60 protein-coding genes, 2 tRNA genes and 1 pseudogene (1 of these 63 running past the window's edge) are annotated in these 53,770 nt (G+C 61.2%); 35 read left to right on the forward strand and 28 right to left on the reverse strand.

The annotated features are described in order from the left end of the window. The 4 genes from hisC to hisA form a co-directional block, all read left to right on the forward strand. Positions 1–456 carry the final stretch of a histidinol-phosphate transaminase gene (hisC, locus tag AC1DMA_RS20345; protein ID WP_478145331.1) on the forward strand. It extends 636 nt beyond the left edge of the window, so only the last 456 of its 1,092 coding nucleotides appear in the window; the start codon falls outside the window, past its left edge; its stop codon occupies positions 454–456. Next, entirely contained in the window at positions 453–1,082 is a 630-nt protein-coding gene (gene hisB / locus AC1DMA_RS20350) for an imidazoleglycerol-phosphate dehydratase HisB (RefSeq protein ID WP_478145332.1), read from the forward strand. Before hisC ends, hisB begins: the two co-directional genes overlap by 4 nt. Continuing rightward, the gene (gene hisH, locus AC1DMA_RS20355; RefSeq protein WP_478125835.1) at positions 1,079–1,729 is read left to right on the forward strand and encodes an imidazole glycerol phosphate synthase subunit HisH; all 651 of its coding nucleotides are present in this window, start codon (positions 1,079–1,081) and stop codon (positions 1,727–1,729) included. Before hisB ends, hisH begins: the two co-directional genes overlap by 4 nt. A gap of 153 nt (positions 1,730–1,882) precedes the next feature. Further along, positions 1,883–2,626 carry a 1-(5-phosphoribosyl)-5-[(5-phosphoribosylamino)methylideneamino]imidazole-4-carboxamide isomerase gene (gene hisA, locus AC1DMA_RS20360; RefSeq protein ID WP_478125478.1) on the forward strand — a complete coding sequence of 248 codons (744 nt, stop codon included), beginning with the start codon at positions 1,883–1,885 and terminating at the stop codon, positions 2,624–2,626. 105 nt (positions 2,627–2,731) lie between these two features. Here the strand turns inward: hisA and AC1DMA_RS20365 are convergent, their stop codons facing one another. Both AC1DMA_RS20365 and AC1DMA_RS20370 read right to left on the reverse strand, forming a co-directional pair. Next, positions 2,732–3,685 carry an amino acid ABC transporter substrate-binding protein gene (locus AC1DMA_RS20365; protein WP_478145333.1) on the reverse strand — a complete coding sequence of 318 codons (954 nt, stop codon included), beginning with the start codon at positions 3,683–3,685 and terminating at the stop codon, positions 2,732–2,734. 12 nt (positions 3,686–3,697) lie between these two features. Further along, the gene (locus AC1DMA_RS20370; protein ID WP_478145334.1) at positions 3,698–5,005 is read right to left on the reverse strand and encodes a dicarboxylate/amino acid:cation symporter; all 1,308 of its coding nucleotides are present in this window, start codon (positions 5,003–5,005) and stop codon (positions 3,698–3,700) included. Positions 5,006–5,142: 137 nt separating this feature from the next. Between AC1DMA_RS20370 and AC1DMA_RS20375 the strand changes: the two genes are divergently transcribed. From AC1DMA_RS20375 to tatC, 9 genes are all read left to right on the forward strand, one after another. After that, positions 5,143–5,985, forward strand: coding sequence for a D-hexose-6-phosphate mutarotase (locus tag AC1DMA_RS20375; protein ID WP_478145335.1), 843 nt, complete (start codon positions 5,143–5,145; stop codon positions 5,983–5,985). Between the two features lie 19 nt (positions 5,986–6,004). Further along, complete coding sequence (gene hisF, locus AC1DMA_RS20380) at positions 6,005–6,784, forward strand: imidazole glycerol phosphate synthase subunit HisF (RefSeq protein WP_478125482.1); 780 nt, start codon at positions 6,005–6,007, stop codon at positions 6,782–6,784. Positions 6,785–6,801: 17 nt separating this feature from the next. Then, on the forward strand, positions 6,802–7,203 hold the full coding sequence (gene hisI, locus AC1DMA_RS20385; RefSeq protein ID WP_478125483.1) for a phosphoribosyl-AMP cyclohydrolase: 402 nt from the start codon (positions 6,802–6,804) through the stop codon (positions 7,201–7,203). Then, positions 7,200–7,583, forward strand: coding sequence for a phosphoribosyl-ATP diphosphatase (locus AC1DMA_RS20390; RefSeq protein WP_478125484.1), 384 nt, complete (start codon positions 7,200–7,202; stop codon positions 7,581–7,583). The genes hisI and AC1DMA_RS20390 overlap by 4 nt, the downstream gene beginning before the upstream one ends. 17 nt (positions 7,584–7,600) lie before the next feature. Then, positions 7,601–7,990 (forward strand): DUF4870 family protein, encoded by a 390-nt coding sequence (locus AC1DMA_RS20395; RefSeq protein WP_478125485.1) that lies wholly within the window; start codon positions 7,601–7,603, stop codon positions 7,988–7,990. After that, positions 7,980–8,339: a histidine triad nucleotide-binding protein gene (locus AC1DMA_RS20400; RefSeq protein WP_478145336.1), complete on the forward strand. Its 360-nt coding sequence runs from the start codon at positions 7,980–7,982 to the stop codon at positions 8,337–8,339. The genes AC1DMA_RS20395 and AC1DMA_RS20400 overlap by 11 nt, the downstream gene beginning before the upstream one ends. 65 nt (positions 8,340–8,404) lie before the next feature. Next, positions 8,405–8,641: a Sec-independent protein translocase subunit TatA gene (tatA, locus tag AC1DMA_RS20405; RefSeq protein ID WP_478125487.1), complete on the forward strand. Its 237-nt coding sequence runs from the start codon at positions 8,405–8,407 to the stop codon at positions 8,639–8,641. Between the two features lie 13 nt (positions 8,642–8,654). Next, positions 8,655–9,113 carry a Sec-independent protein translocase protein TatB gene (gene tatB, locus AC1DMA_RS20410; protein WP_478125488.1) on the forward strand — a complete coding sequence of 153 codons (459 nt, stop codon included), beginning with the start codon at positions 8,655–8,657 and terminating at the stop codon, positions 9,111–9,113. A gap of 60 nt (positions 9,114–9,173) precedes the next feature. After that, the gene (gene tatC / locus AC1DMA_RS20415; RefSeq protein WP_478125489.1) at positions 9,174–9,971 is read left to right on the forward strand and encodes a twin-arginine translocase subunit TatC; all 798 of its coding nucleotides are present in this window, start codon (positions 9,174–9,176) and stop codon (positions 9,969–9,971) included. Between the two features lie 19 nt (positions 9,972–9,990). On the opposite strand, the gene AC1DMA_RS20420 is transcribed toward tatC, so the two are convergent. After that, a complete protein-coding gene (locus tag AC1DMA_RS20420; RefSeq protein ID WP_478145337.1) occupies positions 9,991–11,154 on the reverse strand; it encodes a Do family serine endopeptidase in 1,164 nt (387 codons plus the stop codon). A 143-nt stretch (positions 11,155–11,297) separates the two neighbouring features. Here AC1DMA_RS20420 and AC1DMA_RS20425 point away from each other — a divergent pair, with 143 nt between their 5' ends. Next, complete coding sequence (locus tag AC1DMA_RS20425) at positions 11,298–12,074, forward strand: Nif3-like dinuclear metal center hexameric protein (protein WP_478145338.1); 777 nt, start codon at positions 11,298–11,300, stop codon at positions 12,072–12,074. Further along, positions 12,071–13,138 carry a 4-hydroxythreonine-4-phosphate dehydrogenase PdxA gene (gene pdxA / locus AC1DMA_RS20430; RefSeq protein ID WP_478145339.1) on the forward strand — a complete coding sequence of 356 codons (1,068 nt, stop codon included), beginning with the start codon at positions 12,071–12,073 and terminating at the stop codon, positions 13,136–13,138. The genes AC1DMA_RS20425 and pdxA overlap by 4 nt, the downstream gene beginning before the upstream one ends. Here the strand turns inward: pdxA and mscL are convergent. Continuing rightward, positions 13,125–13,556: a large conductance mechanosensitive channel protein MscL gene (gene mscL, locus AC1DMA_RS20435; RefSeq protein WP_478125493.1), complete on the reverse strand. Its 432-nt coding sequence runs from the start codon at positions 13,554–13,556 to the stop codon at positions 13,125–13,127. The two genes, pdxA and mscL, sit on opposite strands and share 14 nt — an antisense overlap. 176 nt (positions 13,557–13,732) lie before the next feature. On the opposite strand from mscL, the gene petA reads away from it, so the two are divergent. The 6 genes from petA (at position 13,733) to AC1DMA_RS20465 (ending at position 17,946) form a co-directional block, all read left to right on the forward strand. After that, positions 13,733–14,347 carry a ubiquinol-cytochrome c reductase iron-sulfur subunit gene (gene petA / locus AC1DMA_RS20440; protein WP_478125494.1) on the forward strand — a complete coding sequence of 205 codons (615 nt, stop codon included), beginning with the start codon at positions 13,733–13,735 and terminating at the stop codon, positions 14,345–14,347. 10 nt (positions 14,348–14,357) lie between these two features. Then, on the forward strand, positions 14,358–15,758 hold the full coding sequence (locus AC1DMA_RS20445; RefSeq protein WP_478125495.1) for a cytochrome b: 1,401 nt from the start codon (positions 14,358–14,360) through the stop codon (positions 15,756–15,758). 16 nt (positions 15,759–15,774) lie between these two features. Beyond that, positions 15,775–16,530 (forward strand): cytochrome c1, encoded by a 756-nt coding sequence (locus AC1DMA_RS20450; RefSeq protein WP_478145340.1) that lies wholly within the window; start codon positions 15,775–15,777, stop codon positions 16,528–16,530. Between the two features lie 97 nt (positions 16,531–16,627). Further along, positions 16,628–17,239 carry a glutathione S-transferase N-terminal domain-containing protein gene (locus AC1DMA_RS20455; protein WP_088955903.1) on the forward strand — a complete coding sequence of 204 codons (612 nt, stop codon included), beginning with the start codon at positions 16,628–16,630 and terminating at the stop codon, positions 17,237–17,239. 19 nt (positions 17,240–17,258) lie between these two features. Further along, on the forward strand, positions 17,259–17,831 hold the full coding sequence (locus AC1DMA_RS20460) for a ClpXP protease specificity-enhancing factor (RefSeq protein ID WP_478125497.1): 573 nt from the start codon (positions 17,259–17,261) through the stop codon (positions 17,829–17,831). 39 nt (positions 17,832–17,870) lie between these two features. After that, positions 17,871–17,946, forward strand: a tRNA-Thr gene (locus AC1DMA_RS20465). A gap of 208 nt (positions 17,947–18,154) precedes the next feature. On the opposite strand, the gene AC1DMA_RS20470 is transcribed toward AC1DMA_RS20465, so the two are convergent. From AC1DMA_RS20470 to AC1DMA_RS20485, 4 genes and pseudogenes are all read right to left on the reverse strand, one after another. Continuing rightward, positions 18,155–18,448, reverse strand: coding sequence for a nitronate monooxygenase (locus AC1DMA_RS20470; RefSeq protein WP_478145402.1), 294 nt, complete (start codon positions 18,446–18,448; stop codon positions 18,155–18,157). A 37-nt stretch (positions 18,449–18,485) separates the two neighbouring features. Continuing rightward, positions 18,486–18,746: pseudogene (locus AC1DMA_RS20475) on the reverse strand (tripartite tricarboxylate transporter substrate-binding protein); the annotation flags it as partial. Continuing rightward, positions 18,721–19,353 (reverse strand): DsbA family protein, encoded by a 633-nt coding sequence (locus AC1DMA_RS20480; protein ID WP_478125498.1) that lies wholly within the window; start codon positions 19,351–19,353, stop codon positions 18,721–18,723. The gene AC1DMA_RS20480 and the pseudogene AC1DMA_RS20475, both read right to left, overlap by 26 nt. A gap of 31 nt (positions 19,354–19,384) precedes the next feature. After that, positions 19,385–20,113 (reverse strand): SDR family oxidoreductase, encoded by a 729-nt coding sequence (locus tag AC1DMA_RS20485; RefSeq protein WP_478125499.1) that lies wholly within the window; start codon positions 20,111–20,113, stop codon positions 19,385–19,387. A gap of 461 nt (positions 20,114–20,574) precedes the next feature. Between AC1DMA_RS20485 and AC1DMA_RS20490 the strand changes: the two genes are divergently transcribed. The 4 genes from AC1DMA_RS20490 to AC1DMA_RS20505 all read left to right on the forward strand — a co-directional run bounded on the left by AC1DMA_RS20490 (position 20,575) and on the right by AC1DMA_RS20505 (position 24,875). Continuing rightward, positions 20,575–21,024, forward strand: a complete 450-nt coding sequence (locus AC1DMA_RS20490; RefSeq protein WP_478125500.1) for a winged helix-turn-helix transcriptional regulator — start codon at positions 20,575–20,577, stop codon at positions 21,022–21,024. Between the two features lie 99 nt (positions 21,025–21,123). Then, positions 21,124–23,412, forward strand: coding sequence for a TonB-dependent receptor (locus tag AC1DMA_RS20495; protein ID WP_478145341.1), 2,289 nt, complete (start codon positions 21,124–21,126; stop codon positions 23,410–23,412). A gap of 17 nt (positions 23,413–23,429) precedes the next feature. Continuing rightward, the gene (locus tag AC1DMA_RS20500; protein WP_478125502.1) at positions 23,430–24,116 is read left to right on the forward strand and encodes a Fe2+-dependent dioxygenase; all 687 of its coding nucleotides are present in this window, start codon (positions 23,430–23,432) and stop codon (positions 24,114–24,116) included. A gap of 114 nt (positions 24,117–24,230) precedes the next feature. Then, positions 24,231–24,875 (forward strand): PepSY-associated TM helix domain-containing protein, encoded by a 645-nt coding sequence (locus AC1DMA_RS20505; RefSeq protein WP_478125503.1) that lies wholly within the window; start codon positions 24,231–24,233, stop codon positions 24,873–24,875. Between the two features lies 1 nt (position 24,876). On the opposite strand, the gene AC1DMA_RS20510 is transcribed toward AC1DMA_RS20505, so the two are convergent. After that, a complete protein-coding gene (locus tag AC1DMA_RS20510; protein WP_478125836.1) occupies positions 24,877–25,182 on the reverse strand; it encodes a hypothetical protein in 306 nt (101 codons plus the stop codon). 176 nt (positions 25,183–25,358) lie between these two features. Here AC1DMA_RS20510 and secA point away from each other — a divergent pair, with 176 nt between their 5' ends. From secA to AC1DMA_RS20530, 4 genes are read left to right on the forward strand one after another with little or no spacing between them, the layout of a single operon-like run. Continuing rightward, positions 25,359–28,136: a preprotein translocase subunit SecA gene (secA, locus tag AC1DMA_RS20515; protein ID WP_478145342.1), complete on the forward strand. Its 2,778-nt coding sequence runs from the start codon at positions 25,359–25,361 to the stop codon at positions 28,134–28,136. A gap of 22 nt (positions 28,137–28,158) precedes the next feature. Next, a complete protein-coding gene (gene argJ / locus AC1DMA_RS20520; protein WP_478125505.1) occupies positions 28,159–29,388 on the forward strand; it encodes a bifunctional glutamate N-acetyltransferase/amino-acid acetyltransferase ArgJ in 1,230 nt (409 codons plus the stop codon). Then, positions 29,385–30,254 carry an ATP-binding protein gene (locus AC1DMA_RS20525; RefSeq protein WP_478145343.1) on the forward strand — a complete coding sequence of 290 codons (870 nt, stop codon included), beginning with the start codon at positions 29,385–29,387 and terminating at the stop codon, positions 30,252–30,254. The genes argJ and AC1DMA_RS20525 overlap by 4 nt, the downstream gene beginning before the upstream one ends. Further along, the gene (locus AC1DMA_RS20530) at positions 30,254–30,682 is read left to right on the forward strand and encodes an NUDIX domain-containing protein (RefSeq protein ID WP_478125507.1); all 429 of its coding nucleotides are present in this window, start codon (positions 30,254–30,256) and stop codon (positions 30,680–30,682) included. The genes AC1DMA_RS20525 and AC1DMA_RS20530 overlap by 1 nt, the downstream gene beginning before the upstream one ends. A 22-nt stretch (positions 30,683–30,704) precedes the next feature. Here AC1DMA_RS20530 and AC1DMA_RS20535 read toward each other — a convergent pair whose 3' ends face one another. From AC1DMA_RS20535 to AC1DMA_RS20580, 10 genes are all read right to left on the reverse strand, one after another. Further along, positions 30,705–30,914, reverse strand: a complete 210-nt coding sequence (locus tag AC1DMA_RS20535) for a DNA gyrase inhibitor YacG (RefSeq protein ID WP_478125508.1) — start codon at positions 30,912–30,914, stop codon at positions 30,705–30,707. Beyond that, a complete protein-coding gene (zapD, locus tag AC1DMA_RS20540; protein ID WP_478125509.1) occupies positions 30,911–31,666 on the reverse strand; it encodes a cell division protein ZapD in 756 nt (251 codons plus the stop codon). Before zapD ends, AC1DMA_RS20535 begins: the two co-directional genes overlap by 4 nt. A 34-nt stretch (positions 31,667–31,700) precedes the next feature. After that, positions 31,701–32,714 (reverse strand): hypothetical protein, encoded by a 1,014-nt coding sequence (locus AC1DMA_RS20545; protein WP_478145344.1) that lies wholly within the window; start codon positions 32,712–32,714, stop codon positions 31,701–31,703. Between the two features lies 1 nt (position 32,715). After that, positions 32,716–34,209: an MBOAT family O-acyltransferase gene (locus AC1DMA_RS20550; RefSeq protein ID WP_478125511.1), complete on the reverse strand. Its 1,494-nt coding sequence runs from the start codon at positions 34,207–34,209 to the stop codon at positions 32,716–32,718. Between the two features lie 74 nt (positions 34,210–34,283). Then, positions 34,284–34,886, reverse strand: coding sequence for a dephospho-CoA kinase (gene coaE / locus AC1DMA_RS20555; RefSeq protein WP_478125512.1), 603 nt, complete (start codon positions 34,884–34,886; stop codon positions 34,284–34,286). A gap of 16 nt (positions 34,887–34,902) precedes the next feature. Then, positions 34,903–35,745 (reverse strand): prepilin peptidase, encoded by an 843-nt coding sequence (locus AC1DMA_RS20560; RefSeq protein WP_478145345.1) that lies wholly within the window; start codon positions 35,743–35,745, stop codon positions 34,903–34,905. Beyond that, entirely contained in the window at positions 35,745–36,968 is a 1,224-nt protein-coding gene (locus AC1DMA_RS20565; RefSeq protein ID WP_478125514.1) for a type II secretion system F family protein, read from the reverse strand. The genes AC1DMA_RS20560 and AC1DMA_RS20565 overlap by 1 nt, the downstream gene beginning before the upstream one ends. Before the next feature lie 20 nt (positions 36,969–36,988). After that, positions 36,989–38,722 (reverse strand): type IV-A pilus assembly ATPase PilB, encoded by a 1,734-nt coding sequence (gene pilB, locus AC1DMA_RS20570; protein WP_478125515.1) that lies wholly within the window; start codon positions 38,720–38,722, stop codon positions 36,989–36,991. 291 nt (positions 38,723–39,013) lie between these two features. Continuing rightward, a tRNA-Pro gene (locus tag AC1DMA_RS20575) sits at positions 39,014–39,090 on the reverse strand. A gap of 36 nt (positions 39,091–39,126) precedes the next feature. Beyond that, complete coding sequence (locus AC1DMA_RS20580) at positions 39,127–40,119, reverse strand: polyprenyl synthetase family protein (RefSeq protein ID WP_478125516.1); 993 nt, start codon at positions 40,117–40,119, stop codon at positions 39,127–39,129. Positions 40,120–40,304: 185 nt separating this feature from the next. Here AC1DMA_RS20580 and rplU point away from each other — a divergent pair, with 185 nt between their 5' ends. The 4 genes from rplU (at position 40,305) to proB (ending at position 43,206) form a co-directional block, all read left to right on the forward strand. Then, a complete protein-coding gene (gene rplU, locus AC1DMA_RS20585; protein ID WP_478145346.1) occupies positions 40,305–40,616 on the forward strand; it encodes a 50S ribosomal protein L21 in 312 nt (103 codons plus the stop codon). 12 nt (positions 40,617–40,628) lie between these two features. After that, positions 40,629–40,886 carry a 50S ribosomal protein L27 gene (gene rpmA / locus AC1DMA_RS20590; protein ID WP_478125518.1) on the forward strand — a complete coding sequence of 86 codons (258 nt, stop codon included), beginning with the start codon at positions 40,629–40,631 and terminating at the stop codon, positions 40,884–40,886. A gap of 68 nt (positions 40,887–40,954) precedes the next feature. Next, complete coding sequence (cgtA, locus tag AC1DMA_RS20595; RefSeq protein WP_478125519.1) at positions 40,955–42,010, forward strand: Obg family GTPase CgtA; 1,056 nt, start codon at positions 40,955–40,957, stop codon at positions 42,008–42,010. A 50-nt stretch (positions 42,011–42,060) separates the two neighbouring features. Next, the gene (gene proB, locus AC1DMA_RS20600) at positions 42,061–43,206 is read left to right on the forward strand and encodes a glutamate 5-kinase (protein WP_478145347.1); all 1,146 of its coding nucleotides are present in this window, start codon (positions 42,061–42,063) and stop codon (positions 43,204–43,206) included. 4 nt (positions 43,207–43,210) lie between these two features. On the opposite strand, the gene AC1DMA_RS20605 is transcribed toward proB, so the two are convergent. After that, positions 43,211–43,708, reverse strand: a complete 498-nt coding sequence (locus AC1DMA_RS20605) for a CNP1-like family protein (protein ID WP_478145348.1) — start codon at positions 43,706–43,708, stop codon at positions 43,211–43,213. Continuing rightward, a complete protein-coding gene (locus tag AC1DMA_RS20610; RefSeq protein WP_478125837.1) occupies positions 43,695–44,351 on the reverse strand; it encodes an RNA pyrophosphohydrolase in 657 nt (218 codons plus the stop codon). Before AC1DMA_RS20610 ends, AC1DMA_RS20605 begins: the two co-directional genes overlap by 14 nt. 124 nt (positions 44,352–44,475) lie before the next feature. Here AC1DMA_RS20610 and AC1DMA_RS20615 point away from each other — a divergent pair, with 124 nt between their 5' ends. Next, entirely contained in the window at positions 44,476–46,224 is a 1,749-nt protein-coding gene (locus tag AC1DMA_RS20615) for a proline--tRNA ligase (RefSeq protein WP_478145349.1), read from the forward strand. Continuing rightward, positions 46,221–46,892 carry a lytic transglycosylase domain-containing protein gene (locus tag AC1DMA_RS20620; protein WP_478125523.1) on the forward strand — a complete coding sequence of 224 codons (672 nt, stop codon included), beginning with the start codon at positions 46,221–46,223 and terminating at the stop codon, positions 46,890–46,892. Before AC1DMA_RS20615 ends, AC1DMA_RS20620 begins: the two co-directional genes overlap by 4 nt. 3 nt (positions 46,893–46,895) lie before the next feature. Here AC1DMA_RS20620 and paeA read toward each other — a convergent pair whose 3' ends face one another. The 7 genes from paeA to hemA form a co-directional block, all read right to left on the reverse strand. Further along, a complete protein-coding gene (paeA, locus tag AC1DMA_RS20625) occupies positions 46,896–48,203 on the reverse strand; it encodes a polyamine export protein PaeA (RefSeq protein ID WP_478125524.1) in 1,308 nt (435 codons plus the stop codon). Between the two features lie 81 nt (positions 48,204–48,284). Further along, positions 48,285–49,277, reverse strand: a complete 993-nt coding sequence (locus AC1DMA_RS20630) for an AAA family ATPase (RefSeq protein WP_478125525.1) — start codon at positions 49,275–49,277, stop codon at positions 48,285–48,287. A gap of 99 nt (positions 49,278–49,376) precedes the next feature. Continuing rightward, positions 49,377–49,877 carry a cupin domain-containing protein gene (locus AC1DMA_RS20635; RefSeq protein WP_478145350.1) on the reverse strand — a complete coding sequence of 167 codons (501 nt, stop codon included), beginning with the start codon at positions 49,875–49,877 and terminating at the stop codon, positions 49,377–49,379. 117 nt (positions 49,878–49,994) lie between these two features. Beyond that, positions 49,995–50,315: a Grx4 family monothiol glutaredoxin gene (gene grxD / locus AC1DMA_RS20640; protein ID WP_478125527.1), complete on the reverse strand. Its 321-nt coding sequence runs from the start codon at positions 50,313–50,315 to the stop codon at positions 49,995–49,997. Positions 50,316–50,343: 28 nt separating this feature from the next. Next, the gene (prmC, locus tag AC1DMA_RS20645) at positions 50,344–51,156 is read right to left on the reverse strand and encodes a peptide chain release factor N(5)-glutamine methyltransferase (protein WP_478145403.1); all 813 of its coding nucleotides are present in this window, start codon (positions 51,154–51,156) and stop codon (positions 50,344–50,346) included. A gap of 38 nt (positions 51,157–51,194) precedes the next feature. After that, positions 51,195–52,283: a peptide chain release factor 1 gene (gene prfA, locus AC1DMA_RS20650; protein WP_478145351.1), complete on the reverse strand. Its 1,089-nt coding sequence runs from the start codon at positions 52,281–52,283 to the stop codon at positions 51,195–51,197. Between the two features lie 132 nt (positions 52,284–52,415). Continuing rightward, the gene (hemA, locus tag AC1DMA_RS20655; RefSeq protein ID WP_478125529.1) at positions 52,416–53,687 is read right to left on the reverse strand and encodes a glutamyl-tRNA reductase; all 1,272 of its coding nucleotides are present in this window, start codon (positions 53,685–53,687) and stop codon (positions 52,416–52,418) included. Between the last annotated feature and the right edge of the window lie 83 nt (positions 53,688–53,770).

The following is a 53,770-nucleotide window of genomic DNA, read 5'->3' on the forward strand; positions in this document are numbered from 1 at the left end:
CGCCATGACCATGTGCTGCTGATGCGCACGCTCAGCAAGTTCGGCCTGGCCGGGGTTCGGCTGGGCTACATGATGGGCCCGGCAGCGCTGGTCGCCGAGGTCGACAAGGTCCGGCCACCCTACAACATCAGCGTCCTGAACTGTGAGTGCGCGCTTTTCGCGCTGGAGCATGCGGACGTGTTCGCCAACCAGGCAGCGGACATTCGAACACAGCGAAACCGGATTTTCGAGGCTTTGGGCCGTCTGCCCCGGGTGAAGAGTTGGCCGAGCGAAGCCAACATGATCCTCGTCCGCGTGCCGGATGCCTCGAAGACCTTCGAGGGCATGAAGGCGGCCGGCGTACTGGTCAAGAACGTTTCTAAAATGCACCCATTGCTCGCGAATTGCCTGCGCCTGACCGTCGGAACCGCCGACGAGAATGCGCGGATGATCGCGGCGCTCGAAGCTTCACTATGAACACTCCAACGGCACCCGAAGCAGTCGTCGCAGCTGGCGCGCGCGTGGCGTCCGTCACGCGCAACACCGCCGAGACCAAGATCACGGTCCAGGTCAACCTCGACGGCACCGGCCGCTCGAAGCTCTCGACCGGGATCGGCTTTTTCGATCACATGCTCGATCAGATCGCGCGGCACGGCCTGATCGACCTCGACATCGACTGCAAGGGCGACCTGCACATAGACGGCCACCATACCGTGGAAGACGTCGGCATCACGCTGGGGCAGGCTGTTGCCAAGGCAGTGGGCGACAAGACGGGCATCCGGCGCTATGGGCATGCCTATGTACCGCTGGACGAGGCGCTCAGCCGCGTGGTGATCGACTTTTCGGGCCGCCCGGGCCTGGTGATGGATGTCCCCTTCACCAGCGGGATGATCGGCACCTTCGACACCCAACTCACCTCCGAGTTTTTCCACGGCTTCGTCAATCACGCTTTCGTCACGCTGCACGTCGACAACTTGAAGGGTGTCAATGCGCATCACCAGTGCGAGACTGTCTTCAAGGCTTTTGCCCGGGCGCTGCGTGCGGCGCTGGAACTCGATCCGCGTTCCGCCGGGGTCATTCCTTCCACGAAGGGTTCGCTCTGACAAAGAACACTGTTGCCGTCGTCGACTACGGCATGGGCAATTTGCGGTCGGTGTCGCAGGCCGTCCAGCATGCGGCCGATCAGGTGGGGGTGGAAGTGTTCGTCACTTCAGACCCGGACGTCGTACGTAAGGCCACGCGGATCGTGCTGCCGGGGCAGGGCGCCATTCCCGACTGCATGCGCGAGTTGCGCGATTCGGGGCTGCTCGAGCCGGTCCTTGAAGCCGCGGCTTCCAAGCCGCTCTTCGGCGTGTGCGTGGGCATGCAGATGCTGTTGTCACACAGCGACGAAGGACCGACCGAAGGTCTCGGCTTGATCCCTGGCGACGTCCGCAAGTTCGACCTGGCCGGCCGCGTGCAGCCGGACGGCAGCCGCTACAAGGTCCCGCAAATGGGATGGAACCAGGTGGTGCAGGCGCGCAAGCATGCAATGTGGGCCGGCGTGCCCGACCAAAGCTACTTCTATTTCGTGCATAGCTTCTACGTGAAGCCTGCCGATGCCGCCCACAGTGTGGGCGAGGCAGACTACGGCGGCCGCTTTACCGCCGCCGTCGCACGCGATAATATTTTTGCCACCCAGTTCCACCCGGAGAAGAGTGCGAACGACGGGCTTCAGCTCTACCGAAATTTCCTCCACTGGAATCCTTGACGCAGTGAACGCACCGAATACCCGGCTCCGGCCTGCCATCGCAGGTCCTGCCGTAATCTGAGTACGATCCCGTTTCCTGCCGCCCACTTTCATCCGTCCGCTTCGATTTCCCGCGATTCCTCTTCCATCGCTCGTTCCAAGCAATTTCGCACCATGCTCCTCATTCCTGCGATCGACCTCAAAGATGGCCACTGCGTTCGCCTCAAGCAGGGCGATATGGATCAGTCCACCACTTTCAGCGAAGACCCAGCCGCAATGGCGCGTAAATGGCTGGAGGCCGGCGCGAGGCGGCTTCACCTGGTCGACCTGAACGGCGCCTTCGCCGGAAAGCCGCAGAACCATGCCGCCATCAAGTCGATCCTCAGGGAAGTCGGCGACGACATCCCCGTGCAACTCGGCGGCGGCATTCGCGATCTGGACACGATCGAGCGCTACATCGACGATGGCCTGCGCTACGTGATCATCGGGACCGCGGCGGTGAAGAATCCCGGTTTCCTGAAAGACGCATGCAGCGCGTTCGGCGGCCACATCATCGTCGGGCTAGACGCCAAGGACGGCAAGGTGGCGACCGATGGCTGGAGCAAGCTCACCGGCCATGAAGTCGCCGATCTGGGCAAGAAGTTCGAGGACTACGGCGTGGAATCGATCATCTACACCGACATCGGCCGCGACGGCATGCTGTCGGGCATCAACATCGACGCCACTGTGCGCCTGGCCCAGGCGCTCACGATTCCGGTCATAGCCTCTGGCGGGCTGTCGAACATGGCGGACATCGACAAGCTCTGCGCTGTCGAACCCGATGGCGTCGAGGGTGTCATCTGCGGTCGCGCGATCTACTCCGGCGACCTGGACTTTGCCGCCGCGCAGGCCCGCGCGGACGAACTCGCCGAACAGTAGGGCTCGCCCCCAGGTTGACTCACTTCGTGTAGTCGCCCACCCCATGCCGGGGGCAGCGCCAGCGGCCCGGCGAAGCCGGTTCCCCGGCGCTTCCCGCACTGAAACCTACTCCGTCTTGATCGCCATCATCTGGATGATTGTTTCCAGCTGGGGGCTCATCGGCAGGTTCAAGCTGGTGCCTGAAGGCAGCTTGCGCAGGAACCAGCGCTTGTATTGGCGTTCGATTTCGCCATCTTCCGCGAGGTCGTGAAAGGTGTCGTTGACGACGGCAGCCATCTGAGGGTCGTTCTTGCGATACATCACCCCGTACGGGTCATACGACAGAAACTCGCCCACGACCTGGTAGTCGCTCGGGCCGTTCGCGTTTCCGCGGTCTTGGGCGATCAGGCCGTACAGCAGCACATCGTCGGTCGCAAATGCCTCCGCCTTGCCCGACTTCACCAGCGCAAATGATTCGGAATGGTCGCGCGACACCACGAGATTCAGGTTGAGCTTGAAGCGCTCGGAGATGTCGCGCATGGTTTTTTCGTTGGTCGTTCCGCGCGTTACGGCGACCGACTTCCCGGCAAGGTCCCGGAACGATTGGATCGGCGAATCCTTTCGGACCAGCAGCTTGGTGCCCGAGACGAAGATCGTGGGCGAAAAGCTCACGCGCTTCTGTCTCTCGAGATTGCTCGTGGTGGAACCGCACTCGAGATCCACCTGGCCGCTGACGACCGCGTCGATGCGCGATTCGGAAGTCACTGGAACCCATCGGGTCGCGAGCGTTTTGTGGACCGCATCGCTCATCGCCTCGACCAGCGCCCTGCAAAGTTCGATCGAATAGCCGATCGGCTCATTGCGTGACGACAGGTAGGAAAACGGAATCGAAGACTCCCGGTAGCCGATGGTGACGGCTCCGGCGTCGCGCACCTTGGCCAGTGTCCCGGACAGCGCGGCTGGGGTCGAGGGCGCAGGATCGGACTGTGCCCACGCCCGCGTCGACGGCATTGAAAGGGCCGCAAAGCCGCAAATCAGAGCGGCTGCGCCCGACAGTATTCGCGTTCGCAAGAGCGCCATGGCCGTTCGTCCTCAGGCATGGGCCGGATGGGCGATGGTGGCGGCGAGCTCGGCGTCCAGTGATCGGGCGTTCGCCTCGGCCTCGCTTTGGGTCATCAGTTCGCCTTCCCATTTCGCGACGACCGCGGTGGCGATGGAGTTGCCGACGGCGTTGGTCGCCGAGCGGCCCATGTCCAGGAAGGTGTCCACACCCAGTATCAGCAGCAGCCCCGCCTCCGGAATGTTGAATTGGTTGAGCGTGGCGGCAATCACCACCAGCGATGCGCGCGGCACGCCAGCCATCCCCTTCGAAGTCAGCATCAGGATCAACAGCATGGTGATCTGCGTGCCAATGGGCAGGTTGATGTCATAGGCCTGCGCAATGAAGAGTACCGCGAAGGTGCAATACATCATCGAGCCGTCGAGATTGAAGGAGTAGCCCATCGGCATGACGAAGCTGGAGATCTTGCGCTTCACTCCGAACCGGTCGAGAGCGATCAGGATCTTCGGGTAGGCCGCCTCGGAACTGGCCGTTGCGAACGACAGCAGGAACGGTTCGCGGATGTAGCTCAGCAGTTTCAAGATTCGCGGCCCCAGGAAGACGAAGCCTGCAAGAGCCAGCAAGCCCCACAGCATGAACAGACTGATGTAGAAGCCGCCCATGAAGACGGCGAACTTCAGCAGGATGTCCAGGCCGTTAACGGCAACGGTGGCTGCCATCGCTGCCAACACGGCAAGGGGCGCGAGCTTCATCACGTAGCCGGTGATCTTGAGCATCGCGTGCGAGAGTTCCTCGATGGCGCTGACCAGCGTCTTGGCCTTCTCGCCGAGCGAGGCCAGCGCCACGCCGAAGAACATCGAGAAGACGACGATCTGCAGGATCTCGTTGTTGGCCATCGATTCGACAAAGGAGCGCGGCACCATGTGGCTGACGAAGTCCTTGAGGGTGAACTTCGAGGTGGCCAGGTTGGCGGACGATCCAATGTCCGGCAGCGGCAGACCCAGGTTGTGGCCCGGCTGCAGGATGTTGGCCATGACCAGCCCCAGGATCAGCGATACCAGCGAAGCAGTGACGAACCATGCCAGCGCCTTGCCGAATACGCGCCCGACCGCGGCCGCGTCGCCCATGTGCGCGATGCCCACCACCAGCGTGGAGAACACCAGCGGACCGATCAGCATTTTGATCAGCCGCAAGAACACGTCTGACATGATCGATATGTAGCCGGCGATCTCCGTTGCGGTCTTCTTGTCCGGAAAGTTCACGAAGACCATGTAGCCCACGATGATCCCAATCACCATCGCGATCAGGATCCAAACGGCTGGGGGCAGTTTCCTTCTCATGGGTGCTCTCCTTGCGAATACGTGCGGGAGGATCTTCTATGGCCGACATCCCGCCGTCGCGAGCGCCTGCTGACGCGATTTCAAGCGAAATCTGTGTTGACCGCAATCCCGACACAGGCGAAACCTAGAATCGGGCCATGTCTGTCCAAACGTCAGCTTTTCGCGGCCAACCGGTGGTGCGCCTTGCGCTTCCCGCCGGCGACAGTTGCATGGTCGCCCTCCACGGTGCGAACGTGCTGTCCTGGATGACCGCTGATGGCGTGGAGCGCCTATACCTGAGCCCCGATGCCCGTTTCGACGGCCACAGCGCCATTCGGGGGGGCGTGCCGATCTGCTGGCCGCAGTTCAACATGCGTGGGTCGCTGCCCAAGCACGGGTTCGTGCGCAATGTGCCGTGGCAGCCTGAATCGCAGGAAACCAATGGCAAGCGCAGCACGGCCGTCCTCTTGTTGCAGGCTGACGAGGCAACACGCGCCATCTGGCCACATGCGTTTCGCCTGCGCCTGACAGTGACTCTTGCGCCGCATTCGCTGCGCGTTGCGCTCACGGTCGACAATCCCGGGAGCGGCCCTTGGTCCTTTGCGGCTGCGCTGCACACCTATTTGCGTGTCGACGACGTGACTTCGCTTCGGCTCGAAGGCCTGCAAGGCGCCAATCGCTGGGATGCCGTGCGTGACGATCGCCACGTCGAACTGGCGCCCGCGCTCAGCTTCGGCTCTGAATTCGACAGCGTTTATGCATCCCCCGCGCGTCCGCTGCGGCTGATCCAGCCTTCAGGCACGCTCGAGATATCGCACAGTGCGAGCTGCACCGAGACGGTGGTCTGGAACCCCGGCCCCATCTTGAGCACCAAGCTCGACGACCTGCCCGATGATGGATGGCGCCACATGCTTTGCGTCGAGGCGGCGCGAATCGACGAGCCTGTCCTTCTGGTGCCGGGTGCGCAGTGGCAAGGCTGGCAGCAACTCACTATTTCCTGAATTCCTGACCCTCGAATCCATGCTTGCCAAACGCATCATTCCCTGCCTTGACGTGACCGGCGGCCGCGTCGTCAAGGGCGTCAACTTCGTCGAATTGCGCGACGCCGGCGACCCGGTCGAAATCGCCGCGCGCTACAACGCACAGGGCGCGGACGAGCTCACGTTCCTCGACATCACCGCCACGAGCGACGAGCGGGACCTCATCCTCCCCATCATCGAAGCCGTGGCTTCGCAGGTGTTCATTCCCCTGACAGTCGGCGGCGGCGTGCGCACCGTGGCGGATGTGCGCCGTTTGCTCAATGCCGGCGCGGACAAGACCAGCTTCAACTCGGCAGCCATCGCGAATCCGCAGGTCATCGAAGACGCGTCCCAGAAATACGGCGCCCAGTGCATCGTGGTGGCAATCGACGCCAAGCGCCGCACGGTGGAGGACGCTGCAACCCGTGGACCGGGTTGGGACGTCTACAGCCACGGCGGCCGCAAGAACACCGGTCTCGACGCAGTCCTATGGGCGGTCGAGATGGCGCGGCGCGGCGCCGGAGAGATTCTCCTGACCAGCATGGACCGTGACGGCACCAAGAGCGGCTTCGACCTCGAACTCACGCGCGCCGTCAGTGACGCCGTGAGCGTGCCCGTGATCGCTTCGGGCGGGGTCGGCAGCCTCGAACACCTAGCTGACGGCATACAGACGGGCGGCGCCGATGCAGTCCTTGCCGCAAGCATCTTTCACTACGGCGAATTCACCGTGGGCCAAGCGAAGGCGCAGATGGCGGCGCGGGGCATTCCCGTGCGGTTTTGATGACCGACAATTCAGCCATGAATTGGCTCGACGAAGTGAAGTGGGATGCAAACGGACTGGTGCCCGTGATCGCACAGGAGCAGGGCAGCAAGGACGTCCTGATGTTCGCCTGGATGAACCGCGAAGCACTGGCAAAGACCGCCGAAATCGGTCGCGCCGTGTATTTCAGCCGATCCCGCGGCAAGCTCTGGTTCAAGGGCGAGGAATCGGGCCACGTGCAGACCGTCCATGAGATTCGTATCGATTGCGACAATGACGTCGTGTTACTGAAGGTCACTCAGCTCGGACACGAGCCGGGGATTGCATGCCACACGGGCCGCCACAGCTGTTTTTTCAGCAAATACGAAAACGGCCGTTGGACAGTTGCCGAACCGGTCTTGAAAGACCCTGCCGCGATCTACACATCGTCCCCAAGATGAGCGACACACAATCCAACTCCGCGGACGCACTGGCGCGGCTGGCTGCCGTGATCGAGAGCCGGCTGCCTGCGCGCGGCGGCGATCCCGACAAGAGCTACGTCGCGCGCCTTCTTCATCGGGGGCCGGACGCTTTCCTGAAGAAAATCGGCGAAGAGGCGACCGAAGTTGTCATGGCGGCCAAGGATGCTGACCATGGCGGCGATCGCTCCAAACTGGTGAACGAAGTGGCCGATCTCTGGTTCCATAGCATGGTGGCGCTCGCGCATTACGGCTTTTCGCCAAGCGACGTGGTCGCAGAGCTCGAGCGCCGTGAAGGTACCAGCGGCATCGAGGAAAAAGCCCTGCGCAAGGCGCAGGATCGCGAAGCTTCCAACGACTGAGGAAACGAGAGGACACCATGCCCAACGACATCGTGACTGTCGAACCCAACGACTCCCTCAAGACCTGGGGCTGGGTCAGTTACATCCTGCACCTCGTGGTGGCAATCGGCGCGGTCCTGCCTGGTGCACAGGCTTCCGTCGGCCTGCTGCTGATCGCCCTGATCATCGACCTCGTCAAGCGCGACGAGGCGGCAGGCACTTGGCAGGCATCGCATTTCAGCTGGCGCATTCGAACGGTCGTGTTGGCCGGCGTGCTGTATGTGCTCACGGCATGGCTGTGGCTGCTTCTCTTCGTGCCGGGCTGGATCGCCTGGGCCCTGATTTCCCTTTGGTTCCTCTATCGCATCGTCAAGGGGATGGTGCGAATGAACGCGGGCCGATCCATGGAGCCATCGAATGTCCTCTGACCCGAACTGCGTCTTTTGCAAGATCATCGAGGGCAAGATTCCCTCGCGCAAGGTCTACGAGGATGAAGAACTCTTCGCCTTCCACGACATTGCGCCGTGGGCGCCAGTGCATTTCATGATCGTGCCGAAGCGGCATGTCCCTTCGATGGCACAGGTCAGCCCTGAAGACGCGCCTTTGCTCGGGAAGATCATGGTCCTGGCTCCCAAGCTGGCCGTCGAGCAGGGCTGCAGGCCCTATCCTGACGGCGGTTTTCGCATCGTCGTCAATACCGGGGCTGAGGGCGGGCAGGAGGTCCACCATCTCCACATACACGTCATGGGCGGCCCCCGGCCATGGCTCAGAGGGTGATTCCCGCCCCATCAGGCGGCATTTGCGCGCCGTCTAAAATCTCTCACATTCTTCAGGAGTAATCCATGGGTTCACTTTCCATCTGGCACTGGCTGATCGTGCTGCTCGTCGTTGTGATGATCTTCGGCACCAAGAAGCTCCGCAACATGGGCTCGGACCTCGGCGGTGCGGTCAAGGGATTCAAGGACGGCATGCGCGACGGCTCGGCACCTGAAACGCCAGCCAACCCGAACGCTCAGGTGACCAACACCGGCGCTGCCGACAAGTCGACGATCGACGTCGAAGCGCGTCAGAAGTCCTGAGCCACAAACGTCCGTGATCGATCTCGGCATCTCGAAACTCGCGCTGATCGGCGCAGTCGCACTCATCGTCATCGGACCTGAAAAGCTGCCGCGCGTTGCCCGCACTGTGGGCACGCTGCTCGGCAAGGCGCAGCGCTACGTCAACGACGTCAAGGCCGAGGTCAATCGATCGATGGACCTGGACGAGTTGCGCAAGATGAAAGATACGGTGCAGGATGCCGCTCGCGATGTCCAGCACAGCATCCAATCGGGCGCGAGCGAATTCGAAAAGCAGATTTCTGATATCGGCCACACGCCCGCCGATCAAGAGCCGGTGCTCGCCGCTTATCCGCAATACAAGCACCCACGCAAGAATTGGCGCTTGAAGCAGGGCGCCACGCCGCAGTGGTACAAGGCGCGCAACGGGGTGCGCACCAAGGCGCTCTCGGGCGCAGCGCGTGTAGCCCGTTACCGTCCTCACAAGATCAACTAGTTTCGGCGCGATCCGGGTGCATCGAGCGCGCCCTGAATTCCCGTCCGCAGCGCCCCCCACATGGCCGACTCCACCGACAAGAACAAAGAAGACGAACTGGCTGGCACCGAGCAGCCTTTCGTCCAACACCTGATGGAGCTGCGGGATCGCCTGCTCTATTGCGTCTATGGCCTCGTGGTTGCCGGCATCCTGCTTGCCATTTGGCCGGGCCCCAGCGGTTTGATCGACCTGATCGCCGTGCCGATCCGCAACCACATGCCACACGACGCGAAGTTGATCGCGGTGGGTGTTTTCTCGCCGTTTTTCGTGCCGCTCAAGGTGCTGGCAATGACCGCGGTGCTCCTGGCGCTGCCTTGGCTCATGTACCAGGTCTGGATGTTCGTGGCGCCGGGGCTCTACAGCCACGAAAAGAAGTTTGCGCTGCCGCTGATCATCTTCGGCAGCCTGCTCGCATACGCCGGCATCGCGTTCGTCCAGTTCTTCGTTCTGGACAAGATGTTCGGCTTCATCCAGCGATTCACGCCGCCGTCTGTCGCCGCCACTCCGGATATTTCGTCGTACGTAGAGGCGATCCTGTCGCTCTACATCGCTTTTGGCGTGGCTTTCCAGGTGCCGATCGTGGTCATGTTGCTGGTGCGCTTCGAGATGGTTACCGTCGAAAAGCTGCGCTCATTCCGCGGTTATTTCATCGTCGTCGCCTTCGTGGTCGCGGCGGTGCTGACGCCGCCGGATGTCGTTTCTCAGCTTGCGCTCGCGATCCCGATGTGCCTGCTGTACGAAGTCGGCATCATCGGTGCGCGCTACTTCTCGAAGTACACCAAGGCGCCGGAAGAAAGCGCCGACTCCGCTCAGCCCTGAGCGGCAGCGGTCGCCTCTGTCACTCGGTCTCCGAGGGCACGCGTCGGACCGGCGATTTGGGCCTCGCGCCTGCGGTCACTTCCAGTTCGAGCTTGTCGCCGCCCCGCTGCATGGCAAATCGGGTCGAATTGCCTGGCTTGAGACCGGCCACGGCGGTCAGCAGCTCCTGGACATTTCGGATGTCCTTGTTGCCGACGCCCGTAATGACGTCGCCAGGGCGAACGCCCGCCTTCGCCGCCGGCCCGTTTTGCAGCACGCCAGTGATGATCACGCCCGTCTTGGCCTTGACGCCGAAGGTCTCGGCCAGCTCGGGAGACAGTTCGTTCGGCTCCACGCCGATCCATCCGCGCGTGACCTTGCCGGTCTTGACGATGTCCTCCAGCACCTGTTTGGCCGTCGAGACCGGAATGGCAAACCCGATCCCCATGCTGCCGCCCGAACGCGAATAGATGGCGGTGTTGATGCCTTCGAGATTGCCGTTGACGTCGATCAGCGCGCCGCCCGAATTGCCCGGATTGATTGCTGCATCGGTCTGGATGAAGTTTTCGAAGGTGTTGATGCCGAGCTGGTTGCGCCCGAGCGCCGAAACGATGCCACTCGTGACGGTCTGACCGACCCCGAACGGATTGCCGATGGCGAGCACCTGGTCTCCCACTTGCAACGCATCGGAGTCGCCGAGGACCACCACCGGCAGCTTGTCCAGATCGATCTTAAGGACGGCCAGATCCGTATCCGGATCGGTCCCGATCACCTTGCCGTGCGCGTGGCGGCCATCGTTGAGCGTGACTTCGATTTCGTCGGCGCCCTCGACCACGTGATTGTTGGTGAGGATGTAGCCGTCCGCGCTGACGATCACGCCGCTGCCCAGTCCAACCTGCGGCTGGTTGGCGCCCGGGTCGCCGAAAAAGAAGCGAAACCAAGGGTCGTTGTTGCGGGGATTCAGCTGTGCCGCCTTGCTGGTGTTGATGCTGACAACCGCGGGCGACGCCTTCTTGGCCGCGCCGCTCAGGCTACCGGGCGCCGTCGCCTGTGGATTTACGGGGGGCGCCTCCGTCACGGCAATCGTGCCTCGCAGCCCGTTTGCTTGCCTGTCGAGCCACTCGGGCTTGAGTGTTCCAACGACAAAATAGGCCGCGAGAAGAACGGTAACGGCTTGGGCAAACAGCAGCCAGATGCGTTTCATGAAAAGAACTGATCCGAGGAAGTAAATGCGCCTCTGTGGGTGGGCGCAGTGCTTTTCATTGTCCCTCAACGCGCGACAGGTTTCCGGGTCTGCAGCCGCGCCCCTGGCATGCAGCCGGCGTCTGCCGGGTCCACAATGGCGCGATGAGCACGACCCGCCATGAACTACTTCTCGCCTTCGACGTGCTGCTTGCTCCCGAGCGATTCAAGGACTACGGACCGAACGGCCTCCAGGTCGAAGGCCGCACGACCGTCCGGAAGATCGTTTCCGGCGTGACTGCGAGCCGCGCGCTGATCGAAGCCGCCATTCACGCCGAAGCCGATGCCATCTTTGTCCATCACGGGCTTTTCTGGCGCGGCCAGGACGGGCGCGTGACTGGCTGGATGCGTCAGCGCCTCGGCCTGCTGCTCGGCGATGACGTCAACCTTTTCGCATATCACTTGCCCCTTGATGCACATCCGGAGTTGGGCAACAACGCTCAATTGGGCGCAAAGCTCGGACTGACCGCCCACGCCGGCTCAACGGGGCGGTTCGGGGATCAGGAACTCGGATTTTTCGGTGGACGAGCGGACGGCGAAGTCTTTGCCAACGCCGCCGCGCTGGCGGCGCATGCCGAGAAAGCGCTCCAAAAGAAAGTCACATTGGTGGGTCCCGCGCAGCAGCGTCCCATCAGGAGTGTGGCTTGGTGCTCGGGCGGGGCCCAGGGCTACTTCGAGGCGGCGATCGCGGCGGGCGCGGACGCCTTCATCACCGGCGAAATCTCCGAACCCCAGGCCCACTATGCGCGTGAAATGAACGTGGCGTTCCTAGCGTGCGGGCATCACGCAACGGAACGCTACGGCGCTCCTGCGGTCGCCGGCCATGTGGCCGCCCAACTGGGTCTCGCGCACGAATTCATCGACATTGACAATCCGGCGTGAGCAATCTTCAGTTTCCCATCGCGATCACACTGGGCGATCCCGCCGGCATCGGGCCGGAGATCATCGTCAAGGCCTTCGGCGGTGACGCGCATGATCTGCGGGGATGCTTCGTCGCCGGTGACGTCGGCATCATTCGGCGCGCTGCGCAATCCTTGGCGGTTCCGGGTTCGCTGCCGCTGCCCGTTGCAGAAATCGAATCACCCGACGCTGCGGCCGATGTCCCGCCTGCCTGCGTACCGGTCCTGCAGGTGGTCGATAAAGTCAGCACGCCAATCGACGTCGGGCGAATCAGCGCGGTCGCCGGGCGCATCGCGGGTGAGTGCGTCGTTTGGGCCGCTCGAGCAGCCCTGAAAGGCGACATTGCGGCGATCGTGACTGCGCCTTTGCACAAGGAAGCGCTGTCTGCGGCGGGCTTTCAGTTCCCGGGACACACCGAGTTGCTTCAGTTCGAGACTGCAATCCATCTGGGCCGTCCAGTGGCTGAAGTCCCGGTCCGCATGATGCTTGCCAACGACGAACTGCGAACCGTGCTGGTCAGCATTCACATGTCGCTGCGCAATGCGATCGAGGCGGTGACGCTCGACGGTGTTCTCGACACGATGAGGATCACGCATCGCGCGTTGAGCGCAGTGCTGGGCCGGTCTCCGAAGATTGGCGTGGCGGGGCTCAATCCACACGCTGGCGAAGGAGGTCTTTTCGGGAACGAGGAGCGCGACGTCATTGCGCCGGCGATTGCGGCTGCGAGGAAAGAGGGCATCGATGCCGATGGACCCCATGCGCCGGACACCGTTTTCATGCGGGCCCGCAAGAAGTCTGCAGGGGGAGGGGAGTTCGACGTGGTAATTGCGATGTATCACGACCAAGGCCTGATTCCGGTCAAGTACCTCGGCGTCGAGAAGGGCGTCAACGTCACACTCGGCTTGCCGCTGGTACGGACCAGCCCTGATCACGGCACTGCGTTCGACATTGCCGGCACGGGGCGTGCCGATCCGTCGAGCCTCGTCGAGGCGGTGCGCATGGCACGCACGCTCTCGCGAGACGCTGCGGCGCTCAGGGCCGCTTGAGGTTGTCGCGGATTTCGCGGAGCAACAGGACGTCTTCCGGCGTGGCGGCTGGCGGCGGCGGCGCAGCGTCGATCGCGTTCTTCACCTTGTTGATCTGCTTGACCATCAGGAAAATGATGAAGGCGAGGATCACGAAATTGAGCGCAACGGTAATGAAGTTGCCGTACGCCAGCACAGGAACGTTGGCCTTCTTGAGTTCGATGAGGTTGTCGGCGACGTTCGGCGGTTTTTGCGCCAGCAGGATGTACAGGTTCGAGAAGTCGAGTCTGCCGAAGACAAGGCCAACCAGCGGCATGATGATGTCGCTCACCAGCGAGTCGACGATCTTGGCGAAAGCGGCGCCGATGATCACACCGACTGCGAGGTCGATCACGTTTCCCTTGACGGCAAACTCTCGAAACTCCTTGAAGAAACTCATGCCGGGTACCTCATGTGCGGATTGAGACGCCGGCCAGTATAGGGCTGCGACTCAAGGGTTTTATCAAGGGGGAACTCGTCGCTCTCGCGCGACTCGGCGCGTTGAAATCGGCATTTACGCTCCGCTACAATCGCCGGTTGACCCCAAGACCCTAGCGAAGAACATTGAGGATCCCCATGAGTGACAGCACCGCCGGCCGCCCCCGGATCGACACTAGCAAGCGGACGTGGTTGATCGCATCAGGTTGTGCAGGAGCGGTGGGCGGAGTGGCAGTTGCCATTCCGTTCGTCAGCACCTTCGAGCCTTCAGAAAAAGCCAAGGCTGCCGGTGCGCCGGTCGAAGTCGACATCAGCGGCCTTCAGGTGGGCGAAAAAATGACCGTCGAATGGCGGGGCAAGCCTGTTTGGATTCTCAAGCGCACACCCGAACAAATCGCTGAGTTGCCCAAGCTCGATCCGCTACTTGCCGATCCCCAATCAAAGCGCAATCCCGACGAGTTCACTCCTCCCTATGCGCGCAACGAGCACCGCTCGATCAAGCCCGAAATCCTCGTTGTCGTCGGCATCTGCACCCACTTGGGTTGTTCGCCAACGGACAGATTCCAGCCCGGCCCGCAACCTTCGCTGCCGGACGACTGGCACGGCGGCTTCCTCTGCCCCTGTCATGGTTCAACTTTCGATCTGGCGGCTCGCGTGTTCAAGAACAAGCCCGCGCCGGACAATCTCCCGGTGCCTCCGCACATGTATCTCTCCGACACCCGCCTCCTGATCGGCGACGACAAGAAGGCTTGAGGAGAACGACATGGCTGAACTCAAGGAAATCTCCCCCAACGCACCCGCCGGCGAAAAGTTGCTGAACTGGGTCGACAACCGCTTCCCGCTGACCAAGCTCTGGAACGATCAGTGGGGCAAGTACTACGCGCCCAAGAACTTCAACTTCTGGTACATCTTCGGCTCTCTCGCGATGCTGGTCCTCGTGATCCAGATCGTGACGGGCATCTTCCTCGTGATGCACTACAAGCCGGACGCGCAACTCGCGTTCGCGTCGGTCGAGTACATCATGCGAGATGTGCCTTGGGGCTGGCTGATCCGCTACATGCACTCGACGGGAGCTTCGGCGTTCTTCATCGTCGTCTACCTGCACATGTTCCGCGGGCTCATCTACGGAAGCTACCGCAAGCCGCGAGAACTGATTTGGATCTTCGGCTGCGCCATCTTTCTTTGCCTGATGGCCGAGGCGTTCATGGGCTATCTGCTGCCTTGGGGTCAGATGAGCTACTGGGGCGCACAGGTGATCGTCAACCTGTTCTCCGCGATTCCATTCGTCGGCCCTGATCTCGCGATCCTGATTCGCGGTGACTACGTGGTGAGCGACGCTACCCTGAATCGCTTCTTCAGCTTCCACGTCATTGCGGTGCCGTTGGTGCTGCTCGGCCTTGTCGTCGCTCACTTGATCGCGCTTCACGAAGTGGGGTCGAACAATCCCGATGGCATCGAGATCAAGGCCAATCGCGGTCCTGACGGCAATCCGCTGGATGGCATCCCGTCGCACCCCTACTACACGGTGCATGACATCTTCGGCGTCGTTGTGTTCCTGACGATCTTCTCGGCCGTGATCTTCTTCGCGCCAGAAGCGGGTGGGTATTTCCTCGAATACAACAACTTCATCCCGGCCGATTCGCTGAAGACGCCGAATCACATCGCACCAGTCTGGTATTTCACGCCTTTCTATTCAATGCTCCGCGCGATCACCAGCGAGATGATGTACGCGCTCATTGCCTGCGTGGTCGCCGGTGCAGCGTTTGGCGTCTTGAAGACACGCATCCCGTCGATCTTCAAGGGGCTCATCGTGATCGTGGCGCTCGGCGTGGCCGCGATGATGCTGTCGATCGATGCGAAGTTCTGGGGCGTTCTCGTGATGGGCGGCGCCGTCATCATCCTGTTCTTCCTGCCTTGGCTGGACCACAGCCCTGTGAAGTCGATTCGCTACCGCCCGAGCTGGCACAAGTTCCTGTACGGGATTTTTGTCATCAACTTCGTGGTGCTTGCGTACCTGGGTGTTCAACCGCCGTCGCCTACCGGCGAGCGGGTGTCGCAAGTGGGTACCTTGTTCTATTTCGGCTTCTTTCTGCTAATGCCGTGGTGGAGCCGCCTGGGTGAATTCAAGCCGGTCCCTGAGCGCGTGACCTTTGCAGCGCACTGACCGGGAGAAGACAAGAATGAAGAAACTGATCCTCACGTTGATCGCAGCGCTTGGTTTCGTAGCAGGCGCGCACGCCGCGGAAGAAGGCATGCCTTGGGACAAGGCGCCAAATCGGACGAACGACCTCGCAGCTTTGCAGAACGGCGCCAAGCTTTTCGTCAACTACTGTCTGAACTGCCACTCGGCTGCGTTCATGCGCTACAACCGGCTGCAGGACCTCGGCATCACTGAGCAGCAGATCAAGGACAACCTGCTCTTCACGACCGACAAGGTCGGTGAGACCATGAAGGCCAACATCGATCCACGCCAAGCCAAGGAGTGGTTCGGTGCCGTTCCGCCCGACCTGACGCTCGTCGCGCGCTCGCGCGCAGGCCATGGTGGCACCGGTGCAGACTATCTCTACACCTACCTGCGGACTTTCTACCGAGACGACACGAAGGCGACCGGTTGGAATAATCTTGCATTTCCGAGCGTGGCCATGCCACACGTCTTGTGGGAATTGCAGGGCGAACGCCGCCCGATTTTCGACAAGGTCGAATCGCACGGTCACGAAACCGAGGTGTTCAAGGGTTGGGAGCAACTTACCCCGGGAACCATGACGCCGTTGCAATACGATCAGGCTGTGGGTGACCTCGTCAGCTACCTCCAGTGGATGGCCGAACCGGCGCAGAACACGCGCATCAGGGTTGGTGTCTGGGTGCTGTTGTTCCTCGTCATGGCTGTGGTCTTTGTTTGGCGGTTGAATGCCGCGTACTGGAAAGACGTCAAGTAGTACGACGACGATGCCGATCAGTCGCCTTGCGCGTCTGGTCCCGCAGAGTGGGTTGCGAACGCGACCCACTCTTTTTGATTTTTAGGAGCCTTTCGCCATGATGGTCTTGTATTCGGGAACGACCTGCCCTTTTTCACACCGCTGCCGCTTCGTGCTGTTCGAGAAAGGCATGGATTTCGAGATTCGCGACGTCGATCTCTACAACAAGCCTGAAGATATCAGCGTCATGAACCCCTATGGGCAGGTTCCGATCCTTGTGGAGCGCGACCTGATCCTGTACGAGTCGAACATCATCAACGAGTACATCGACGAGCGCTTTCCGCATCCGCAATTGATGCCTGGCGATCCGGTCGACAGGGCTCGCGTCCGACTGTTCCTGCTCAATTTCGAGAAGGAGTTGTTCGTGCATGTGTCGACGCTCGAAAATCGCAGTTCGAAGGGTAACGAGAAGGCGCTCGAGAAGGCCCGCTCGCACATTCGCGACCGGCTGACGCAGCTTGCGCCTGTGTTCCTCAAGAACAAGTACATGCTGGGTGACAATTTCTCGATGCTCGACGTGGCGATCGCGCCACTGCTGTGGCGCCTTGACTACTATGGCATCGACCTGAGCAAGAACGCTGCGCCGCTTTTGAAGTACGCTGAACGAATCTTCTCTCGTCCCGCCTACATCGAAGCACTGACCCCGTCCGAAAAGGTCATGCGCAAGTGAAGCGCTGACGCCGCCGGTCATGATCAACGCACTCGAATCGTCATCCACTCGCCCGTACCTGATACGAGCGCTGTATGAATGGTGCACGGACAACGGCTTCACGCCGTACGTCGCGGTTCAGGTCGACGATACCGTCCAGGTGCCCCGTGAGTACGTCAAGAACGGCGAGATCGTGCTGAACATCAGTTTCGATGCCACGAGCTCGCTCAATCTTGGCAACGAGTTCATCGAATTCAAGGCTCGCTTTGCGGGCACGGCGCGCGAAATCAGTGTGCCGGTGGGTCGCGTGATCGCGATCTACGCGCGCGAAAACGGGCAAGGAATGGCCTTTCCTGCGCCTGCGCCAGGACCTGCGCAGATCGAAACGGGCTCGGTTCCGGGGAACTCCACGCCGCCGTCCGCCCCGACACGGACGCCGTTGCGGGACGCTTCGCGGGGCACTGAAGGCGATGCAAGCAAGATCGTCCATCTTGTGACCGGCGAAGGTGCTGAAGAAGCTGTCGAGACCACGGATGCACCCGTGGACCCGGCGGACCCGCCCCGGCCGCCCAATGGTGGAGGCTCGCGGCCTTCACTCAAGCGAATCAAGTGAAATTCGAGCAGGCGCGGCGCCGCTAGAATCCGTCAATACGCCGCTTTAGCTCAGTTGGTAGAGCAACCGCCTTGTAAGCGGTAGGTCGTCAGTTCGATTCCGACAAGCGGCACCACTTCCCTTTCAGGGCGCCATCTGGCGGCGACTGCGGTGCCAGAATGGATGCAGATCCGATGCTCTTCAATTTGGATCCATGCTGCGCGCCGCGACAGAAGGTTCCGCGGAAGGGCGCTTACACAGCGAACATGTCCCCCTGACTTTGCCTGACGATCGACTCTGCGTCGGCCATGATCTCCTTGATCAGGACACCGGCAGAAGGCAGGTCATGGATCAGTACAGCGACCACGCCGCACGACCAGGCACCGGCGTCCATGCGCCCCATCGCATGACCTTCGGGTAGACGCCGCCCACTTGCGCGGCCATGTCGCCCAAGCTGATCGCAGTCCCGAGTTCGCGCTCTTCAACATGCGGTTGACTGCGACCGGCTTGACCGTCGTCGGTCGGCATCGCTCGATTTCCCCAGCGAAGTCCGCCGGTGTGCTTTGCGTGAGGGAGGTCAACGTGCCGAGTCCGCCAGCATTCGAAACGGCTGCAGCGAACCTTGGCGGCTGCGATATTGTCGGCCCACATCCTGATCGGAGAGGCGGCCGGCACTACGATGCCAAACGAATATCCTGTCAGGCCAACGAAGTAGGACGGGTCCGTGGCTGCATCCCACTTCAGGTCGGTCGTGTAGGGCAGGCGATAGATGCCCAGGGAAGCAATGCCCAAGGTGTAGCCGCCGTTGCCGGCGCTCCGAAGCACTTTGCTTGGCAAAGTCCCACCAGCGCTTGGCCGGCTCTCGACGATCACGGGTTGCTTCAGCAGCTTCGAAACGCCCCAAACATGTTCAGGACCTCTGCTGTTGCCTGTCACGAACGGCCATGACTTCTTCCTCGACCTCCCGCAGGCGGTCCTTGCCGAAGAACATCTCTGTTCCAACGAAGAAGGTAGGCGAGCCGAACGCTCCGCGCGCATGCGCTTCTTGCGTACTGGCCATCAGTTGCGCTTTCACCTCCGGAGCTTGGCTCAGCGCCACGAGCGCGTCGGCGTCCAACTCGGCCGCACGCAGCTGCGCCCGCATCACTTCCAGTTCGTCCATCTTCTTCTCCTGCTCCCACATGCTCGAGAAGACCACCTCGACATAGCGATCGAAGCAGCCTAGCTTCTGTGCCGCGACCGCCGCCCGCATGATTTGCAGCGTATTAATGGGAAAAAATGGATTGCGTCGGAAGGCGGTGAGCCCATGCTTTCGCACGAAACGCTGGAGCTCCAGGAGCTCGTAATTGCGCTTGTTCGGGATTTCGGCATTCGTCTCGCCGGGCGAGCGATTGTTGGTGAGCTTGAACAAGCCGCCCAACAGGATCGGCACGTATTCAAAACGCGCTGCGCTGCGCGCCTCGATCTCCGGAATGAGCTTGTGACTGAGGTAGGCGTTGGGGCTACCGAAGTCGAAAAGAATTTGCACGGGAACAGGATTCATAAGACGTGCTTGCTGGAATTGCCGGCGGCTCTCACCAGGATTCCATCCACGGCCGGATCTCGGTCTCGTGAGTCCAGGCGTCCCGCGGTTGCATATGCAGCTGCCAGTACAGATCTGCGATGTGATTTGGATCGACGATGCCGCCCTGGTCTTTGAGCTGATAGCGCTCCGGGAAGTTGGTGCGGATGAACTCGGTATCGATGGCGCCGTCCACGACCGGATGCGCCACATGGATGCCCTTGGGCCACAGCTCGCGCGCCATGCTCTGCGCAAGTGCGCGCAGCGCGTGCTTGGCACCCGCAAACGCCGCGAAGCCATCCCGGCCGCGCAAGCTCGCGGTGGCCCCCGTGAAGATGATCGTTCCACGGCCGCGCGGAAGCATGGCCTTGGCGGCTTCCCTGCCCATCAGAAATCCGGCAAAGCAGGCCATTTCCCAGACCTTGTAGTACACGCGGGCGGTGGTCTCCGTAATGGGAAAGCGCACATTGGCCCCAATATTGAAGATAGCCACTTCGATGGGCGCGATCTCGTTTTCGATCTTCTGCACCAGAGCAACCATCTCCTCTTCTTTGCGGGCGTCGCTTCCGAAGCCGTGCGCCTCACCGCCGGCAGCGCGGATCTGGTCCACGAGGGGTTTCAGCTTCTGAGCGTCGCGCCGAGTCACGCAGGCGATGTAGCCCTCGCGCGCGAACCGCTGCGCGATCGCTCCGCCAGTGGCATCGCCGGCACCGATCACGAGAACCGCTTTCTTTTCTGACATTGAATTTCCTTGGCTGGGTTTGAAGGAATTCACCGTGCGCGACTATTGCGAACACGTGAACGACCGGCGTTGCGCGGAGAGCTCGGACACCTGCTTGGACAGTTCGTGCTTGAGGATCTTTCCGGCGGAAGACTTCCTCGTTGCCCGGGGCTTGGCGGCCGACCACCGCGCAGGCGGCGACCGCCGGATGGCGTGCGATCAAAGCTTCGACTTCCGGTGGATACACATTGAAGCCGGATCGGATGATCAACTCCTTGGTGTGCGGCCTCGATCAGTGCGGGCGCGACCGGCTTTTGCCGCGCCCAAGGGCGGAGCACGTGAGACATGCGTGCGGGCAGCGAGGCGAGCTGTTCGGCGAGTGCACTGGGTGTTCTCATCATCGCGACGTCCCTTGCGTTTATTTTTAGAACTGACCGCACCATAAGTTTGAAAAATGAACTCGTCAAGCGTAGAGTTGCGCCATGAAATGGACAGATCTGCAACAAGAGCATTGCTCGGTCGCACGGACCGTGTCAGTGATCGGAGACCGGTGGACGATGCTTGTGCTGCGCGACGCGTTTCTCGGTGTGCGCCGATTCGAGGACTTTCAGGAGCGACTGGGCATCTCGCGCCCCATGCTCGCTGATCGTCTGACCAAACTGGTCGATGCGGGGGTCTTCAAGAAGGTGGCCTATCAGGACTCTCCTGTGCGCTATGAGTACCGGTTGACGCCCAAGGGCATGGACCTCCATCCGGTATTGATGGCAGTGGTGCATTGGGGCGATGTCCACATGTCAGGAGAGGCCGGAAGGCCGCTGCTCCATCGTCACTCCGGATGCGGACACCTGTTCGATCCCGTGACGGTCTGCTCCGAATGCAATGAGGCTTTGCGAGCCAGGGATGTCGCAGTCGAGCGAGGACCTGGCGCGTAGATAGAAAAAGATAGAAAGATTGATTCGTATTTAGAATCGCCGACTGCAAGGCAGTCCCGTTGACGATTTGGGCCCTGCAAGCTTTCCTTCAGGAGTTCCATGAGTCGCTCGGAGTGCCCTCGTACGTTGCGTACGCCCATCGCATTGACCGTGATTGCCATGGCCTCCCTTCCGGCCACCGGGCAACAGTCGCCACCTGCGACATCCGAACAGCCGGCCGGCGCGCCATCATCTCCGGCGAGCACTTCGGTTCCGGCGACATTGCGCGAAGTGCAGGTTCAGGACACTGCCGACAACGGAAGCTTCGGCCCCAATCCGCTGTCGATCAGCCGGTTGCCTGCGGATCCGCACGATGTGCCGCAGTCGGTCACCATCATCAATCAGCCGCTGATGCAATCGCAGGGTGCCACCTCGCTGGAGAGTGCTCTGCGCAACGTCCCGGGCCTGACCATTGGTGCTGCTGAAGGTGGGCAAATCGGCACCAACATCAATCTCAACGGCTTTTCGGCTCGAACGGACATTTTCTTGGACGGTGCACGCGACCGTGGCCAGTACTACYGCGATACGTTTGCGCTGGACAGCATCGAGGTGCTGATGGGACCTTCGTCCATGTTGTTCGGTCGCGGTTCGACGGGTGGCGTGATCAACCAGGTCAGCAAGAAGCCGTCTCTGACACCCGCGGGGAACGCGGAGCTTTCAGTCACGAGCAACGGTCTTGTGCGGACGACTGTCGATGTGAATCGGCCGCTGTCGGAGACGTCGGCATTTCGCATCTCCGCAATGGGGCAGGAAGGTGATGCGTCGAATCGCGACCAAACGAGAATTCAGGACGTCGGCGTTGCCCCGTCGTTGAAGTTCGGCATCAACACGCCCACTCAGATCACCTTGTCTGCGTTACTTCAGCACAACCGCGACATGGCCGACTACGGGATTCCCCCGCTGAACGGCGCGCCGGCGCAGGTCGATCGGAACAATGCTTATGGATTCAACGACGATCGCACCGTTTCGGATATCGGCGCATTCAATGCAACGATCCTCCACAAGCTGACATCGACCAGTTCGATTCGCAACCAGACGCAGTACAACCAAGTCACGACCAACGCGACGGAGACCGCGCCGCAGGGCATCGGAACCGTGAGCGTCAGGGGCTATACGCCGTTTTCGACGGGGACCACAGCTTTCCCCGCCGCGGCAACCAGCACCTTGCCCCTCGGTCAGATGTGGGTTCGTCAACAGAGTCATGACCGGGACATCCGCGACACTTCGCTGTTCAACCTGACCGAATACAACACGAAATTCGAGACGGGCACGCTCAAGCACGCACTGCTGGTGGGGCTGGAACTCGGGCACGATACGTACAGGAACCAAGGCTACTACCGCAACGGCACCTGCGCCGGCATTCCGATGAATCCGGTGGGCGGAACAAGCGGCTATGTGTCTTGCACACCGCTTCTGAATCCCATCCCGTCCGATTCGCCTCTCAATGCGCCGGGGCTTCCTGGCAATCTTGCGACGGCAGCTGCCGACACGGTTGCGGGGTATGTCAACGACACGGTCGACCTCAGTCCTCAGTTCAAGCTCGTTGGCGGCGTGCGCCAGGACAACTATCGGGCCAGCATCAACAACACGGTGACGAGCGCGACAACCCTCGCCTACGAAAGGCAGACGGTCAACTACACCAGCGTCCGCGCCGGAGGCATCTGGCAACCGACTACCGAGCAGTCCTATTACGTCTCCTACAGCACCTCGTTCAATCCTTCGCTCGAGCAACTGGTGGCGACGACCGGGGCCACCCAGCCCTTGCCTCCACAGGAAAACAAGGCATACGAACTGGGCGGCAAGTGGGATGCCAATGGCGGCGCGCTGTCGATGACCGCTGCGGCCTTCAGCATCACGCAAGACAACGCGAGAGCGCAGAACTCCGACGGCACCTACTCCGCGACCGGCACCGTGCGTGTCAATGGCGCCCGCGCCGGCATTGCAGGGCGGATCACCGACGCCTTTCAGGTGTTCGGCGCCTATACCTTTCTCGACGGCACGATCGTCGACGGCATCGCCCCCGCGACCCAAGGCAACGTGCCGGCAAATACGCCCCGCAACGCCGCCAGCATTTGGGCCGTCTATACCGTCACCCCTCAGTGGGAATTTGGCGGCGGCGCCACTTACGTCGGGAGCCGTTATGCCTCCAACACCAACCTCGTCGCGGTAGGGAGCTACACGCGAATCGACGCAATGTTGGCCTATCACCAGCCTCACTACGATGTACGGCTCAACCTGTTCAATCTTTTTGACAAGCACTATTACGACGCCTTGATCCCGTCCGACGGCGGCCGGGCCGTCCCCGGCATGGCGCGCACCGCCATGCTGTCCGTGAACTACCGGTTCTGACGTCAATCCTCACCGCCATGCTGCTCTGTATTCCCCAGGTTCTCGATCCCGAGTCACTCAAAGCTGTTCGCGCGCGTCTGGATGCTGCAGGTGACGCATGGGTGGATGGCCGAGTCACAGCGGGGCACCAGGGCGCGGAGGTGAAGTTCAACCAGCAGATCGACGAGCGGTCACAGGTGGCCAGGGACTGCCAGGCCATCGTGGTCGGTGCACTCGAACGCAATCCGCTCTTCATCAGCGCGGCGCTGCCCAACGTGCTGTATCCGCCGATGTTCAACCGCTACAGTGCCGGTATGACGTTTGGCCTGCACGTGGATGGCGGAGTGCGCATACATCCTCACAACGGGCGCAAGCTGCGCACCGATCTTTCCGCCACGTTGTTCCTCTCGCCGACCGATAGCTACGACGGCGGTGACCTGCAGATGGAAGACACCCATGGAATGCAGAACGTGAAGCTGGACGCCGGTGACATGGTCATCTATCCGGCGACCAGCCTGCACCAGGTGACTCCCGTCACAAGGGGCGTACGTCTCGCTTGCTTTTTCTGGGTGCAGAGCCTCATCCGTGACGCGGGAGACCGGGCGCTTCTTTTTGACCTCGACAACGCTATCCAGCGACTGAATCAGACCGGCGCAGACGAATCCGCGCGGCGGACGCTGGTCGGGACGTATCACAACCTTCTTCGCAAATGGAGCGACACGTAGGTCGTCCACATGAACACCGCTCACGATTTTTCAGCCGGCCCCGGTGGGACTGCATTCATGTCGTCCACGCCGCTTGACGAGCGCCTTCGAAGCCGGCAACGCCGCACTGCGCTCGTGCAATGGATTCGCAAGACTCACGGTTGGATCGGCCTGTGGGGCGCGATTCTCGGGTTGATTTTCGGCACGGCCGGCGTATGGCTGAACCACCGTGCGGTGCTCAAATTGCCGATGGCCCAGCAGCGCCTTAACGCGCAATTGTCATTGCCCGACCCGGCGCCGGCCAACGCCAAGGAGATGGCCACCTGGCTTCAGACGGCGCTGGGGCAGAGTGGCCCGCCGAACTCCATGCGCGTGGAACCTTCGAAACCGGTCGGCTGGGCGGAGAAAGGCAAGCACGCCAGCGCCTCCGCGCCCGAAGACGCGCCTCGTGAACCAGCCTTGATGCAGCCGGAACGCTGGGTCTTCAACTATGGCGGTCCCGATGCCATTGTTCAGGCGGAATACTGGCGCGGCAATCGCTCGGTGGGTGTCACGACCACCAGCAACGGGTTTGTCGCCACCCTCGCAAATCTGCACAAGGGGGTCGGCATGCCGGTCGCATGGATTCTGCTGGTGGACACGCTGGCGGGGAGTCTGATCTTCCTGTCGGTGTCTGGCGTGGCGCTGTGGATGCTGACCCATCGCCGTCGGCGCGTCGGCCTGACCATTTTTGGCACATCGGTCGTGCTCACACTCGGGTTGGTTTTGGCGCAGCTCTGACTCAGCGGCCTGTCTGGACCTTGATGCGGAGGGTGGCGACGTCCCAACCCCTGGCCTTCAGTCGCGACAGGAAAAGTGGCGCCAAGTGACGGAGCTTGGCCGCTGCGGCGCTGCCGCTGACCAACATGCACCATACATCTGCCTCCGCCGGCCCTGCCTTGATGGTGGGGCGCAGTTCGGCAGGGATCAGGTCCTGGATGGCAGCGAGCCGTTCGTTCGCGTCGCGCGCTCGGGCGGTCAGGCTCGCCAGGGTTGGCGACTCCTCGGTCGCCTGGAGCAAAGTGACGGCGTGATAGCGGCGGTTCATGGGCAAAGGTCTGGACTCAAGAGTTTGGACAAGGCGGCTAAAATCTGCGGTTTGCCGGCAATCCTGCGGGCCGGTCGGCTTGCTTTCCAGCAAAGCGCGCCCAAGTTCCTTCTCGTCTATCTTAGGGATTTCGGTCGAAGTGCCCGCATCCAGCGAGTGTCCTTCGATCTCCATTCATGGCCACCAACCTCCTGACCCAAATTTTCGGCAGTCGCAATGACCGGCTTCTGAAGCAGTATCGCAAGACGGTCGAACGCATCAACTCGCTGGAGCCGTCGTTCGAGAAGCTCGATGAAGCTGCGCTGCGCGGCAAGACGCAGGAGTTCAAGGATCGCGTTGCCAAGGGCGAATCGCTCGACGAACTCTTGCCAGAGGCTTTTGCGACGGTGCGCGAAGCATCCAAGCGGGTCATGAAGATGCGCCACTTCGACGTCCAGTTGCTGGGCGGCATGGCCCTCCACAACGGCAAGATCTCGGAGATGCGCACCGGTGAAGGTAAGACGCTGACGGCGACCCTTCCGGTCTACCTGAATGCGCTCACCGGCAAGGGCGTCCATGTGGTCACGGTGAACGACTACCTCGCCAGCCGCGATGCCACCTGGATGGGTCGGCTCTACAACTACCTCGGCCTTTCCGTCGGTATCAACCTGCCGCAAATGCCGCGCGAAGAAAAGCAGCAGGCCTACGGCAGCGACATCACCTACGGCACGAACAACGAGTACGGCTTCGACTACCTGCGCGACAACATGGTGTACGAGCCCGGCGATCGGGTTCAGCGCGGCTTGAACTACGCAATCGTCGACGAGGTTGACTCGATCCTTATCGACGAAGCCCGGACCCCGCTCATCATCAGCGGCCAGGCCGAAGACCACACGGACCTGTACCTTGCGATCAACAAGGTCGTGCCGCTCCTGGTTCGCCAGGAAGGCGAGGCTGATCCTCGCACCGGCGAAGGCGTTACCAAGCCTGGAGACTTCACGGTCGATGAAAAAACTCACCAGGTGTTCATGACCGAAGACGGCCACGAAAAGGCAGAGAAGATTCTTGCCGAGTTCAAGCTGCTTCCTGAAGGCGCCTCTCTCTACGACCCCGCCAACATCACGCTGATGCATCACTTGAATGCAGCGTTGCGCGCGCGGCATCTATATCACCGCGACCAGCACTACGTCGTGCAACAAGGCGAAGTGATCATCGTCGACGAGTTCACCGGCCGTTTGATGACTGGGCGGCGCTGGAGCGACGGCTTGCACCAGGCGGTTGAAGCCAAGGAAGGCGTCGAGATCCAGGCCGAGAACCAGACGCTCGCCTCGATCACCTTTCAGAACTATTTCCGCCTCTACGCAAAGCTCGCCGGCATGACCGGCACGGCCGACACCGAAGCGTACGAATTCCAGGAAATCTATGGTCTCGAGACCATGATCATCCCGCCGAATCGCCCGAGCAAGCGCGATGACCAGCTGGACCGCGTGTACAAGACCACGCGCGAAAAATACGAAGCTGCCATCCAGGACATTCGCGAGTGCTATGAGCGTGGCCAACCCGTGCTGGTCGGCACGTCGTCGATCGAAAACTCCGAAATCATCGCAGGCTTGCTCGAGAAAGCCGACCTGCCACACCAGGTTCTCAACGCGAAGCAACACGCACGCGAAGCGGACATCGTCGCGCAGGCCGGCCGCACCAAGATGATCACCATTGCAACCAACATGGCGGGCCGTGGTACCGACATTGTTCTGGGCGGAAATGTCGAGAAAGCCATCGAAGCGGTCGAAGCCAATGAAGAACTCGACGCCAGCGCCAAGGCTGCCGAGGTCGCCCGGCTTCGTGCCCAGTGGGAGAAGGATCACGAATTTGTGAAGTCGCTCGGCGGCTTGCGGATCATCGCCACCGAACGGCATGAATCTCGCCGCATCGACAACCAGCTGCGCGGCCGCTCGGGCCGGCAGGGCGACCCTGGCTCGTCCCGCTTCTATTTGAGCCTGGACGATCCGCTGATGCGCATCTTTGCCGGCGACCGCGTGAAGGCGATCATGGATCGCCTCAAGATGCCCGACGGCGAAGCCATCGAGGCGGGCATCGTGACGCGCAGTATCGAGAGTGCCCAGCGCAAGGTCGAGGCGCGCAACTTCGACATCCGCAAGCAGCTGCTCGAATACGACGATGTCTCGAACGACCAACGCAAGGTGATCTACCAGCAGCGCAATGACATCCTGGATGCGGGTGACCTCACCGCGCAAATCGGGGCGCTGCGCGAGGGCTGTTTCAACGATCTCGTTCGCCAGTACGTGCCCGTCGAGTCGGTCGAGGAGCAATGGGATCTCGCGGGCCTGGAAAAGACTCTCTCCGAGGACTGGCACCTCGAATTGCCGCTGCGGCAAGAGGTCGAGGCCGCCACGGCCATCGGCGACGAAGACGTTGTCGAAAAGGTCGTCGCCGAGGCCAACAAGGCATTCGATGCCAAGGTCGAGCTGATCGGGCAGGAGAACTTCACGCAGTTCGAGCGCATGGTTCTGTTGCAAAGCATCGATACACACTGGCGTGAGCACCTGGCTTCCCTTGATTACCTGCGGCAGGGCATTCACCTTCGCGGCTACGCGCAGAAGCAGCCGAAGCAAGAATACAAGCGCGAAGCTTTCGAGCTCTTCGGTCAATTGCTCGACTCCGTCAAGAACGAAGTGACCCGTCAACTCATGACCGTGCGCGTCCAGTCCAGCGAGCAGCTTGAGCAAGCTGCCGAAGCGATGGAAAGCCGAGGTGAGAACCTCGCGAACGTCACTTACACGGCGCCGACCGAGACCGGCGAAGTCGAAGTGCGCGTGGACGAGGAAAGCCTTCGCCGCCAGGCTGCCATGGGACTGGGCGCCGGCGCTGCCGCATTTGCGCGCGTCGGGCGCAACGATCCGTGCCCCTGCGGCAGTGGTAAAAAATTCAAGCATTGCCACGGCAAACTTTCTTGATATCGATCTGCAGGACGTCTGGATGCCCGTGAATCTCTCCGCCCCCGATCCCGCAGCGCTGCACGCTGTGCCAGGTGTTCGCATTGGCGTCGCCGAAGCCGGCGTGCGCAAGGCCAACCGCAAGGACCTGACTGTCGTGCTGATCGACGAAGGCGCCGCCGTGGGCGGCGTGTTCACGCAGAACCGGTTTTGCGCCGCGCCGGTTCAGGTCTGCCGCGATCACCTCGAGAAAAATTTCGGGATTCGCGCGATGCTCATCAACACGGGCAACGCGAACGCCGGAACGGGCGAGGACGGCCTGATGCGTACGCGTGCCACCTGTATTGCGCTTGCGCGGCAATTGAACCTGGCCCCTGCGCAGATTCTGCCTTTTTCCACTGGCGTGATCATGGAGCCGCTGCCTATCGACCGCATCGAGGCTGGTTTGCCTGCTGCCTTGGCCGATGCGAAGGCGACCAACTGGGCGCGCGCCGCAGAAGGCATCATGACGACCGATACGGTGCCCAAGGCCTTCAGCCGGCAAGTGATGATCGACGGGGCGACTGTCACGATCACCGGCATCAGCAAGGGTGCCGGGATGATCCGTCCGAACATGGCCACGATGCTCGGTTTCATGGCGACTGACGCGAAGATCGATGCATCGCTGATCCAGCCGCTCGCGAGGGCCCTGGCGGAAGCATCCTTCAATCGTGTGACGATCGATGGGGATACATCGACCAACGATTCGTTCGTGGTCATTGCGACGCAGAAGGCTGCCCACGGCACCATCACCTCGCTCGACTCCGCGGAGGGGCGCGCCTTGCTGGAGGCCATGCAGACTGTGGCTAGGCTACTGGCGCAAGCCATCGTCCGCGACGGCGAAGGTGCGACCAAGTTCATCACGATTCGTGTCGAAGGTGGCAAGGACGCTGCCGAGTGCCGGCAGGTGGCCTACGCGGTCGCGCATTCGCCATTGGTCAAGACCGCGTTCTATGCGAGCGACCCGAACCTTGGGCGTATCCTGGCGGCGGTCGGATACGCCGGCATTGCCGACCTGGACCAGACAGGCATCGACCTTTTCCTGGATGACGTGCACGTGGCGGTGAAGGGGGGTCGCAATCCGTCCTATCGTGAGGAAGACGGTCAACGGGTGATGAAGCAGAGCGAGATCCTGGTGCGCATTGCGCTTGGCCGCGGCGATGCTGCCGACACCGTCTGGACCTGCGACCTCAGCCACGACTACGTTTCGATCAACGCCGACTACAGGTCATGAACGAGAAGTTCGAACGCCTGATCGAGCGCGCCGAGCATCTGATGGGTCGCATCGAGTCGATCCTGCCGCAACCGTTGGCTGCGCCCGCCGACTGGAACGCATCCATCGCATGGCGCTACCGGCGACGCAGTTCTGGTCACGGCACGCTGGAACCTGTCCGCCATATTGCGACGATGCCACTCGACGCGCTGAAAGAAATCGATCTTCAGAAGGAAAAAATCGAGCGCAATACCCGTCAGTTCGTCGAAGGCAAGCCGGCCAATAACGTTCTGCTGACGGGTGCCCGCGGCACCGGGAAATCATCGCTGATCCGCGCCTGTCTTCATGCCTACGCGCCGCAGGGTCTGCGCCTGATCGAGGTCGACAAGGCCGAGTTGACCGACCTGCCGGACATCATCGAGGTCGTTTCGAATAGGCCCGAGAGATTCATCATCTTCAGCGATGACCTGAGCTTCGACGAGGGGGAGCCGGGCTATAAGGCGCTCAAGTCCATTCTGGACGGCTCCATCGCTGCGGCGACGCCCAACGTGTTGATCTACGCGACCAGCAACCGCCGTCATTTGCTCCCGGAGTACATGAAGGACAACCTCAGCTACACCCACACGGAGGACGGCGAAGTGCATCCTGGCGAAGTGATCGAAGAGAAGATTTCGCTCTCGGAGCGTTTCGGTCTCTGGGTGAGCTTCTATCCGTTCAGCCAGAACGAATACCTGACGATCGTCGAGCAGTGGCTTTCGTCGTTTGGCGTCGAAGCAAAAGCCATCGAGGCGGCGCGACCGGAGGCGCTCGTGTGGGCACTCGAAAGGGGTTCGCGCAGTGGACGCGTCGCCTACCAGTTCGCACGAGATTACGCGGGGCGCGCCTGATGCCCGCCAGCACAACCGCGCGCAAGCACACTGAGGTTGCCGTCGGCATCCTCATCCGTGAGGATGGCGCGCTGCTGCTGTCTACGCGACCCGAGGGGAAGCCCTACGCAGGCTACTGGGAGTTTCCAGGCGGCAAGATCGAAGCCGGTGAGACGGTCGAACAGGCATTGCGCCGCGAACTCCACGAAGAACTCGGCATCGCCATTGATTCCGCGGCCATTTGGAAAGTCACTGAGCACGACTATCCGCACGCGCTTGTTCGATTGCACTGGTGCAAGGTCATTGCATGGGCGGGCGACTTTGAAATGCGTGAAGGCCAGTCGATGTGCTGGCAACAATTGCCGCTCGATGTGGCGCCGGTGCTTCCCGGAGCGCTACCCGTCTTGGAGTGGCTCGCTGAAGAACGGACCCGGCCCAGCGTTATTTAAGCAGCGCTGACGCCCTCGCGCGTCATTGCCGCTTCGGGTCGCCGAAAGGATCGTCGTCCGGCGGCGCTTCCGCGGGCATCCTGAAATCTTCACTTGCCCATGCGCCGAGATCGATTCCCTTGCAGCGGGCGCTGCAGAATGGCCGATAAGGATTGCTTGGTGCGTAGGCGCTGTCTTGTCCGCACGCGGGACACTTGACGATGCGCTCGCCGAAAGAATTGACGGGGCTCATGCGCAGAGAGTCAGCTCGAATGGCGTGTCGTCCGTGCTCTGGCGCAAGCGATCGTCTGTCTCCTTGCGCATCAGCCGCACAGACACCATCAGGCGGTTTCCGCTGATTTCAGGAATCAGCCCCAGCTTGGGATCGATCTTCAAGCGCAACAGCTGAAAGCTACGGCCTTGCGGCAGAGTCTGCTGAAAATGCCCGTTCGCCGCCATGACCTTGTAAGGCACGTCCGCGTCACGCAGTAGTTTCAGCAGCAGATAAATCGATTCCGCCAAAGGCGCCAGCGTCGACGACCAACGTTCCAGATCGGCGCGTCGCTCGGGGGGGCGGCCGTTCTGCCACGCGAAATAGGCCGGGAGGTCGAATTCACAGGTACCGCCGGGAATGCTTGCACGGCTGCGGATGCTCATGAGCCATTCGTTCTCGGTCAACGCCTGGCCGGCCTTGCCAGGCATGTTGTTGAGGGTCGTGAAGTTGCTCTCGAGCTTGCTGACCACCTGATCCAGCACCGACTCGGCAATCGCCGGGTTTCCCCGATAGCTGTTGAACACGTTCTTGTGCTTATCGAGGTCTCGCAGCAAATCGGCCTTGAGGTCGGCGCGCGCGGCCACATCCATGATCTCGAAGATCGTCACAAGTGCGTAGTGATGCAGCAGGGCCGAATCGGCAGGCACGAGTTCGCCAAGACGGCGAAACAGATGCTCCAGCCGCAAATAGGTCCGGATGCGCTCGTTGAATGGGTACTCGTAAAGGATCACGCGGGACGGCTTCCGATCAGAGACGATGATAGCGTCAAGATGGCTTCATCGACGGTTGCGGCACTATCTTACGAATTGCCTCCAGCATGACTTGGCCAAGCGCCAACTGACCATGCATCGACAGGTGGGTGTCGTTGGGAAAGTAGAAGTCACGGATTTTCGACTTCTGCTCCTGCGCGAACGTGAAAAGGTCCGGTCCCAAGCCTGCATGGTTGAAGGCCGTCACAAAATCTTTCGAGTGATCCGGCATGACGTAGGTTGTCGTCTTGTTGGGCACCACCATCCACATGATGGATCGGGAAGGGTGGGCTTTGTCGAAGGCGCTCATCTGTGCAACATTCTCGACAGTAAGCTCCCCGTTGTCGTCGTCTTCCTTGAAGAACAAGGCCTTCTCGCAAAAGCGGTTGCTGAACATCGAGCAGCCATCAGGCACGGGCCGCACCCAGGTCGCTTCGCCGGCCAGCGTTGTGCCTTCGGATTTCTTCGCGGCACGCGTATTCCGGTAAGTCGTGAGGCCGGAGGTCAGCTTGGCTTTCGAATTGAGTGCGAAACCAGGAACGTATTCGGGAGATTCGAAAAACGGCTTGGCCAGTGGCTCGATTGGTTTTTGCATCTTGGCGCACTTCTGCGTGTTGATCAGCCGATCTCGAAGCAGGCGTTCGACGCTCTCGACCACCACGACTTTGCCCTTGAAGCCGGCGCGGTCGAGCCATGCATCGAAGTCGTCGCAGAGGGACTCACCGAGTTCGCCCCAGTAAACGGTGGAGATCTTGTAGCCTTGTCTGGTGAGTACCGATTGCCAGCGGTAGGTCATGGAAAAGCTGTCGCCGATCACAAGAATGTCGGCCTGTGTGATGGGCGACCCTCGAAGATATTGAGGATCGACATGGGGCGGCTCCAACTGCCAGCCGAATTCGTGGTCCGATACCTGTCCAATTCTGGACAGGTCCCCATAAGGGATGGGCGTTCCCAGCGTGATGAGCAGCATTGCGACCACAACGGCGAAGCCCGCCGCGAAGATCTGCAACCAAAGTTTTGCGGGCGTCATATCAGAACTGGAAATAGAGGAACGGGCTGTACGTACCCAACCTCGACACGCAAAGGCCAAAAAGGACGACAGTCACAAGCGCCATGAACGCAGTGAAAGCTGTCGCCGCACGCGGCCGCCCAGCAAGCGCCTGAGCCTGAGGGACCCAGCGCTGCAGCGTGATCGTCGGCGGTAGCGCAAGACAGATGAACAGGCCAACCAGCAAGGTCTGGAAGAACTCCGGTTTGCGAGACGGCACACGGCCGAATTCCTCGAAGGCGACGAGCGGCGCGCCATGCATTCCGAGCATTCCCTTGTAGATCTCGATCGCGGCATGCATGCTTTCCGCGCGAAACACGACCCAGGCAATCATGACGAAGACGAAGGTCAGGAACCAGCCAAGGACCCGTGCCGAACGCCCCGGCTTGGCGTTGCGACGCACCTTGGCATTCCAGAGATGGTTGACCGCAAGAAAGGCGCCGTGCAGGGCCCCCCATATGACGAACGTCCACGCAGCGCCATGCCATAGCCCGCCTAGCAGCATCGTGATGAAGAGGTTCAGGTACCGGCGCCCGGGCCCCTTGCGGTTGCCCCCCAAAGGAACGTACAGGTAGTCGCGAAGGAACGTTGACAGCGAAATGTGCCAGCGGCGCCAGAATTCGATGAGACTGGTCGACTTATAGGGTGAATTGAAATTGAGCGGCAACTGCACGCCCAGGCACAGCGACAAGCCCACGGCCATGTCTGAATATCCCGAAAAGTCGAAATAGATTTGAAGCGTGTACGCGAGCACCCCGAGCCAGGCCGTGTAGAGAGTGGGTACCGCGCCGTTGTGGACGCCCGTGAACATGAGGTCGGCGTATTCGCCCACCTTGTCGCCAATCAGCAGCTTCTTGGCCAGCCCGAATACGAAGATCGCCAAACCTAGTGCAACCTTGTTCAAGTCCACTCTGTAAGTCGCCGGATTGGCGAACTGCGGCATCATTTGCGCGTGATGCAGCACCGGACCCGCGATCAAGTGCGGAAAGTAGGTGACGAATAGCGCGTAGTGAATGAAGCTGCGCTCGTGGACCTTGTCTTGCCAGCAATCCACCAGGAAAGCGATCTGCGTGAACGTGTAGAAAGAGATGCCGATCGGCAGCGCAATATGCAGCAACGGCAGGGGTGTGAATCCGGCGACGGAAAGGCCTTCATTCACATTGGCCAAGAAGAAATTCGCGTACTTGAAGGTGGCGAGCACGCCAAGGTTGACCACGAGCGCGAAGACCAGCGTTCGCTTTCTGCTGGACAGAGTCCGCCCGGGGCCGTTCGTCAGGCGCAGCCCCGCCCAATAGTTGAAGCAGATCGATCCGATGAGCAGTGGGAGAGCGTTGATGCTCCACCAGCCATAGAAGAACAGTGAGGCCAGCGCGAGAAAACCGGCCGCAGCACGCGCATTTCGCTTTCCGATGAGGAAGAACCCGAAAAGGACTATCGGGAAATAGCAGAAGATGAACGCGTATGAATTGAAGAGCATCTTTGGGATCTGTCGCGGGGCTCATTGACGCGCCGCTTTCTTGTTGTCCGGCGCAGGGCCGGCTTAGCCACGGATTATCGCGTGCCCGCGACCGTCCACTGCTTCCAGAGACCCCGCACGACGGAAGAGAGTTCCGCAAGAGTCAACCGCTCGTTGTAGATCACCGCATCTGCTGCCGCCCTGCGCAAAGCACGATGGGCTTGTTGGGCAATCACCGCGCGGACTGCATCGGGCGTCCAGCCTGACCTTGCGATCACGCGTTCGAGTTGCGTCTGTTCGCTGGCGTCGATCACCAGAACGCGATCGACGATGCCACGCCAACGCTTTGATTCCACCAGCAGCGGCACGTCGAACACGATGGGTTGTCCTGTGACCGCTGCGGCAGCTTGGCGCTCGCACTCCACTCCAATCAGCGGATGCAGGATGGTTTCCAGCCGCCTCTTGGACATGGGGTCGAGAAACGCGATTTCCCTCATGCGCGCGCGGTCCATGCTGCCTTCGGGCGTGACGATGGAGCGGCCGAATTCGGCTTCCAATGCGGGCATCGCAGCGCCGCCCGGCGCAGTCATCGCTCTCGCGATGGCATCGGTATCGACCAGATTCGCGCCCAGCGCAACCAGTTCGGAGGCGACCGTGCTCTTGCCGCTTCCTATGCCGCCGGTCAGCCCGATGCGCATGATTCGAGTGTCCTTCTCAAAGGCCAACCACTCGGAGAATCGCATCGGGGCCGAAGACCATGGCGGTGAAGCCCGCCCCCGCGAGGAAAGGCCCGAACGGCACGTAGCCGCCTTCGCGAAGCTTGCTGTTGATCTTGAGTGCGACTCCGACGATCACGCCGATGACCGATGCCATCAGGATGATCGGTACCAAGGCCTGCCAGCCGAACCAGGCGCCGAATGCAGCAAACAGCTTGAAGTCGCCGTAGCCCATCCCTTCCTTCCCTGTCGTCAGTTTGAACAGCCAATAGACGGCCCAGAGCGAACAGTAGCCGGCAACCGCCCCCCAGATGGCGTTCGTTATCGAAGTTCCGGTGAAGCCGGCCATCGACGCCAGCAACCCTGCCCATAGCAACGGAAGTGTGATGTCGTCAGGCAGGAGGGTCGTATCCCAGTCGATCAGCGCCAACGCCAGCAAGGCTGCTGCGAATCCACACCATGCGAGGCCCCCAAGGGAGCCTGGCATGCGCCAGACGCACCACGCGAAGAGCGCAGCCGTCACCAGTTCGACCACCGGATAACGCATGCTGATGGTCGTCTTGCATGCCGAACACTTCCCGCGCAGAAGCAGATAGCTGAGCACTGGAATGTTCTCGTACCAGCGAATGACGTGGCCGCATTGTTGGCAGCGCGAGTGCGGCACCATCAGATTGAAACGCTCCGCGGACGGAGGCTCCGAATCATTCAGGCTGGCGCAGTCGGCCGCCCATTGCTGCTCGAGCATTTTGGGCAAGCGATAGATGACGACATTCAGGAAGCTGCCGATCAACAATCCGAGCAAGCCGGCCAGTGCGGCATCCACCCCCTGCGAAACGAGCATCAGACGACCTGACCGAGCTTGAAGATGGGCAGATACATCGAAACGACGATTCCGCCGATGATCACCCCGAGGAACACGATGATGATGGGTTCCATCAGGCTCGAGAGACCGGCGACCATGTCATCGACTTCGCTCTCGTAGAAGTCTGCGGCTTTGCCCAGCATGTGGTCGATAGAGCCCGATTCCTCTCCGATAGCAGTCATCTGCAAGACCATCGAAGGGAACAGATTGGCGTTGGTCATCGCTGTGGTCAGGCTTGTGCCGGTCGACACTTCCTGCTGAATCTTGGTCGTGGCCTCCGCATAGACAGAGTTGCCGGAAGCACCACCGACCGAATCGAGTGCTTCGACCAGTGGGACGCCTGCTGCAAACATGGTGGCAAGTGTTCGCGTCCAGCGTGCGACGCACGACTTGTCGATGAGCGCGCCGAAGATCGGTAGGCGAAGCAGAAGCCGGTCCATGACTTTTTGAACGCGCTCGTTGCGCTTCCATGCTTGCAGGAAGAAGTACGTTCCACCGCCGATCACTCCGAAGATCAACCACCAGTAGGAGACGAAGAACTCGCTGATGCCCATGACGATCAGCGTCGGGGCAGGCAAGTCTGCGCCGAAGGACGTGAACACCTGCTTGAACGCGGGGATCACGAAGATCATGATGATCGCCACGACCACGAACGCAACCACGATCACGGAAGTCGGATACATCAGGGCCGATTTGATCTTCGACTTGATCGCCTCCGTCTTCTCCATGTAAGTGGCCAGGCGGTCGAGCAGGTCCTCAAGAATACCGGCGGCCTCGCCGGCCTCGACGAGATTGCAGTAGAGGTTGTCGAAGTACTTCGGGAACTTGCGAAAGGCGGCGGAGAGGGAGGTGCCGGTTTCCACGTCGCTGCGAATGTCGTTCAGCAGCTTGGCCACGCTCGGATTGGCGTTCCCGCGGCCCACGATATCGAAGGCTTGCAGCAGGGGGACGCCCGCCTTCATCATCGTTGCCAACTGGCGCGTGAAGATGGCGATGTCCTTCGGCTTGATCGCCTTGCCGGAGCGCATGCGACGCTTCTTGATCTTCGTCGTCAGCACGCCTTGCCGTCGAAGCGCCGCCTGTACCTGGTTTTCGCCAGCAGCCCGGACCTCGCCGCGGACTGTCTTTCCGCTGCGGTCTTTGCCTTCCCACTCGAATACGTATTCCTTGAGCGTTCGGTTTGATGCTGCTGCCGTTGCCATTGATTCTCCGCTTCTCGGTGCTACTCGTTGGTGACCGCGAGCACTTCTTCAAGTGACGTCAGTCCCTGCATGACTTTCTTCAATCCTGACTGACGGAGCGAACGCACGCCCTCGGCCTCGGCTTGCTTGGCGATGTCCAGTGAGGAACCGTCGCGAAGAATGATCTTCTGAATTTCCTCGCTGATCGGCATCACTTGGTAAATGCCGACGCGACCTTTGTAGCCACCATTGCAGGCAGAGCATCCGACGGGGTGATAGGGCTTCCAGGTGCCATTGATATCGTGCTCCTTGAAGCCGGCGTCCAGCAACGCTTGTTTGGGCACGTCCGACGGCGCGCGGCAAACCGTGCACAAGCGTCTTGCAAGGCGCTGTGCAGTAATCAAGATTACGCTCGACGCAATATTGAAGGGGGCGATTCCCATATTACGCATTCGCGTCAAGGTCGTAGGGGCGTCATTCGTATGCAGGGTCGAGAGCACAAGATGACCTGTTTGGGCGGCCTTGATCGAAATGTCGGCGGTCTCCAAGTCCCGGATTTCGCCGACCATGATGATGTCGGGATCCTGGCGCAGGAAAGCACGCAGTGCTGCGGCAAAAGTCAGGCCTGCTTTGTCGTTGACGTTGACCTGGTTCACGCCAGGCAAATTGATTTCGGAAGGATCTTCCGCCGTCGCGATGTTGACGCCCGGTTTGTTGAGCATGTTCAGACAGGTGTACAGCGACACCGTCTTGCCGGAGCCCGTGGGCCCGGTGACCAGCACCATCCCATAAGGCCTGGCAATGGCTTGCAGCAGACGCTCCTTTTCGTCGGCGTCATAGCCGAGGGCATCAATGCCCAGCCGCGCACTGCTCGGGTCAAGAATACGGATGACGATCTTTTCACCGAAAAGGGTGGGCAGGGTGCTCACCCGGAAGTCGATCACGCGATCAGGACCGATCTTCAGCTTCATCCGGCCGTCTTGGGGAATGCGCTTCTCCGAGATGTCCAGCCTCGAGATCACCTTGATGCGCGATGCCAACTTGTCCTTGATGACGGTTGGCGGGCTCGCGATTTCGCGCAGTTCTCCGTCGATGCGGAAGCGAACCCGGTAGTTGTGCTCGTAGGGCTCGAAGTGGATGTCAGATGCGCGCATGCTGAACGCGTCGAGCAGCATTTTGTGGAGGAACCGGACGACTGGCGCATCCTCGACCTCGGCGACGGCTTGGTCGGGTGTCTCACCGGGCGTATCCGTCGAGATCTCGTCGAACTCGAACTCGGAGCCGATGATGCTGTCGATGGTTTCGGAGGCCGTGACGGCCGCCGCTTCGATCATGCGAGAGAGCTTGTCGTACTCGGCGATGACCCAGTCGACGCCCATCTGCGAGGCGAACTTGATCTTTTCGGCAGCTTGCTGGTCGGAAGGATCTGCTGTGGCAACAATGAGACGATTATTGCGCTTGCTGAGCACAACGACCCTGTAGGCCTGACAGAGCTTGGCGTCCAGCAGGTCCTTGGGAAGGCGCTGTGGATCAATGGCATCGAGGTCGAGCAGCGGTGCCCCGAAAGCTGTGGAAAGCGTATGCGCCAAGTCAGCTGCCGACACAGCGCCCGTGCCAGTCAGCTCTGCAATGAAGCTGGTGCGCCCGCTAAGCGACTTCTGATAAATGTCTTCCGCAACCTTGGCGGGGAGTTTTCCAGCCGAGACCAATGCGCGCGCCAAGCCCGGAAGGGCTACAGGCGAGCTTTCTTTAACAAGGGGTTCGGCAGCGGCCATTCAACAATGTAAGAAACGTGAAAAAGTGCTTCACGATCATCGCTGATCACTCCGGGGCTGTAAACCTCTGCGAGGCGTCCGTCGCGGAGCATTTGGCATTTGCAGCTTGAAAGGTGGTTCCGCAGCGAAGATTGTGGGCTCCGGCCTCTGTCAGAAGACGAAAAAGCATCTTAGCAGCAGACCGAGGAGGTCGAGGGAATTGAAGGACCTTCAGGAGATGATCTGCACTTCGCGCCCCCTTGCAGGGCAGGCAGATTGATGTGCTGGGACGTTTGGTTTCCAGCGGATATCTGGTCGGGGTGAGAGGATTCGAACCTCCGGCCTCTACGTCCCGAACGTAGCGCTCTACCAGGCTAAGCTACACCCCGATGTTGCGAAAAAGAGAGTCGTCCTTTGTGGGTGACTTAGGCGCGTCGCTCAAGCAACTGAGCCGCTAATTGTAGCAAACCGGCAGAGTGCGAATTCGCAGGAAAACCATGAAGCGCATCAATGGCGCGCTGAGCTTCTGCGGCCGCAGCATCCCTTGTCGCCTCGAGAGCGCCCGTTTCCCGCACGATGGCGACGATCTGCGGCAACTGCGTTGTGTCGCCAGCTTCGATGGCTGTGCGGATGAGGTCTCGTTGGCGTTGGTTGCCTCGTTGCATTGCCAGGATCAAGGGAAGGGTCGTCTTGCCCTCCCGCAGATCATCTCCGACGTTCTTGCCGGTTTCGTTCGCGTCGCCTGCGTAGTCCAGAACATCGTCGATGACTTGGAATGCTGTGCCGAGCGCCTGCCCGTAGGTGGCACATGCCTCTTCGATTTCGGGTGTTGTATCGGCAAGTACCGCGGCAAGGCGAGTGCTTGCCTCGAAGAGCTTGGCGGTCTTTGAGCGAATCACCTTGAGGTAGGCTTCCTCGTCCAGCGAGGCGTCATGCATGTTCATAAGTTGGAGAACTTCTCCTTCTGCGATGACGTTGGTTGCCTCGGCGAGGATCTCCATGACGCGCATGTTGTGTGCGTCCAGCATCATCTGGAATGCACGCGAATAGAGAAAGTCGCCCACGAGCACGCTGGCGGGGTTGCCGAAGTATTCGTTCGCGGTCGGCCGCCCACGCCGAAGCGTTGATTCGTCCACTACGTCGTCGTGAAGCAGTGTCGCCGTATGGATGAATTCCACAACGGCAGCCAAGTTGAAGCGCTGTTCGCCCTTGTAGCCCAGTGCACCGGCCATCAGCAGGAGCAGCGCCGGGCGCAGGCGTTTGCCGCCCGCAGAGATGATGTACTTTGACACCTGACTCACGAGCGGAACACCAGTGTCTAGGCGGCGCTCGATGACGAGATCGACTCCGGCCATATCCTCCGCGATCAGGCTGAGGACGCTGGCGACGGGGGAAGAATCTGCGGCGAGAACTGACAAGGCGAGGGCGCTTGCGCGCTGCGAAGGGGGCGACGATGGCGCTGGGCCGGAAGCGCTGATTATAGAGAGGCCAGAGCTTTGCAGGCCTGAGGCGATAAGGTGTGGGTGCTTGGCCAGCAGRTGCATGCTAGAATCTTGGGCTCTGCGGAATTTGCCGTAGAGCCATCTTTTCCCAAGAGGTCCACATGTACGCGGTCATAAAAACCGGTGGCAAGCAGTATCGCGTTGCTTCCGGCGAAAAAATTAAAGTAGAACAGATTGCTGCGGACGTAGGCCAGGAAATCGTGATCGACCAAGTTCTCGCAGTCGGCGACGGCAGCGAAATCAAGGTTGGTACGCCCCTGGTGTCCGGCGCATCTGTAACAGCCACTGTGCTGTCGCACGGCAAGCACGACAAGGTTCACATCTTCAAGATGCGTCGTCGCAAGCATTATCAGAAACGTCAAGGCCATCGCCAGCAATTCACCGAATTGCAAATTGGCGCGATTGCCGGCTAAGGAGTTGATTCCATGGCACAGAAAAAAGGCGGCGGCTCTACGCGAAACGGGCGCGACTCGAAGCCCAAGATGCTCGGGGTGAAGGCTTTCGGCGGCGAGTTGATCAGTGCAGGCTCGATCATCGTGCGTCAACGCGGCACGCAATTCCACCCCGGCGTCAACGTCGGTGTCGGCAAAGACCATACGCTGTTTGCGCTGGTCGATGGCCACGTCTCCTTCGGGACCAAGGGCGCACTTAACAAGCACATGGTCAACGTGACCCCGGCTTAAGCCAGTCACTTCGATCTTTTCGGAGCCCCGCTTTGCCGGGGCTTCTTCATTTGTAAACTGGATACCTCATGAAGTTCGTTGACGAAGCCTTCATCGACATTGCCGCCGGCGATGGCGGCAATGGCTGCGTGTCGTTCCGTCATGAGAAGTACAAGGAATTCGGTGGACCGAACGGCGGAGACGGAGGGCGAGGTGGCCACGTATTCGCTGTAGCTGATCCGAGCCTCAACACTCTGGTTGACTTCCGCTTTTCGCGCCGACATGAGGCCAAGCGGGGCCAGCATGGGATGGGGTCGGACATGTTCGGTGCCGCCGGCGACGACATCACGCTCAAGATGCCGGTCGGAACCATCATTTCCGACGCGGAAACCGGCGAGGTGCTGTACGAACTGCTGACGCCCGGCGAGGTCATCACGATTGCCAAGGGCGGCGACGGCGGGTTTGGCAACATGCGATTCAAGAGCGCCATCAATCGCGCTCCTCGCCAGAAAACTCCTGGGTGGCCCGGCGAGAAGAAGAGCCTCAAGCTCGAACTCAAAGTGTTGGCCGACGTTGGTTTGCTGGGCATGCCCAATGCCGGCAAGTCGACGCTGATCAGTGCTATTTCGAACGCTCGTCCTCGCATCGCTGATTACCCTTTCACGACGCTGCACCCGAACCTCGGGGTCGTTCGCGTAGGCCCGGAGCAGAGCTTTGTAGTCGCCGATCTCCCGGGACTGATCGAAGGCGCGTCCGAAGGCGCCGGCCTCGGCCACCTGTTCTTGCGTCATCTGCAGCGCACCCGACTTCTTCTGCACATCATCGATCTGGCGCCGTTCGATGAGGGCGTCGATCCGGTGGCCCAGGCGAAGTCGATCGCTGGTGAGCTCAAGAAATACGACGCCGCTCTCTATGAGAAGCCTCGTTGGCTAGTCTTGAACAAGCTGGACATGATCCCCCTCGACGACCGCGCCGCGCGCGTCAAGGATTTCGTCAAGAGATTGCGGTTCAAAGGGCCGGTCTTTGAGATCTCCGCGCTCACCCGAGAAGGGTGCGAGCCTCTGGTGCAGGCGATTTATCAGCACGTCAAGGCTCAACAGGTGGCTGAGCAGCCGCCGACCGAAATCGATCCGCGGTTTTCGTGAGTGCAAGCCAAGGCGGACATTCCAGCAGCCATCCAGTCAGTCATAGCTCCATGCCTTCAAGTTCTGCTTCATCCGTGCTCCACGATGCGCGCCGCATCGTTGTCAAGGTGGGCTCAAGCCTGGTCACCAATGAAGGGCGAGGCCTCGACGAAAACGCCATTGGCGAGTGGTGCCGCCAACTCGCAACGCTGGTGCGCGATGGCCGAGAGGTCGTGATGGTGTCGAGCGGTGCGATCGCCGAAGGGATGAAGCGACTGGGTTGGCGTGTTCGCCCGCATGAAGTCCATGAACTGCAGGCAGCCGCGGCAGTGGGTCAGATGGGTCTGGCGCAGATCTACGAAACGAAGCTGCGCGAAAACGGGATAGGTAGTGCACAGGTATTGCTGACGCATGCAGACCTTGCGGATCGCGAGCGCTACCTCAATGCGCGCTCCACTCTCGTGACCTTGCTTGCGCTTGGCGTGGTTCCCGTCATCAATGAGAACGACACGGTCGTCAATGATGAGATCAAGTTCGGCGACAACGATACGCTGGGCGCGTTGGTCGCTAACCTGGTGGAGGCCGACGCGCTGGTCATTTTGACGGACCAGAAGGGCCTTTTCACTGCAGATCCACGCAAAGCTCCCGATGCTCGCTTCGTACATGAAGCTGCGGCGGGGGATCCTGCACTCGAGGTCATGGCCGGTGGCGCCGGCAGCAGCATCGGCCGCGGAGGGATGATTACCAAGATCCTCGCAGCCAAGCGCGCTGCAGCGTCTGGCGCATCGACCGTGATCGCCTGGGGCCGCGAGCCCGATGCACTGCTTCGGCTCTCGCGCGGCGAGTCCATTGGTACGCTTTTGCTGGCCCAAACCGCCAAACATCAGGCGCGCAAGCGCTGGATGGCCGATCATCTTCAATTGCGTGGCGCCGTATCGGTCGACGCAGGTGCGGCCACCAAGGTGCGCACCGAAGGCAAGAGCCTGTTGCCGATCGGCATGACCGCTGTCGAGGGTGAGTTTTCGCGCGGCGACGTGATCGCCATACGAGATGATCGCGGATTTGAACTCGCGCGTGGTCTGGCCAATTATTCCAGTGCTGAGGCCCGCATGCTCTGCCGCAAGCCGTCAGCGGAATTCGAGCGGCTTCTCGGCTATGTCGCTGAGGCTGAGATGGTCCATCGGGACAACATGGTCCTGATGCCTGGCGCCCACTGACGAATCATTCGGTCTCGCGGATCGGGGCCTTCAGGTATCGAACCATCTCGCTGACGGACGCGCGCGGAGCATGGCCGCGACACAGCCCCTGGTGGGCCAGCGCCTTGGCGTAGCGCGAACTCCTCTCATTGAAATGCTTCCATTCGGGATCGCGCTGCTGTTCCCACGCGCCGTTGCTGAAGTGGGCGTAGGTCTTGTATTGATCGGTTGCGCAGCGGATGCCTTCGTAGAAGGCGTTGAATCCGCCGTTTTCACGATTGGCAGCGACGACCACGTAGCGGACGATGCCGTCGCCTGTCACCTTGATGGTGGCCGGATCGACGCCGAACTTCAGGCTCATGTAGCGTGGCATGTCGATGTCGATCAGCTTGTCCTGAGCGAAGGCGGGAGGTGGGGGCGCTTCGCTTTCCTTCCAGTCGGCGTCGTCGAACAATTGCGCGTGGGCGAGGCTCGAAGCTCCAATCGCGCATGCAATGGCCACGTTCCAGCTAGCGCGGCGCATGAAATGGGTCAGGTGTCGAGGGAGAGTCGTTCGCAATATTTGCATTCGGATTCGGGTCGAAGCTGGCGCCGGGCGGCAGCTCGAAAGTAGGTTCATGGCCCCCGCCGGACGGGTGGCGCTCAAATTCGCGTGCGCGCACGTTGCTGCGCAGAAAGCGGTTGCGGAAATCCTGACGAGGGAGATAGCGGGCGAGTTCGGTCAATGCCATCTCATAGACGCCGCGCTTGAATTCGACGACGACGTCCAGCGGGACCCAGTAGTCGTGCCACCGCCACGCGTCGAATTCCGGATGGTCGGTGGCGCGCAGGTTGAGATCCCAATCGTGACCGATCAACTGCAGCAAATACCAGATCTGCTTTTGACCCTTGTAGTGGCCGCGCGCGTCACGGCGGATGAACCGATCCGGCACCTCGTAGCGCAACCAGTCACGGGTACGGGCCACGATGCGCACATGCTCCGGGTGGAGACCCACTTCCTCGTGCAATTCCCGGAACATGGCCTGCTCGGGACTTTCGCCGCGATCGATGCCGCCTTGAGGAAACTGCCAGGAGTGTGTACGAATACGCTTGCCCCAGAAAACCTGGTTTCTCTGGTTGAGCAGGATGATGCCGACGTTGGGCCTGAAGCCGTCCCGGTCGAGCATAATCAAACCCCAATTTTTGAACTGAGCCGATTATGCCTGCCGGCTTGCGTACGGCAAGCAGCCAGTTCCGGGCGCTTCCGCCCTGTCATCCGAGCCCTGCCCGTATCCCTCATTTGCGCGTCCAATGAAAGCTTCCCGATTCTTCATTTCCACCCTCAAAGAGGCGCCGGCTGACGCCGAAGTGGCGAGCCACCGTCTCATGATGCGCGCGGGCATGATCAAGAAGCTCGGCACCGGCATCTATACCTATATGCCGATGGGCCTTCGGGTCATTCGCAAGGTCGAGGCAATCGTCCGTGAAGAAATGGATCGGGCGGGCGCGGTCGAGCTGACCATGCCCGTGGTGCAGCCCGCCGAATTTTGGGAAGAGAGCGGTCGATTTCAGGGTTATGGCCTCGAGCTCCTGCGCATCAAGGACCGCCATGAGCGTTCGTTCGTGATCCAGCCGACCAGCGAAGAAGTCGTGACCGACATCGCCCGCCAGGAGATTCGCAGCTACAAGCAACTGCCAAAGAACCTCTATCAGATCCAGACCAAGTTCCGCGACGAGCGGCGTCCGCGCTTCGGCCTGATGCGAGGGCGCGAGTTCATCATGAAGGACGCCTACAGCTTTGATCGCGACCTCGAAGCCGCCAAAGCCAGCTACCGGGTGATGGCAGATGCCTACCGGAGAATCTTCGATCGATTCGGCCTGCGCTATCGTGCTGTGGCAGCTGACAGCGGCGCCATCGGCGGCGACGTGAGCCAGGAATTCCAGGTCATCGCAGCCACCGGCGAGGACGCCATCGTCTTTTGCCCCGACAGCGACTACGCCGCCAACATGGAGAAAGCCGAGGCGCTTGCCCCGGCGGGACCGCGCGCCGCTGYGACGAAACCGCTCACCAAGACGCCCACCCCTGGCAAGAGTACCTGTGAGGACGTGGCCGAATTGCTGGGCGTTCCGCTCTCGACCACCGTGAAGTCTCTGGTCCTGGCGACCGACAAGCTAGATGCGGCCGGCAACCTCGTCGGCGTCCAGGTTTGGCTGCTGCTGATTCGCGGCGACCATGAGATGAACGAAATCAAGGTAAGCAAGGTGCCGGGCCTCGACCAAGGCTTCCGCTTCGCCACCGTCGCCGAAATCGAGGATCACTTTGGCTGCAAGCCGGGTTATCTGGGCCCGCTGAACCTGAAGCAGCCGCTCAAGATCGTGGCCGACCGCGAGGTTGCCGTCATGGCCGACTGGATCTGCGGCGCCAATGAGGTCGATTTCCACATGACCGGTGTCAACTGGGGTCGCGACTTGCCTGAGCCGGACCTTGTTGCCGATATCCGCAACGTGGTTGCCGGCGATCCGTCGCCCGATGGGAAGGGTGTTCTGGCTATTGAACGCGGCATCGAAGTCGGCCACGTATTTGTGCTTGGCACCAAATACAGCAAACCCATGAATGCGACCTTTCTCGACGAAGCGGGCAAGCCCCAGTTTCTCGAGATGGGCTGCTATGGCATCGGGATCACCCGGCTGCCGGCCGCGGCGATCGAGCAAAACCACGACGACCGGGGCATCATCTGGCCCGATGCGATCGCACCTTTCACCGTGGTGGTCTGCCCCATCGGCATGGATCGCAGCGCAGAAGTCAAGGTTGCGGCGGAAGCTCTTTACGAGCAACTCCTGGCTGAGGGCGTCGATGTACTGCTCGACGATCGCGGCGAGCGCCCAGGCGCGATGTTCGCCGATTGGGAATTGATCGGCGTACCGCACCGCGTCGTGATCTCCGACCGCGGGCTGAAGGAAGGCCAGTTCGAATATCAACATCGCCGCGATGCGGGTGCGACGAAGGTGCCTGTCAGCGGAATTGCGGATTTCATTGCCGACAAACTGGCTGTGGCATGAACCTGGCGGGGCCCATGGATGCGGCCGGCTTCTCGCGGCGCCTCTGTCTGGGCGCTGCGGCCTCCGGCGCGTTGTGCCTGACATTGCCCCGTCCGGCATTCGCCGGCGCACAGATCGAGGAACCGCTCATTGACTCAGTGCGCACTGCGCTGACGTCGGCCATTCGCAACAACGCACCGCCAGTCCCGGAGTTCAAGGACACCGAATCTCGCCTGTCCTATTTGCGCTGGCTCGGCGAAATGAGCGAACGCCTCAAGAAAAAGCTGCCCGACTGGCCGACGCGAAAGGAATTTCTGCAAACGGTCTGGTACGAGGCTCGCCGGGCCGGTCTGGATGTCAGTCTCGTGCTCGGCTTGGTTCAGGTGGAAAGCAACTTTCGCAAGTACGCCATGTCGAGCGCGGGCGCGAGAGGCTACATGCAAGTCATGCCGTTCTGGACCCGAGTGATCGGCGATGGCGATCCGTCGAAGCTCTTTCACATGCAGACCAATCTGCGCTTCGGCTGCGTGATCCTGCGCCATTATCTCGACCGGGAATCGGGTGATCTCTTCATGACGCTCGGCCGCTACAACGGGAGCCGTGGCAAGTCGCCTTACCCCGACGCAGTGTTCGCGAATCAGCGGCTGTGGATGTTCAAGGATCCACGCCGGGATGTGCGGCCGGACTGAGCCTCAGACCTTCGCGGTGATCGCGGCCGTGCGGGTGACCATCACCTGGTCGATTCGGAAACTGTCCACGTCCATCACTTCGAAGCTGTAGCCGGCCCAACTCACACTGTCCGTCCGCTTGGGAACGCGGCGAAGCATCACCATGAGGAAGCCGGCGAGCGTCTCGTACTCGTCCGGGTGCGGCAATTCCTCGATGTCGAGTGCTCGTTGGACGTCCTGGATCGGGGTCACGCCATCAATCAGCCATGAGTTCTCATCGCGCTTCACGATCTGCTGTTCTTCGTCCTGCACGCCGACCAGGTCGCCCATCACTGTGCTCATCACGTCATTGAGCGTGATCACGCCGACCACCAGGCTGTATTCGTTCACGATGATCGCGAAGTCTTCGTGGGCCTGCTGAAATTGTTCGAGGACCTCGGTCAATGACAGCCTGTCTGGAATGACCAGCGCCTTGTGCAATGGCAGGCCGTGCTCGAACGAGAGCGGCTGACCGCTGAGCACGCGCTGGAACATGTCCTTGGCGTCCACGTAGCCGAGAACATGATCGATGTCCCCGTCGCACACCGGGTAGGCGGAAAACGGTTCGGCCACGATGCGCGCGCGCAGCACTGTTTCCGGGTCGTCCCGGAGAAACCAGGCTATGCGCTCCCGCGAAGTCATGACGCTGCTGACTAGGCGCGTATCCAATTCGAACACGTTGGCGATGACTTGCTGCTCGCGCAGCGCAAGAACACCCGCACGGGCACCCGCTTCGGTCATCGCCAGGATGTCGGCGGACGTGATCTTTTCGTCGCGCTGCATGGGCATGCCGAGCACCTTGAAGAGCACGTCGGTGCTGGTGGTGAAGAACCACACCAAGGGCTTGAAGGTGGTGATCAGCACTTGCATCGGGCCGACCATGCGAACTGCAAGCTGCTCCGGGCTGCTCATGCCGAGCCGCTTCGGGAAGAGGTCGGCGAACACGAGGAACACCGCAATGATCGTGACGAAAGAGGCGAGAAAGGCAGCAGTCTGCGCCGCCTCTACACTCAACCAAAGCTCGAACAAGCGCGCGTAGTAGGGGCTCAGCGAACCTTCGCCGACGACGCCACCGAGGATGGCAACCGCGTTGAGTCCGATCTGGACGACGGTGAAATAGTGGCCCGGCTGCTCCTGGATGCGCATCACGCGCTCGGCGCGCGCGTCGCCTTCGTCCGCCATCTGACGCAGGCGAAGGCGACGAGAAGCGGCCAGGCAGATTTCGGCGAGGGAGAAGAAGGCGCTCGTCGCGATAAGGGCAACGATCACGAGCAGGCTTTGAGTCAGGGTCATGGATCAGTCGATGAAGACCGACATGGTGCCACGAGCCGAGCGCCTTCCTTCCTGAGCCGATCCCTGTGCCTCGCCACGCGTCTACTGCACGAAGCCGATGCGGTTTCGATGCGTGCTGACGCGCGGAAGGTCCTCCACGCGCACCTCGCCCCGGTGCGCCAGACGGGCGTTGCCGAATCCGGTCATCAGCGCACGCCGCATCTCGCGCGGCGAGAGGATGGCGAGCTGGTCGAGAACGTCGTCGGACGGCTCTTCGGCCAGCAGCCGGCCCCAGTCGTGTTCTCCCCGGATCGACGCATACAGTTGGCGCGCGATCTGACGCGACGCATCCGGCGACGGTGCCTCGATCTCGAAGATATTCATCCGGTTCAGGATCGGCTCGGGGATGCTGCGCTCGTCATTTGCAGTGGTGATCCAGATCACTTGGCTGGCGTCGATCGGGACTTCGGCAAATTCATCGACGAACGCATGCGCAGTGTCATGCTCCAGCAGGTTGTAGAGCGCGCCGAGCGGGTCGTATTGGCTGTCGGCACCTGCCTTGTCGATTTCGTCGATGACCATCACGGGATTCGCATACTGACCGTCGACCAAGGCTTCGAACACCTTGCCAGGCTTGGATCCCTTCCATTGTGAAGATGCACCGGACAGCAGCCAGCCGGCCGTCATCGAGTTCATCGGTACCAGCGACATTCCGGTTCCAAGCAGCTCGGCGAGTTTTCTCGCAAAGTGAGTCTTGCCGACTCCTGGCGGCCCAAGCAGCAACATCGGCGTGACTTCCAGGCCGTCGCGGCTGTCTTGTGCGAGCGCAACGTGGCGCCGGACGTCGTCGAGCACTTCTGTGAAGTTTGGCAACTGCGCGTAGAGCCCGGACATCTCGGGAACGCCGCTTGGTTTGACCTGGAAGCGGTCGGGACCGCGTTCGAGCATGCGTTCGTAGGTCGTTCGCAAGTGCTCGTGGTCGCGATCGGGGAGCTTGGCGAGCTTGCGCTCGACGTCATGCGTCTGAAAAACGCTGCGCAGATTGGCGACCGGCAACTGGAACGACGACGCTGGGACGAGACTGCGGGAATCCATGGACACCTCCGGTTTCGAACACTTGGATACAGCATAAGCCGTGCCCGGCGTTCGCAGATGCCCATGTTTTCTCGAATTTGTCGATTTGTCGCAAAGAGTTCAAATACCGCCTTGCGGATGCGTGGGATCGACCCACAGCACGGATTCGGGCTTCTCGACCGGTTCGATGTCGAGGTTGATGGCCACGGCCTGCCCGTCGCTGCGGCAGAGCACGCATTCGAGCGCTTCAGTTTCGCTGGCGTTGATTTCCTGATGCGGCACATACGGCGGCACGTAGATGAAATCGCCCGGACCGGCCTCGGCCGTGAATTCCAGTTTCTCGCCCCATCGCATGCGGGCGCGACCCCGAACGACATAGATCACAGATTCGAGATGACCGTGGTGATGCGCACCGGTCTTCGCATTCGCATGAATAGTCACCGTACCAGCCCACAGCTTCTGCGCGCCCACCCGCGCAAAGTTGATGGCCGCCGCCCGGTTCATGCCCGGCGTCTGGGCCGTGTTCGTGTCGAGCTGGTTGCCCGGAATGACGCGCACTCCATCGTGCTTCCAGGCCGGCCCGTCATGGGCGTGCCCATCATCCCCGTGATCATGACTCATGACGGTTTCTCCCATCGTTTTCGTGAAACACCGCGGAACCGGCTTTGCCGGGCCGCCGGTGTTGCCCCCGGTAGGGGGTGCAGAGCCACACGAAGTGGGCGAGGCTGGGGGCGAGCGTCAGGCCGCGTTCAGCATCTGCTGCAATTCGCCGGATTCGTACATTTCCATCAGGATGTCCGAGCCGCCGACGAACTCGCCCTTCACGTAGAGCTGCGGGATGGTCGGCCAGTGGCTGTATTCCTTGATGCCTTGGCGAATGGCATCGTCTTCCAGCACGTTGACGGTCTTGAGTGTTCGCGGGTCGACACCGACGGCCTTGAGGATCTGGATCGCGCGCCCCGAGAATCCGCACATCGGAAAGCTGGCGTTTCCCTTCATGAAGAGGACAAGATCATTGGTCTTGACGAGATCGTCAATGCGTTGCTGGGCATCGGACATGGGTGACTCCTGAGTTTGGCTGGGCGGATTATTTCACCGCGCGCCAGATCCCGCCGGAACATCGCGCGATGCCGGCGAGGTCGTCGCGGCTTTGGGTTTCGCGAAAACCCGCCTGGGACAGCAACCGTCGAACGGGCTGGCTTTGGTCGTAGCCATGTTCCAGGAGCAGCCAGCCGCCGTCTTTCAGGTGCGCTGGGGCCGAATGGACGATGCGGCGGATGTCGTCCAGACCGTCTTCGCCGGAGACAAGTGCGCCTTGCGGTTCGTGGCGCAGAGCGTCGAGATGGATGTCGCCATTGGCGATGTAGGGCGGATTCGAGACGATCAGGTCGAGCCCGCAATTGGCGCCCGCCAGCCAGTCTGCCTGCGCGAAACGCACCGGAAGCCCGAGCCTTGTCGCATTCGCTTGCGCCACCGCAAGTGCATCGGCGCTTGCATCCACCGCCATGACGCGAGCATCGCGACGCGCGTGTTGGATCGCCAGCGCGATGGCGCCGCTGCCGGTGCCGAGGTCCAGCACCGAGGGAGCTTCAAGCCCCTCCAGGCACTGCAACGCCCACTCGACGAGCGTCTCTGTGTCCGGACGAGGAACCAGGACGCGGCTGTCGACCTTCAGCCTCAGGCCGTGAAACTCTTTTTCGCCCAGCAGATAGGCGACCGGTTCCCCCGCCATTCGCCGTTCGCAAAGTCGTTCAAACACGGGCCAGAACCCTTCCGCAAGCGTGTCGGTGTCATGCGCAAGCAACCAGGCGCGCTCGTCCGCGGCGCGCCCCAGCACGTGCAGCAACAGCAGCTGTGCGTCGAGCCTTTCAAGTCCCCGAGCGGCCGCTGCAGCGAGCATGCGAGCCGGCGTCAGGGGTGCATTGGCGTCAGAAGTGTTCACGCGGGCAAGCTGGCTTCGAGCYCGGCCAGTTGCTCGGCCTCACGTGCGGATTGCAAGGCTGCCAACACGTCGCCGAGATCGCCTTCCATGATGGCCAGCAGCTTGTAGAGCGTCAGGTTGATGCGGTGATCCGTGAGCCGCCCTTGCGGAAAGTTGTAGGTGCGAATGCGGTCGCTGCGGTCGCCGCTGCCGACGAGGCCCTTGCGCAGCGCAGCGTCCTTGGCCGCCCGTTCGCTGCGCTCCTTCTCTTGAATGCGCGCCGAAAGTACTTGCAGCGCCTTTGCCTTGTTGCGATGCTGGCTCCGGTCGTCTTGGCACTCCGCGACAATGCCCGTCGGAATGTGCGTGATGCGCACCGCCGAATCGGTCTTGTTGATGTGCTGGCCGCCTGCGCCGCTGGCGCGGAAGGTGTCGATGCGCAGGTCGGCTGGGTTGATCTGCACGGCTTGGGCCTCGTCCGGCTCTGCGAGCGCGGCAACGGTACAGGCGCTGGTATGAATGCGGCCTTGCGTTTCGGTGGCGGGCACGCGTTGCACGCGGTGACCGCCGGATTCGAAGCGCAGCTTGCCGAACACGTCGTCCCCGACGATACGGATCACGACTTCCTTGTAGCCGCCGAGTTCGCTTTCGCTTTCGCTCACGATCTCGCAGCGCCAGCCGACACGGTCGGCATACCGGGTGTACATCCGAAGCAGGTCGCCCGCAAAAAGGGCCGACTCGTCGCCGCCGGTGCCAGCGCGGATTTCAAGAAAGGCGTTGCGTGCGTCATCCGGGTCCTTCGGAAGCAGCAGGCGCTGAAGTTCCTCTTCGAGCTGCGTCAATTCGGCTTCGGCGCTCGTGATCTCCTCCCGCGCCATTTCCGCCATGTCCGGGTCGTCGAGCATTTCGCGCGCCCCGGCCGCATCCGCTTCTCGCTGAAGGTAGCGGCTGTATCGGCCCGCGATCTGCGTGACCTCGGCGTGTTCGCGGGAGATGGTGCGGTACTGCGCCATGTCCGACATGATGTCTTCCCGGGAGAGCAGGAAATCGAGTTCTCCGAGGCGTTGCACGTAGCGCTCGAGCTGTTGACGCAGAAAGGTTTTCACGGATTGAGAGAGGAGAGGGCGGAAGAGAGCGGGACCGGTCGGGATGGGGGCAGGTTTGCGAACCTTCGAGCCGCACGCCAATGGGCTGGCGGCAAGGGTATTTCGGCGGCGCGGCGCCGGAAAAGAAACTCGCTAACGCTCTTTGCGCAGGAAGAGACGCGAAATTGTCTGGGCGGTCTGTTCGCGCGCGGCGGCATCGCCGGCGTGCAGTTCGGCGAGCGCGCCGTGAAGCATCTTTTGCGTGAGTCCGCGGGACAAAGCTTCAAGCACGACTTCGACGCTTTCGCCCTTGGCAAGCAGTTTGCGCGCGCGAGTCAACTCCATCGTGCGCCACTCGTCGGTCTGGGCATTGAGTTGCTGGATCAGAGGCACCGCGCCGCGCTGGTCCAGCCAATGCATGAAGCTCTGGACCCCCGCGTCGATGATGACTTCGGCTTGCGCCACGGCCGCTTGCCGGCTGGCGTGGCCTTGCTGCACGACCTGAGCGAGATCGTCGACGGTGTAGAGATAGATGTCTTCGAGCGCCTTGACCTCGGGCTCGATGTCGCGCGGCACCGCAAGGTCGACCATGAACATGGGGCGGTGCTTGCGCAGCTTGAGGGCACGTTCGACGGCGCCCAAGCCAATCAGCGGCAATGTGCTTGCCGTGCAGCTCACCACGATGTCGAACTCGGCCAGGCGTGCCGGAAGATCGGCCAACCGCATGGCTTCGCCGCCAAAGCGCGAGGCCAGTTTTTCGCCGCGCTCCAGCGTGCGGTTGGCGATCACGATGGATTTGGGCTGCCTGGCGGCAAAGTGCGTGGCGGCCAGGTCAATCATCTCGCCAGCGCCGACGAACAGCACGCGAGTGCGTTGCAAGTCCTCGAACAGCTGTCCGGCCAACCGAACCGCTGCTGCCGCCATGCTGATGGAATGAGCGCCGATTTCGGTCGCGGTGCGGACTTCCTTGGCAACCGCAAAAGAGCGCTGGAAGAGCTGGTTGAGCGTCGTCCCGAGCGCCCCGGCCGTTTCGGCGGCGCGCACGGCGTCTTTCATCTGGCCGAGGATCTGGGCCTCGCCCAGCACCATGGAATCGAGCCCGCTTGCAACGCGGAACGCATGCCGGGCAGCCTGGTCGTCGTGGAGCGTATAGGCGTGGGAGCGGAGCAGCGCTGGCGAGACCCCTCCGCTGTGGGCGAGCCAATCGACCGTATGGTCGAGCGCCAGATGATTCGCGGCACAGTAGATCTCGGTGCGATTGCAGGTCGAGATGATGGCCGCTTCGACGTCGGGGTGCTTGTTGGAGCCGAACGAATGTCGCAGGCTTTGAAGCGTCGGGGCGATCTGATCGATGGCGAACGCGAAACGACCGCGCAGGTCGAGCGGCGCGGTCGTGTGGTTCAACCCGAGGGCCCAGACTGACATAGCCGCTGATTATAAAATCCGCCGCCCATGGATGGGCCGACCTTCAGAAAATGGCCGTAGCCAGGGCTTCCGATCTCCTGGAC

The sequence above is a fragment of the Variovorax sp. 05N34 genome, from assembly GCF_056397405.1.

What these genes read in the sequence shown, in the direction of transcription:
- hisB (WP_478145332.1), top strand. Translation starts at nt 453, where the DNA reads ATGAACACTCCAACGGCACCCGAAGCAGTCGTCGCAGCTGGCGCGCGC.
- hisA (WP_478125478.1), top strand. Translation starts at nt 1,883, where the DNA reads ATGCTCCTCATTCCTGCGATCGACCTCAAAGATGGCCACTGCGTTCGC.
- AC1DMA_RS20365 (WP_478145333.1), bottom strand. Translation starts at nt 3,685, where the DNA reads ATGGCGCTCTTGCGAACGCGAATACTGTCGGGCGCAGCCGCTCTGATT.
- AC1DMA_RS20370 (WP_478145334.1), bottom strand. Translation starts at nt 5,005, where the DNA reads ATGAGAAGGAAACTGCCCCCAGCCGTTTGGATCCTGATCGCGATGGTG.
- AC1DMA_RS20375 (WP_478145335.1), top strand. Translation starts at nt 5,143, where the DNA reads ATGTCTGTCCAAACGTCAGCTTTTCGCGGCCAACCGGTGGTGCGCCTT.
- hisF (WP_478125482.1), top strand. Translation starts at nt 6,005, where the DNA reads ATGCTTGCCAAACGCATCATTCCCTGCCTTGACGTGACCGGCGGCCGC.
- hisI (WP_478125483.1), top strand. Translation starts at nt 6,802, where the DNA reads ATGAATTGGCTCGACGAAGTGAAGTGGGATGCAAACGGACTGGTGCCC.
- AC1DMA_RS20390 (WP_478125484.1), top strand. Translation starts at nt 7,200, where the DNA reads ATGAGCGACACACAATCCAACTCCGCGGACGCACTGGCGCGGCTGGCT.
- AC1DMA_RS20395 (WP_478125485.1), top strand. Translation starts at nt 7,601, where the DNA reads ATGCCCAACGACATCGTGACTGTCGAACCCAACGACTCCCTCAAGACC.
- AC1DMA_RS20400 (WP_478145336.1), top strand. Translation starts at nt 7,980, where the DNA reads ATGTCCTCTGACCCGAACTGCGTCTTTTGCAAGATCATCGAGGGCAAG.
- tatA (WP_478125487.1), top strand. Translation starts at nt 8,405, where the DNA reads ATGGGTTCACTTTCCATCTGGCACTGGCTGATCGTGCTGCTCGTCGTT.
- tatC (WP_478125489.1), top strand. Translation starts at nt 9,174, where the DNA reads ATGGCCGACTCCACCGACAAGAACAAAGAAGACGAACTGGCTGGCACC.
- AC1DMA_RS20420 (WP_478145337.1), bottom strand. Translation starts at nt 11,154, where the DNA reads ATGAAACGCATCTGGCTGCTGTTTGCCCAAGCCGTTACCGTTCTTCTC.
- AC1DMA_RS20425 (WP_478145338.1), top strand. Translation starts at nt 11,298, where the DNA reads ATGAGCACGACCCGCCATGAACTACTTCTCGCCTTCGACGTGCTGCTT.
- mscL (WP_478125493.1), bottom strand. Translation starts at nt 13,556, where the DNA reads ATGAGTTTCTTCAAGGAGTTTCGAGAGTTTGCCGTCAAGGGAAACGTG.
- petA (WP_478125494.1), top strand. Translation starts at nt 13,733, where the DNA reads ATGAGTGACAGCACCGCCGGCCGCCCCCGGATCGACACTAGCAAGCGG.
- AC1DMA_RS20445 (WP_478125495.1), top strand. Translation starts at nt 14,358, where the DNA reads ATGGCTGAACTCAAGGAAATCTCCCCCAACGCACCCGCCGGCGAAAAG.
- AC1DMA_RS20450 (WP_478145340.1), top strand. Translation starts at nt 15,775, where the DNA reads ATGAAGAAACTGATCCTCACGTTGATCGCAGCGCTTGGTTTCGTAGCA.
- AC1DMA_RS20455 (WP_088955903.1), top strand. Translation starts at nt 16,628, where the DNA reads ATGATGGTCTTGTATTCGGGAACGACCTGCCCTTTTTCACACCGCTGC.
- AC1DMA_RS20460 (WP_478125497.1), top strand. Translation starts at nt 17,259, where the DNA reads ATGATCAACGCACTCGAATCGTCATCCACTCGCCCGTACCTGATACGA.
- AC1DMA_RS20480 (WP_478125498.1), bottom strand. Translation starts at nt 19,353, where the DNA reads ATGAATCCTGTTCCCGTGCAAATTCTTTTCGACTTCGGTAGCCCCAAC.
- AC1DMA_RS20485 (WP_478125499.1), bottom strand. Translation starts at nt 20,113, where the DNA reads ATGTCAGAAAAGAAAGCGGTTCTCGTGATCGGTGCCGGCGATGCCACT.
- AC1DMA_RS20490 (WP_478125500.1), top strand. Translation starts at nt 20,575, where the DNA reads ATGAAATGGACAGATCTGCAACAAGAGCATTGCTCGGTCGCACGGACC.
- AC1DMA_RS20500 (WP_478125502.1), top strand. Translation starts at nt 23,430, where the DNA reads ATGCTGCTCTGTATTCCCCAGGTTCTCGATCCCGAGTCACTCAAAGCT.
- AC1DMA_RS20510 (WP_478125836.1), bottom strand. Translation starts at nt 25,182, where the DNA reads ATGAACCGCCGCTATCACGCCGTCACTTTGCTCCAGGCGACCGAGGAG.
- secA (WP_478145342.1), top strand. Translation starts at nt 25,359, where the DNA reads ATGGCCACCAACCTCCTGACCCAAATTTTCGGCAGTCGCAATGACCGG.
- argJ (WP_478125505.1), top strand. Translation starts at nt 28,159, where the DNA reads ATGCCCGTGAATCTCTCCGCCCCCGATCCCGCAGCGCTGCACGCTGTG.
- AC1DMA_RS20525 (WP_478145343.1), top strand. Translation starts at nt 29,385, where the DNA reads ATGAACGAGAAGTTCGAACGCCTGATCGAGCGCGCCGAGCATCTGATG.
- AC1DMA_RS20530 (WP_478125507.1), top strand. Translation starts at nt 30,254, where the DNA reads ATGCCCGCCAGCACAACCGCGCGCAAGCACACTGAGGTTGCCGTCGGC.
- AC1DMA_RS20535 (WP_478125508.1), bottom strand. Translation starts at nt 30,914, where the DNA reads ATGAGCCCCGTCAATTCTTTCGGCGAGCGCATCGTCAAGTGTCCCGCG.
- AC1DMA_RS20545 (WP_478145344.1), bottom strand. Translation starts at nt 32,714, where the DNA reads ATGACGCCCGCAAAACTTTGGTTGCAGATCTTCGCGGCGGGCTTCGCC.
- AC1DMA_RS20550 (WP_478125511.1), bottom strand. Translation starts at nt 34,209, where the DNA reads ATGCTCTTCAATTCATACGCGTTCATCTTCTGCTATTTCCCGATAGTC.
- coaE (WP_478125512.1), bottom strand. Translation starts at nt 34,886, where the DNA reads ATGCGCATCGGGCTGACCGGCGGCATAGGAAGCGGCAAGAGCACGGTC.
- AC1DMA_RS20560 (WP_478145345.1), bottom strand. Translation starts at nt 35,745, where the DNA reads ATGCTCGTTTCGCAGGGGGTGGATGCCGCACTGGCCGGCTTGCTCGGA.
- AC1DMA_RS20565 (WP_478125514.1), bottom strand. Translation starts at nt 36,968, where the DNA reads ATGGCAACGGCAGCAGCATCAAACCGAACGCTCAAGGAATACGTATTC.
- pilB (WP_478125515.1), bottom strand. Translation starts at nt 38,722, where the DNA reads ATGGCCGCTGCCGAACCCCTTGTTAAAGAAAGCTCGCCTGTAGCCCTT.
- rplU (WP_478145346.1), top strand. Translation starts at nt 40,305, where the DNA reads ATGTACGCGGTCATAAAAACCGGTGGCAAGCAGTATCGCGTTGCTTCC.
- rpmA (WP_478125518.1), top strand. Translation starts at nt 40,629, where the DNA reads ATGGCACAGAAAAAAGGCGGCGGCTCTACGCGAAACGGGCGCGACTCG.
- cgtA (WP_478125519.1), top strand. Translation starts at nt 40,955, where the DNA reads ATGAAGTTCGTTGACGAAGCCTTCATCGACATTGCCGCCGGCGATGGC.
- proB (WP_478145347.1), top strand. Translation starts at nt 42,061, where the DNA reads ATGCCTTCAAGTTCTGCTTCATCCGTGCTCCACGATGCGCGCCGCATC.
- AC1DMA_RS20605 (WP_478145348.1), bottom strand. Translation starts at nt 43,708, where the DNA reads ATGCGCCGCGCTAGCTGGAACGTGGCCATTGCATGCGCGATTGGAGCT.
- AC1DMA_RS20610 (WP_478125837.1), bottom strand. Translation starts at nt 44,351, where the DNA reads ATGCTCGACCGGGACGGCTTCAGGCCCAACGTCGGCATCATCCTGCTC.
- AC1DMA_RS20620 (WP_478125523.1), top strand. Translation starts at nt 46,221, where the DNA reads ATGAACCTGGCGGGGCCCATGGATGCGGCCGGCTTCTCGCGGCGCCTC.
- paeA (WP_478125524.1), bottom strand. Translation starts at nt 48,203, where the DNA reads ATGACCCTGACTCAAAGCCTGCTCGTGATCGTTGCCCTTATCGCGACG.
- AC1DMA_RS20630 (WP_478125525.1), bottom strand. Translation starts at nt 49,277, where the DNA reads ATGGATTCCCGCAGTCTCGTCCCAGCGTCGTCGTTCCAGTTGCCGGTC.
- AC1DMA_RS20635 (WP_478145350.1), bottom strand. Translation starts at nt 49,877, where the DNA reads ATGAGTCATGATCACGGGGATGATGGGCACGCCCATGACGGGCCGGCC.
- grxD (WP_478125527.1), bottom strand. Translation starts at nt 50,315, where the DNA reads ATGTCCGATGCCCAGCAACGCATTGACGATCTCGTCAAGACCAATGAT.
- prmC (WP_478145403.1), bottom strand. Translation starts at nt 51,156, where the DNA reads ATGCTCGCTGCAGCGGCCGCTCGGGGACTTGAAAGGCTCGACGCACAG.
- hemA (WP_478125529.1), bottom strand. Translation starts at nt 53,687, where the DNA reads ATGTCAGTCTGGGCCCTCGGGTTGAACCACACGACCGCGCCGCTCGAC.